Source organism: Streptococcus sp. 2342 (assembly GCF_013276795.1).
In the GTDB taxonomy this organism is placed as follows: Bacteria; Bacillota; Bacilli; order Lactobacillales; family Streptococcaceae; genus Streptococcus.
The window spans coordinates 1-57,671 of record NZ_VMLR01000006.1; the positions used below are offsets into that span (position 1 = coordinate 1).

53 protein-coding genes, 9 tRNA genes, 2 pseudogenes, 1 riboswitch and 1 other annotated feature (1 of these 66 running past the window's edge) are annotated in these 57,671 nt (G+C 39.7%); of the genes and pseudogenes, 49 read left to right on the forward strand and 15 right to left on the reverse strand.

Annotated features, from left to right (window positions below; all coding sequences use genetic code 11):
* Positions 1–20: 20 nt before the first annotated feature.
* The 8 genes from HT689_RS07420 to HT689_RS07455 all read left to right on the forward strand — a co-directional run bounded on the left by HT689_RS07420 (position 21) and on the right by HT689_RS07455 (position 734).
* Positions 21–94 (forward strand) — tRNA-Met (locus HT689_RS07420).
* A 13-nt stretch (positions 95–107) separates the two neighbouring features.
* Positions 108–181, forward strand: a tRNA-Ile gene (locus HT689_RS07425).
* 10 nt (positions 182–191) lie between these two features.
* Positions 192–281, forward strand: a tRNA-Ser gene (locus HT689_RS07430).
* Positions 282–291: 10 nt separating this feature from the next.
* Positions 292–365, forward strand: a tRNA-Met gene (locus HT689_RS07435).
* A gap of 3 nt (positions 366–368) precedes the next feature.
* Positions 369–441: transfer RNA gene (locus HT689_RS07440), tRNA-Phe, on the forward strand.
* A 20-nt stretch (positions 442–461) separates the two neighbouring features.
* Positions 462–532, forward strand: a tRNA-Gly gene (locus tag HT689_RS07445).
* 34 nt (positions 533–566) lie between these two features.
* Positions 567–640: transfer RNA gene (locus HT689_RS07450), tRNA-Ile, on the forward strand.
* 6 nt (positions 641–646) lie between these two features.
* Positions 647–734: transfer RNA gene (locus HT689_RS07455), tRNA-Ser, on the forward strand.
* A 125-nt stretch (positions 735–859) separates the two neighbouring features.
* Here HT689_RS07455 and birA read toward each other — a convergent pair.
* Positions 860–1,795: a bifunctional biotin--[acetyl-CoA-carboxylase] ligase/biotin operon repressor BirA gene (gene birA / locus HT689_RS07460; RefSeq protein WP_173225486.1), complete on the reverse strand. Its 936-nt coding sequence runs from the start codon at positions 1,793–1,795 to the stop codon at positions 860–862.
* Positions 1,792–2,652 (reverse strand): annotated as a pseudogene (locus HT689_RS07465) (AraC family transcriptional regulator). Before HT689_RS07465 ends, birA begins: the two are co-directional and overlap by 4 nt.
* Positions 2,653–2,759: 107 nt before the next feature.
* Between HT689_RS07465 and HT689_RS07470 the strand changes: the two are divergent.
* The 10 genes and pseudogenes from HT689_RS07470 (at position 2,760) to HT689_RS07515 (ending at position 14,631) form a co-directional block, all read left to right on the forward strand.
* Entirely contained in the window at positions 2,760–4,922 is a 2,163-nt protein-coding gene (locus HT689_RS07470; RefSeq protein WP_173225489.1) for an alpha-galactosidase, read from the forward strand.
* Between the two features lie 34 nt (positions 4,923–4,956).
* Positions 4,957–6,207: an extracellular solute-binding protein gene (locus HT689_RS07475; protein WP_173280917.1), complete on the forward strand. Its 1,251-nt coding sequence runs from the start codon at positions 4,957–4,959 to the stop codon at positions 6,205–6,207.
* Positions 6,208–6,225: 18 nt separating this feature from the next.
* The gene (locus HT689_RS07480) at positions 6,226–7,098 is read left to right on the forward strand and encodes a sugar ABC transporter permease (RefSeq protein ID WP_173280919.1); all 873 of its coding nucleotides are present in this window, start codon (positions 6,226–6,228) and stop codon (positions 7,096–7,098) included.
* 16 nt (positions 7,099–7,114) lie between these two features.
* Positions 7,115–7,948, forward strand: a complete 834-nt coding sequence (locus HT689_RS07485) for a carbohydrate ABC transporter permease (protein WP_000711265.1) — start codon at positions 7,115–7,117, stop codon at positions 7,946–7,948.
* Between the two features lie 297 nt (positions 7,949–8,245).
* Positions 8,246–9,688, forward strand: a pseudogene (gene gtfA / locus HT689_RS07490) (sucrose phosphorylase).
* A gap of 137 nt (positions 9,689–9,825) precedes the next feature.
* The gene (locus HT689_RS07495; protein ID WP_173225498.1) at positions 9,826–11,019 is read left to right on the forward strand and encodes an O-antigen ligase; all 1,194 of its coding nucleotides are present in this window, start codon (positions 9,826–9,828) and stop codon (positions 11,017–11,019) included.
* A 144-nt stretch (positions 11,020–11,163) separates the two neighbouring features.
* Entirely contained in the window at positions 11,164–11,607 is a 444-nt protein-coding gene (locus tag HT689_RS07500; protein WP_173225501.1) for a MarR family transcriptional regulator, read from the forward strand.
* Between the two features lie 3 nt (positions 11,608–11,610).
* On the forward strand, positions 11,611–12,375 hold the full coding sequence (locus HT689_RS07505; protein WP_173225504.1) for an ester cyclase: 765 nt from the start codon (positions 11,611–11,613) through the stop codon (positions 12,373–12,375).
* A gap of 14 nt (positions 12,376–12,389) precedes the next feature.
* Positions 12,390–13,118 carry an ABC transporter ATP-binding protein gene (locus HT689_RS07510; RefSeq protein ID WP_173225506.1) on the forward strand — a complete coding sequence of 243 codons (729 nt, stop codon included), beginning with the start codon at positions 12,390–12,392 and terminating at the stop codon, positions 13,116–13,118.
* On the forward strand, positions 13,111–14,631 hold the full coding sequence (locus tag HT689_RS07515) for an ABC transporter permease/substrate-binding protein (protein WP_173225509.1): 1,521 nt from the start codon (positions 13,111–13,113) through the stop codon (positions 14,629–14,631). Before HT689_RS07510 ends, HT689_RS07515 begins: the two co-directional genes overlap by 8 nt.
* Before the next feature lie 241 nt (positions 14,632–14,872).
* On the opposite strand, the gene HT689_RS07520 is transcribed toward HT689_RS07515, so the two are convergent.
* Positions 14,873–15,409 (reverse strand): TetR/AcrR family transcriptional regulator, encoded by a 537-nt coding sequence (locus HT689_RS07520; RefSeq protein ID WP_173225512.1) that lies wholly within the window; start codon positions 15,407–15,409, stop codon positions 14,873–14,875.
* 132 nt (positions 15,410–15,541) lie between these two features.
* Between HT689_RS07520 and HT689_RS07525 the strand changes: the two genes are divergently transcribed.
* Complete coding sequence (locus HT689_RS07525; protein WP_173225515.1) at positions 15,542–16,399, forward strand: cation diffusion facilitator family transporter; 858 nt, start codon at positions 15,542–15,544, stop codon at positions 16,397–16,399.
* Between the two features lie 61 nt (positions 16,400–16,460).
* On the opposite strand, the gene galR is transcribed toward HT689_RS07525, so the two are convergent.
* A complete protein-coding gene (gene galR, locus HT689_RS07530) occupies positions 16,461–17,465 on the reverse strand; it encodes a DNA-binding transcriptional regulator GalR (RefSeq protein WP_173225518.1) in 1,005 nt (334 codons plus the stop codon).
* 163 nt (positions 17,466–17,628) lie between these two features.
* Here galR and HT689_RS07535 point away from each other — a divergent pair, with 163 nt between their 5' ends.
* The 3 genes from HT689_RS07535 to HT689_RS07545 all read left to right on the forward strand — a co-directional run bounded on the left by HT689_RS07535 (position 17,629) and on the right by HT689_RS07545 (position 20,781).
* Positions 17,629–18,807: a galactokinase gene (locus HT689_RS07535; protein ID WP_173251525.1), complete on the forward strand. Its 1,179-nt coding sequence runs from the start codon at positions 17,629–17,631 to the stop codon at positions 18,805–18,807.
* Positions 18,808–18,825: 18 nt separating this feature from the next.
* Entirely contained in the window at positions 18,826–20,307 is a 1,482-nt protein-coding gene (locus HT689_RS07540; protein ID WP_173225524.1) for a UDP-glucose--hexose-1-phosphate uridylyltransferase, read from the forward strand.
* Positions 20,308–20,376: 69 nt separating this feature from the next.
* On the forward strand, positions 20,377–20,781 hold the full coding sequence (locus tag HT689_RS07545; protein WP_173225527.1) for a PaaI family thioesterase: 405 nt from the start codon (positions 20,377–20,379) through the stop codon (positions 20,779–20,781).
* 32 nt (positions 20,782–20,813) lie between these two features.
* Here HT689_RS07545 and HT689_RS07550 read toward each other — a convergent pair whose 3' ends face one another.
* The 4 genes from HT689_RS07550 to HT689_RS07565 form a co-directional block, all read right to left on the reverse strand.
* Positions 20,814–22,076 (reverse strand): nucleobase:cation symporter-2 family protein, encoded by a 1,263-nt coding sequence (locus tag HT689_RS07550; protein WP_173225530.1) that lies wholly within the window; start codon positions 22,074–22,076, stop codon positions 20,814–20,816.
* A complete protein-coding gene (locus HT689_RS07555) occupies positions 22,076–22,657 on the reverse strand; it encodes a xanthine phosphoribosyltransferase (protein WP_173225533.1) in 582 nt (193 codons plus the stop codon). The genes HT689_RS07550 and HT689_RS07555 overlap by 1 nt, the downstream gene beginning before the upstream one ends.
* 129 nt (positions 22,658–22,786) lie before the next feature.
* Positions 22,787–22,882, reverse strand: a riboswitch (purine riboswitch).
* Between the two features lie 230 nt (positions 22,883–23,112).
* On the reverse strand, positions 23,113–23,499 hold the full coding sequence (locus HT689_RS07560; protein ID WP_173225536.1) for a VOC family protein: 387 nt from the start codon (positions 23,497–23,499) through the stop codon (positions 23,113–23,115).
* An 11-nt stretch (positions 23,500–23,510) separates the two neighbouring features.
* On the reverse strand, positions 23,511–24,338 hold the full coding sequence (locus HT689_RS07565) for an exodeoxyribonuclease III (RefSeq protein WP_000767453.1): 828 nt from the start codon (positions 24,336–24,338) through the stop codon (positions 23,511–23,513).
* A 219-nt stretch (positions 24,339–24,557) separates the two neighbouring features.
* On the opposite strand from HT689_RS07565, the gene HT689_RS07570 reads away from it, so the two are divergent.
* From HT689_RS07570 to trpA, 17 genes are all read left to right on the forward strand, one after another.
* Positions 24,558–25,457 carry a type II CAAX endopeptidase family protein gene (locus HT689_RS07570; protein ID WP_173225539.1) on the forward strand — a complete coding sequence of 300 codons (900 nt, stop codon included), beginning with the start codon at positions 24,558–24,560 and terminating at the stop codon, positions 25,455–25,457.
* On the forward strand, positions 25,441–25,728 hold the full coding sequence (locus HT689_RS07575) for an autorepressor SdpR family transcription factor (RefSeq protein WP_173280921.1): 288 nt from the start codon (positions 25,441–25,443) through the stop codon (positions 25,726–25,728). The genes HT689_RS07570 and HT689_RS07575 overlap by 17 nt, the downstream gene beginning before the upstream one ends.
* The gene (locus tag HT689_RS07580) at positions 25,709–26,350 is read left to right on the forward strand and encodes an SdpI family protein (protein WP_173225542.1); all 642 of its coding nucleotides are present in this window, start codon (positions 25,709–25,711) and stop codon (positions 26,348–26,350) included. Before HT689_RS07575 ends, HT689_RS07580 begins: the two co-directional genes overlap by 20 nt.
* Positions 26,351–26,476: 126 nt before the next feature.
* A complete protein-coding gene (locus HT689_RS07585; RefSeq protein WP_020900359.1) occupies positions 26,477–26,932 on the forward strand; it encodes a DUF3290 family protein in 456 nt (151 codons plus the stop codon).
* Positions 26,929–27,564, forward strand: coding sequence for a DUF421 domain-containing protein (locus tag HT689_RS07590; RefSeq protein WP_042900454.1), 636 nt, complete (start codon positions 26,929–26,931; stop codon positions 27,562–27,564). Before HT689_RS07585 ends, HT689_RS07590 begins: the two co-directional genes overlap by 4 nt.
* 54 nt (positions 27,565–27,618) lie before the next feature.
* Positions 27,619–29,364 carry an ABC transporter transmembrane domain-containing protein gene (locus HT689_RS07595; protein WP_173225545.1) on the forward strand — a complete coding sequence of 582 codons (1,746 nt, stop codon included), beginning with the start codon at positions 27,619–27,621 and terminating at the stop codon, positions 29,362–29,364.
* Positions 29,354–31,096: an ABC transporter ATP-binding protein gene (locus HT689_RS07600; RefSeq protein ID WP_173225548.1), complete on the forward strand. Its 1,743-nt coding sequence runs from the start codon at positions 29,354–29,356 to the stop codon at positions 31,094–31,096. The genes HT689_RS07595 and HT689_RS07600 overlap by 11 nt, the downstream gene beginning before the upstream one ends.
* A gap of 206 nt (positions 31,097–31,302) precedes the next feature.
* Positions 31,303–31,995 carry a sugar transferase gene (locus HT689_RS07605; protein ID WP_173225551.1) on the forward strand — a complete coding sequence of 231 codons (693 nt, stop codon included), beginning with the start codon at positions 31,303–31,305 and terminating at the stop codon, positions 31,993–31,995.
* Positions 31,996–32,037: 42 nt separating this feature from the next.
* Positions 32,038–33,267 (forward strand): DegT/DnrJ/EryC1/StrS aminotransferase family protein, encoded by a 1,230-nt coding sequence (locus HT689_RS07610; protein WP_173225554.1) that lies wholly within the window; start codon positions 32,038–32,040, stop codon positions 33,265–33,267.
* Between the two features lie 426 nt (positions 33,268–33,693).
* Positions 33,694–34,872, forward strand: coding sequence for a tryptophan synthase subunit beta (gene trpB / locus HT689_RS07615; RefSeq protein WP_033676443.1), 1,179 nt, complete (start codon positions 33,694–33,696; stop codon positions 34,870–34,872).
* Positions 34,869–35,094, forward strand: a binding site (T-box leader). It overlaps the preceding gene by 4 nt.
* Positions 35,095–35,398: 304 nt before the next feature.
* Complete coding sequence (gene trpE / locus HT689_RS07620) at positions 35,399–36,760, forward strand: anthranilate synthase component I (protein ID WP_173225557.1); 1,362 nt, start codon at positions 35,399–35,401, stop codon at positions 36,758–36,760.
* The gene (locus HT689_RS07625; protein ID WP_173225560.1) at positions 36,757–37,323 is read left to right on the forward strand and encodes an aminodeoxychorismate/anthranilate synthase component II; all 567 of its coding nucleotides are present in this window, start codon (positions 36,757–36,759) and stop codon (positions 37,321–37,323) included. Before trpE ends, HT689_RS07625 begins: the two co-directional genes overlap by 4 nt.
* 10 nt (positions 37,324–37,333) lie before the next feature.
* A complete protein-coding gene (trpD, locus tag HT689_RS07630) occupies positions 37,334–38,338 on the forward strand; it encodes an anthranilate phosphoribosyltransferase (RefSeq protein ID WP_173225563.1) in 1,005 nt (334 codons plus the stop codon).
* Positions 38,335–39,102 carry an indole-3-glycerol phosphate synthase TrpC gene (gene trpC / locus HT689_RS07635; RefSeq protein ID WP_173225567.1) on the forward strand — a complete coding sequence of 256 codons (768 nt, stop codon included), beginning with the start codon at positions 38,335–38,337 and terminating at the stop codon, positions 39,100–39,102. The genes trpD and trpC overlap by 4 nt, the downstream gene beginning before the upstream one ends.
* The gene (locus HT689_RS07640) at positions 39,089–39,688 is read left to right on the forward strand and encodes a phosphoribosylanthranilate isomerase (protein ID WP_173225570.1); all 600 of its coding nucleotides are present in this window, start codon (positions 39,089–39,091) and stop codon (positions 39,686–39,688) included. The genes trpC and HT689_RS07640 overlap by 14 nt, the downstream gene beginning before the upstream one ends.
* Positions 39,666–40,889, forward strand: a complete 1,224-nt coding sequence (gene trpB, locus HT689_RS07645) for a tryptophan synthase subunit beta (protein WP_000331265.1) — start codon at positions 39,666–39,668, stop codon at positions 40,887–40,889. The genes HT689_RS07640 and trpB (HT689_RS07645) overlap by 23 nt, the downstream gene beginning before the upstream one ends.
* Complete coding sequence (gene trpA, locus HT689_RS07650; protein ID WP_173225573.1) at positions 40,882–41,658, forward strand: tryptophan synthase subunit alpha; 777 nt, start codon at positions 40,882–40,884, stop codon at positions 41,656–41,658. The genes trpB (HT689_RS07645) and trpA overlap by 8 nt, the downstream gene beginning before the upstream one ends.
* Here the strand turns inward: trpA and HT689_RS07655 are convergent.
* Positions 41,630–42,289, reverse strand: coding sequence for an A24 family peptidase (locus HT689_RS07655; RefSeq protein ID WP_173225576.1), 660 nt, complete (start codon positions 42,287–42,289; stop codon positions 41,630–41,632). The genes trpA and HT689_RS07655 overlap by 29 nt on opposite strands.
* Positions 42,290–42,358: 69 nt before the next feature.
* On the opposite strand from HT689_RS07655, the gene HT689_RS07660 reads away from it, so the two are divergent.
* Positions 42,359–42,814 carry a GNAT family N-acetyltransferase gene (locus HT689_RS07660; protein WP_173225579.1) on the forward strand — a complete coding sequence of 152 codons (456 nt, stop codon included), beginning with the start codon at positions 42,359–42,361 and terminating at the stop codon, positions 42,812–42,814.
* Positions 42,815–42,862: 48 nt separating this feature from the next.
* Here the strand turns inward: HT689_RS07660 and HT689_RS07665 are convergent, their stop codons facing one another.
* From HT689_RS07665 to HT689_RS07675, 3 genes are all read right to left on the reverse strand, one after another.
* Positions 42,863–44,008: a low temperature requirement protein A gene (locus HT689_RS07665; protein ID WP_173225582.1), complete on the reverse strand. Its 1,146-nt coding sequence runs from the start codon at positions 44,006–44,008 to the stop codon at positions 42,863–42,865.
* Between the two features lie 504 nt (positions 44,009–44,512).
* The gene (locus tag HT689_RS07670) at positions 44,513–45,136 is read right to left on the reverse strand and encodes a hypothetical protein (RefSeq protein ID WP_153193056.1); all 624 of its coding nucleotides are present in this window, start codon (positions 45,134–45,136) and stop codon (positions 44,513–44,515) included.
* Between the two features lie 84 nt (positions 45,137–45,220).
* A complete protein-coding gene (locus tag HT689_RS07675) occupies positions 45,221–47,872 on the reverse strand; it encodes an SEC10/PgrA surface exclusion domain-containing protein (RefSeq protein WP_173251527.1) in 2,652 nt (883 codons plus the stop codon).
* A 168-nt stretch (positions 47,873–48,040) separates the two neighbouring features.
* Here HT689_RS07675 and HT689_RS07680 point away from each other — a divergent pair, with 168 nt between their 5' ends.
* Entirely contained in the window at positions 48,041–48,379 is a 339-nt protein-coding gene (locus HT689_RS07680; protein WP_061417958.1) for a helix-turn-helix transcriptional regulator, read from the forward strand.
* Between the two features lie 34 nt (positions 48,380–48,413).
* On the opposite strand, the gene HT689_RS07685 is transcribed toward HT689_RS07680, so the two are convergent.
* Complete coding sequence (locus HT689_RS07685; protein WP_153193058.1) at positions 48,414–48,998, reverse strand: hypothetical protein; 585 nt, start codon at positions 48,996–48,998, stop codon at positions 48,414–48,416.
* Positions 48,999–49,182: 184 nt separating this feature from the next.
* Between HT689_RS07685 and HT689_RS07690 the strand changes: the two genes are divergently transcribed.
* The 6 genes from HT689_RS07690 to HT689_RS07715 all read left to right on the forward strand — a co-directional run bounded on the left by HT689_RS07690 (position 49,183) and on the right by HT689_RS07715 (position 54,456).
* The gene (locus HT689_RS07690) at positions 49,183–49,542 is read left to right on the forward strand and encodes a hypothetical protein (RefSeq protein ID WP_102211522.1); all 360 of its coding nucleotides are present in this window, start codon (positions 49,183–49,185) and stop codon (positions 49,540–49,542) included.
* A 3-nt stretch (positions 49,543–49,545) separates the two neighbouring features.
* Entirely contained in the window at positions 49,546–50,718 is a 1,173-nt protein-coding gene (locus tag HT689_RS07695) for a cell division protein FtsK (RefSeq protein WP_153193059.1), read from the forward strand.
* Positions 50,715–51,299, forward strand: coding sequence for a hypothetical protein (locus HT689_RS07700; protein WP_153193061.1), 585 nt, complete (start codon positions 50,715–50,717; stop codon positions 51,297–51,299). The genes HT689_RS07695 and HT689_RS07700 overlap by 4 nt, the downstream gene beginning before the upstream one ends.
* A gap of 232 nt (positions 51,300–51,531) precedes the next feature.
* Entirely contained in the window at positions 51,532–52,860 is a 1,329-nt protein-coding gene (locus HT689_RS07705) for a Rep family protein (protein WP_153193063.1), read from the forward strand.
* 63 nt (positions 52,861–52,923) lie between these two features.
* Positions 52,924–53,262, forward strand: coding sequence for a DUF771 domain-containing protein (locus tag HT689_RS07710; RefSeq protein ID WP_153193064.1), 339 nt, complete (start codon positions 52,924–52,926; stop codon positions 53,260–53,262).
* A 51-nt stretch (positions 53,263–53,313) separates the two neighbouring features.
* Positions 53,314–54,456, forward strand: a complete 1,143-nt coding sequence (locus tag HT689_RS07715; protein ID WP_153193065.1) for a site-specific integrase — start codon at positions 53,314–53,316, stop codon at positions 54,454–54,456.
* A 70-nt stretch (positions 54,457–54,526) separates the two neighbouring features.
* Here HT689_RS07715 and HT689_RS07720 read toward each other — a convergent pair.
* Together HT689_RS07720 and HT689_RS07725 are read right to left on the reverse strand one after the other, a co-directional pair.
* Positions 54,527–54,599: transfer RNA gene (locus HT689_RS07720), tRNA-Lys, on the reverse strand.
* A 263-nt stretch (positions 54,600–54,862) separates the two neighbouring features.
* Positions 54,863–56,134, reverse strand: a complete 1,272-nt coding sequence (locus HT689_RS07725) for a replication-associated recombination protein A (RefSeq protein WP_173225588.1) — start codon at positions 56,132–56,134, stop codon at positions 54,863–54,865.
* A gap of 114 nt (positions 56,135–56,248) precedes the next feature.
* Here HT689_RS07725 and HT689_RS07730 point away from each other — a divergent pair, with 114 nt between their 5' ends.
* Together HT689_RS07730 and HT689_RS07735 are read left to right on the forward strand one after the other, a co-directional pair.
* Positions 56,249–56,719: a DUF3013 family protein gene (locus HT689_RS07730; protein WP_173225591.1), complete on the forward strand. Its 471-nt coding sequence runs from the start codon at positions 56,249–56,251 to the stop codon at positions 56,717–56,719.
* Positions 56,720–56,737: 18 nt separating this feature from the next.
* On the forward strand, positions 56,738–57,671 hold the 5' portion of the coding sequence (locus HT689_RS07735) for a M50 family metallopeptidase (RefSeq protein WP_173225594.1). The gene runs 134 nt beyond the window's last position; 934 of the gene's 1,068 nt are visible here — the first part of the coding sequence; it begins with the start codon at positions 56,738–56,740; its stop codon lies beyond the right edge, outside the window.

Sequence of the window (57,671 nt, forward strand, 5' to 3'; positions counted from 1 at the left end):
ATCCTGTCTTCCCGATACATGGCGGTGTAGCTCAGCTGGCTAGAGCGTCCGGTTCATACCCGGGAGGTCGGGGGTTCGATCCCCTTCGCCGCTATAATGATCTTGTCGGACCTTTAGCTCAGCTGGTTAGAGCTCTCGGCTCATAACCGAGTGGTCGTAGGTTCAAGTCCTACAAGGTCCATTTGAATATTGGAGGATTACCCAAGTCCGGCTGAAGGGAACGGTCTTGAAAACCGTCAGGCGTGTAAAAGCGTGCGTGGGTTCGAATCCCACATCCTCCTTTTATATTAACGCGGGATGGAGCAGCTCGGTAGCTCGTCGGGCTCATAACCCGAAGGTCGTAGGTTCAAATCCTGCTCCCGCAATAAGGCTCGGTAGCTCAGTTGGTAGAGCAATGGATTGAAGCTCCATGTGTCGGCGGTTCGATTCCGTCTCGCGCCATTTTTACTTATAGTATGTATGCGGGTGTAGTTTAGTGGTAAAACTACAGCCTTCCAAGCTGTTGTCGCGAGTTCGATTCTCGTCACCCGCTTTGAACTTTGTTCAAATTACCAAGTTTTTAACTTGGGCGCGTAGCTCAGGTGGTTAGAGCGCACGCCTGATAAGCGTGAGGTCGGTGGTTCGAGTCCACTCGTGCCCATTAATTGGAGAATTACTCAAGAGGCTGAAGAGGACGGTTTGCTAAATCGTTAGGTCGGGTAACTGGCGCAAGGGTTCGAATCCCTTATTCTCCGTTTTAATGAGAGTTTGTAACTCTCTTTTTTACTTTTAGAGACAATAAAACTTCAAATCTGTAAAACTTAATTGCATTACTAATCTGAAGTTATTTTTATATCGTTTATATTATAATTGTGTTATTTCACTTCCAACCCTTGAGTGAAATTTCTCCGCTATTGAGCCAGATTTCTTTTCCGTTATCACATTGAACTAAAAGTTTACCACTTTCAGAGATGTCTTTAGCAAGTCCCTTGTAGTCTTTTTGATCTAGTGTGAAAGTAACTTCTTTTCCTAGAACGAATGACTGTTTTTTATATAGGTATAATAACTCATCTGCTGGTGTTTCGAAGAAAGCACGCCAGATTTCTATGATTAATTCATTCCTTGTTATTGGAGCTGTAGTTTTAAATAAGCTAGCAGCTTTTTCTTTTAACTCTTGTGGGAAGTCATTAATAGTAAAGTTGATTCCTACTCCAATAATGATATCTGTGACTAAGCCTGTTTCTACAGAGGTCATTGCTTCAGTGAGAATTCCTCCAATTTTATGATTGTTTAGGTAGATATCATTGACCCATTTTATGTCGACATCTATTAATGTTAGGTTCTTAATGGCTTTGTAGATAGCTCCTGCTACAAGTAGTGTGTAGGATGGTAATTGGTCATAGGGGAGATTTGGTTTAAGATGGAGTGTCATATAAATGCCACCTTGTGGTGAGTAGAAAGAACGTTGAAATCGACCTCGGCCTGCTGTTTGATAGGAAGCTATATAGAGGGTGTTTGCTTCATTTCCTAAATCAATTGCTTCTTTTGCATCTAGTTGTGTTGATTTTGTTTCGGGTTTAAAGCTGACTTTAATTGGAAGATTTTCTTCTAGAAGTTCTGGAAGAATAAGGTCTCCATTCACCAGTTTATAGCCTTTGTTTTTGATACTATCAATTTCAATGCCTTCTTGTTCTAACCGCTTGATGGCTTTCCAAATTGATGTTCGGGTCAGTGATAGTTCTTCTGCAATTTTTTCTCCGCTTATATAGTCGGTTTCTTTAGCTAGAATCTGATAGACAGCTTGGTAGGATTTCATAGTGTTTCCTTTCTCACTAGTTGGTATTGAGAGTATTCTTTTCTTGTATGACTTGGAGTCTGATTAAAGTATTGTTTATAGGCTTTAGAAAAATGTAGTGGATCTGAAAAACCTACCGAGTATGCAATTACCTTGATGGACTCTTGGGTATTTTCGAGAAGTTGTTTAGCTCGGTGCATTCGAACGTAGAGTAGGTATTCTTTAGGTGATAAGGTATTAAATTCTTTGAATACACTTGATAAGTAGCTCCTGTGAACGGATAGTTCTTTTGCTAAATCTTGGATTGTAAGTGATTGAGGATAGTGGCTATCAATTAATCTTTTGCATTCAAGATAGAGTTGGTGGGTTGATGAAATATTATTTTTTTTCTGATTGGGAGCAATAGTTCCCAGATGAAACATCAGTTCATGGAGCTGTCCCATGATATGGAGTTGAGCTAATTCATTTGATTTTGTAATCTGAGCGAAGCGGACAATGTCTGAGATGAGTTTTGCAGTAGACTGGGTATGACAAGTTTCAGATTGGATGAGATAGGATTGGTCAGAAATTTGAGAAAGAGCAAAATAATCAGGAGCTTTCCCTCCAGTGATTCCCAACCAGTAGTAGGCCCAAGGTTCTTTACTATCTGCTTGATAAAAGGTTAGTTCCTATGGTTTTAATAGAAAGAAATCTCCTTCTTTTAAATCAACAATTTTACCCTTGTAATGAAATTTTCCTTGTCCTTTAGTAATGTAATGTAGAACGTATGTATCACGAATGGCTGGACCAAAAGAGTAATTTGGTGTGCATTCCTCATATCCATAAAAGCTTAAGGAAAGGTCAATTGTTCCAGTCTGGTATTCTGAAAAAACTAGCATGTGCTACCTCCTACCTAACATTTTACCATATTCTTGAGACATTTTTCTATTTTGGAAAGCGATTTCAGATGATAAAATAGAATCAATAAAGTGATGAGGTGAAGTAAATGGGAGTTAGGCTAGAGAATAATCTATTTTATGTTGAGAGTAAAAATTTAAGTTTGATTATTGAAAATCGAAATGGCTACTTACTTTTGAAACATTTAGGAAAGACTATTAAGAACTATAAAGGTTGCAATAGTGTTTATGAACGAGACCATGCCTTTTCAGGGAATCCAACGGCTAATAATAGAACCTTTAGTTTAGATACTCAGCGTCAGATTTTCGGACAACATGGCTTAGGAGATTTTAGGAAACCAACTATACAGGTTCAGCATAGTGTAACTGAAGTAACAGACTTTCGATTTGTAGAAGCAAAGATTTTAAAAGGTCAGAATGGTCCACAGGGATTACCTTCTCCGCATAGCATGGACGATACAGAGACCCTTGCTTTGATGTTAGAAGATTCTAAGGCTCAACTTAGCCTGACTTTGTATTATACTGCTTTTGATAATGATGCGACAATTGCTAGCTACAGTAAATTAGAGAATAATAGTAATCAGGAAGTTGTCATCCATAAAGATTTTTCTTTTATGGCTGATTTGCCAGCTGCAGCTTACGAAATCGTAACTCTTCAGGGTGCTTATGCTCGCGAAAAGACTGTCAGACGTCAACAGGTAGAACAAGGAATCTTTTCGATTAGTTCGAACCGCGGTGCTTCTGGTCATGCTCAAACACCAGCTCTTCTACTATGTGATCAAGGAGTCACAGAGGATGCTGGGAATGCACTTGCTATTCAACTAATGTATAGTGGAAACTTTGAAGCTTTTGTTCAAAGGAATCAATTGAATGAAGTTCGACTGGCGATTGGGATTAATTCGGAAAACTTTTCTTGGAAGTTAGACCCTGAGGAATACTTTGAAACACCAGTAGCTTTAGTGACCTATTCAGATAAGGGATTAACTGGTATTAGCCATGAAAGTCAAAATTTTGTACTGAAGCATATTCTGCCAAGTAAATTTTCTAAAAAAGAACGTCCAATTCTAATCAATAACTGGGAAGCAACCTACTTTGACTTTCAGAGAGAAAAACTGTTAGAGCTGGCTGATGAAGCTAAGAAAGTTGGTATTGAACTTTTTGTATTGGATGATGGATGGTTTGGCAATCGCTTTGATGATAATCGTGCTTTAGGTGATTGGATTGTTAATGAGAAAAAACTGGGTGGTAGCCTAGAAAGTCTGATTTCAGCTATCCATGAAAGAGGTCTACAGTTTGGACTTTGGTTAGAACCGGAAATGATTTCTGTAGATAGTGATTTGTATCGTAAACATCCTGACTGGGCTATTCAGGTTCCAGGATATGAGCATACTTATTCTCGGAATCAATTAGTACTTAATCTTGCCAATCCTCAGGTAGTAGAATACTTGAAAAATGTCTTAGATCAACTCCTATCTTATCATGAGATTGATTATATTAAATGGGATATGAATCGTAATATGACCAACCTAGGAAATGGCTTTACTTATCTAGAGACAAAGATGCAATCTCATCAGTACATGTTGGGGCTTTACGAACTCGTTTCTTATCTGACAGAGAAGCACAGCCATATTCTCTTTGAGTCCTGCTCTGGTGGTGGTGGACGAAATGATCTGGGTATGATGCGCTATTTCCCACAAGTCTGGACTAGTGATAATACTGATGCTATTGCACGTTTACCAATTCAATACGGTTCATCTTATCTCTATCCAACCATTTCTATGGGGGCTCATGTGTCAGCAGTACCGAATCATCAGATGGGGCGAACGACACCATTAGAAACACGTGGTCATGTAGCAATGATGGGAAATTTGGGATATGAGCTTGATTTGACAAGTTTATCAGATGAAGAGAAAGCTGAGATTGCTAATCAGGTGAACTTGTATAAAGAATTACGACCAGTAGTTCAGTTAGGACAACAGTATAGGTTAATCAATCCCGAGTCTGCATCCAATGAAGCAGCTGTACAATTTAATTACAAAAATCAAACGATTGTAACCTACGTTCGCGTTTTGTCAGTTGTAGAGACCATGGAAACAACTTTAAAGTTAAAAGATTTGGATGAAGAGGGACTGTATGAATTACAGGAAAATGGAGAAGTTTACTCAGGTGCAGAACTCATGTATGCAGGCTTAACTGTTATCTTATCCCAAGGAGATTTTTTGAGTAGACAGTATATTTTTAGAAGACTATAATAAAGGTGTATAAATTTATAAAGGAGGCTTTCCAATGAAATGGTATAAGAAAGCAGGTTTTCTTTTAGTCGCTGGGGCTAGTTTACTAGGTCTAGCAGCTTGTGGTCAGAATAATCAATCGACTGATGGAAAGGTAACGATTGAATTTTTTAACCAGAAGACCGAAATGGCGGATACTTTGCAAAAAATTGTAGATAATTTTGAAAAGGATCATCCTACTATTGATGTAAAACTGACGACTGTTCCGGCAGCTGGTATTGTTCTGAAGACTCGGATTTTATCAGGAGATGTTCCAGATATTGTTAATATCTATCCTCAAAATATGGATTTTCAGGAGTGGGCAAAAGCAGGTTACTTTGCAGATATGACAGGGAAATCTTATCTTGAGAATATTAAGAATGACTATGCAGAAAAGTATGCAATCAATAACAAGATTTATAGTGTGCCTTTAACTGCTAACCTTTATGGAATTTATTACAATAAAACAAAGTTTAAAGAATTAGGACTTGAGGAACCGAAGACTTTTAAAGAGTTTCAAGAGATTGTTAAAAAGATAAAAGATAGTGGGAATTCTCCGTTTGCAGTTGCAGGCAATGAAGGATGGACATTAAACGGTTATCACCAACTTTCTCTCATTACCATTACAGGCAGTGGAGACGCAGCTAATAACTATCTTCGCTTTTCAAAACCAAATGCTATTTCTGCAGATGATGCTATTTTAAAAGCAGATGCAGAACGACTAGATTTGTTGGCGGATAATGCTCAAGATGGATGGCGTGGTGCCTCTTATAATGATGCGGTGGTAGCATTCTCGAATGAAAAAGCCTTGATGATGCCACAAGGATCATGGGCATTAGCGGCAATTAATCAACAGGATCCAAAATTTGATGTGGGGATGTTTGCCTTCCCAGGAGAAGAAGTAGGAAAAGAAGTCACTGTTGGTGCAGGGGACATGGCATTATCAACTTCAGCTACTACCAAACATCCTAAAGAAACCGAAGAATTTATCAGCTATATGACTAGTTCAAAAGCTATGCAAGCATATTATGATGTGGATGGATCACCAGTTGCTGTAAAAGGTGTACAGGAAAAAGAAGATTCAGCACTTGCAGAGATTTCTAAACTAGCATTTACGGATAAACATTATGTTTGGTTGGGCCAACACTGGAATTCTGAAGAAGATTTTTTCAATCTAAGTGCAGGTTACTTGATGGATAAAAATCTGAAAAATATGGCAAACAATCTCAATGCTTTCTTTAATCCAATGAAGGCAGATTTGGACTAGAATAGGAGTTAAGATGATATGGCTATTCGAAAATTTTTAAATAAATACTGGGGTTGGACTTTTTTGTTCATCCCGCTTGCATTACAAGCTATCTTCTTTTACTTTCCGATGGTACAAGGTGCTTTCTATAGTTTGACTAACTGGACTGGATTGACCTATAATTATAAATTTGTTGGTCTGAATAACTACAAATTGCTGATGATTGATGGGAAATTCTTCACAGCCATTGCTTTTACTTTGATTGTAACCCTGGCATTGATTATTGGAGAGATTACAATTGGGATGGTTGTGGCTCGAGCCTTAAATTCTAAGATGAAAGGGCAGACCTTCTTTAGAGCATGGTTCTTTTTCCCAGCGGTTTTGTCTGGTTTGACAGTTTCCTTGATTTTTAAACAATTCTTTAACTATGGTCTTCCAACGATTGGAAAAATTTTAGGGATTAGTTTTTTACAAGAAAGTCTATTAGGAACACCAATCGGAGCGGTAGTGGCAACTATTTTTGTTCTTCTATGGCAAGGAGTAGCAATGCCAATTATTCTCTTTCTTGCTGGTCTTCAGAGTATTCCATCTGATATTTTGGAGGCGGCATCAATTGATGGTGCAACAAGCAAACAAACTTTTTGGAAGATTGAATTACCATATTTGTTGCCAACGATTTCTATGGTTTTTATCCTAGCTCTTAAGTCCGGTTTGACTGCCTTTGACCAAATTTTTGCCTTGACGAGTGGTGGTCCAAATAATGCTACAACGTCTCTTGGTCTTTTAGTCTATAACTATGCCTTCAAGAGTAATCAATATGGATATGCGAATGCAATTGCCTTGATTTTATTCTTAATTATTGGAATTGTTTCTCTTATCCAAATCAAACTATCAAAGAAATTTGAAATCTAATAGGGGAGTCTGACACATGAAAAAAGAAGAAAAATTGAATCAGTTTTGGAAGTATGTCCTCTTGATAGTAGGTGGTATTCTCATACTTGTTCCTTTGTTGGTAACGGTTTTTAGTTCCTTCAAGACAACCAAGGATATCATGAATCATTTCTTTGGTTTGCCCAATCCTTTTACATTAAGCAATTATGAACGATTGGTTTCGGATGGAATTGGAGGCTATTTCTGGAATTCAGCTGTTATTACGGTGTTATCATTGATTGTAGTAGCCTTCTTTATACCAGCTGCAGCCTATTCCATTGCTCGAAATATGTCCAAGAAAAAAGCCTTTGCAATTATGTATTCGCTCTTGATCTTAGGGATATTTGTTCCATTTCAGGTGATTATGATTCCTATCACAGTTATGATGAGCAAACTCGGCCTGGCAAATATGTGGGGGTTGGTACTACTTTATCTAACTTATGCAATTCCACAGACCCTCTTCTTGTATGTTGGTTATATTAAAATCAGTGTACCAGATAGTTTAGATGAAGCTGCAGAAATTGATGGGGCTGATCGATTTACAACTTACCGTCGAATTATCTTTCCAATGCTGAAGCCCATGCATGCTACAACCTTGATTATCAATGCATTATGGTTCTGGAATGACTTTATGTTGCCATTGTTGATTTTGAATAAGGATTCCAAGATGTGGACTTTGCCTCTCTTCCAGTACAACTACCAAGGTCAGTATTTTAATGACTATGGGCCAAGTTTTGCATCCTATATTGTGGGAATTGTAACAATTACTGTCGTCTACCTCATCTTCCAAAAACATATTATTTCAGGAATGAGCAACGGAGCAGTGAAATAAGATACAAAGGGACGATTCAGCTTGCTGAAAATTTCTGTAGAAAAATAGGAAATTGACGTAGTGTGCTTGCACACAAGAAGATTTATCTTTTTTCCTAAGAAATTAGTCCCGTGTTCAATTCCGTATACGAAGGGACGATTCAGCTTATTGACAATTCAAGAAAAAAATAAAGTAGTACTTAGTTTATCACAGTCTATATTAATACGAGTTTGATGATAAACAGAGATTTAAAATGAATTTGATTTACGAAGCCAGGTCATATAAGACTTGGCTTCAATTAGAAAAAGGAGAGTAATGATGCCAATTCAGAATAAAACCATGTTGATTACCTATTCAGATAGTCTGGGAAATAATCTTAAAGACTTATATGAGAATTTGGAAGAGCATTTTGGAGATGCTATTGGGGGAGTTCACCTTCTACCATTTTTCCCATCAACAGGTGATCGTGGATTTGCGCCAGTTGACTACGACGAAGTGGACTCAGCTTTTGGTGATTGGGAGGATGTTAAGCGTTTAGGTGAGAAGTATTATCTTATGTTTGACTTTATGATTAACCATATTTCTCGTCAATCTAAGTATTATAAGGACTATCAAGAAAAACATGAAGCCAGTGAATTTAAAGATCTCTTTTTAAACTGGGATAAGTTTTGGCCAGAAAACCGTCCAACACAGTCTGATGTAGATTTAATTTACAAGCGTAAGGATCGTGCACCAAAGCAAGAGATTGTGTTTGAAGATGGTTCAGTGGAACATTTGTGGAATACCTTTGGTGAGGAGCAGATTGATCTTGATGTGAGCAAAGAAGTAACGATGGAATTTATCCGTAAGACCATTCAGCACTTGGCAAGTAATTGATGTGATTTGATTCGTCTAGATGCCTTTGCTTATGCAGTGAAGAAATTGGATACTAATGATTTCTTTGTAGAACCAGATATTTGGGATTTATTGGACAAAGTTCGAGATATCGCTGCTGAGTATGGGACAGAGCTTTTACCTGAGATTCATGAACACTATTCGATTCAGTTTAAAATAGCAGACCATGATTACTATGTTTATGATTTTGCTCTTCCAATGGTGACACTTTATACTCTTTACAGTTCCAGAACAGAGCGTTTGGCTAAGTGGTTGAAGATGAGCCCGATGAAGCAATTTACGACGCTAGATACCCATGATGGGATTGGAGTAGTAGATGTCAAGGATATCCTGACCGATGAGGAGATTGATTATGCTTCAAATGAACTCTATAAGGTTGGAGCTAATGTCAAACGTAAGTACTCCAGTGCCGAGTATAATAATTTAGATATCTACCAAATCAATTCAACCTATTATTCTGCGCTTGGAGATGATGATGTTAAGTATTTTCTCGCTCGTCTAATTCAAGCTTTTGCTCCAGGTATTCCTCAAGTTTACTATGTAGGTCTATTAGCAGGCAAGAATGACTTGAAATTATTAGAAGAAACTAAAGAAGGTCGAAATATTAATCGTCATTACTATAGCAATGAGGAAATAGCAGAAGAAGTCCAACGTCCTGTGGTGAAGGCACTTCTCAATCTATTTTCTTTCCGTAATCGTTCAGAAGCATTTGATTTAGAAGGAACTATTGACGTTGAAACACCAACAGCCCACAGCATTGTAATCAAACGTCAAAATAAAGATAAGTCCGTAACAGCAGTAGCAGAAATTGATTTGCAAAATCAGACTTATCGGGTAATTGAGAACGGAATTAAAGTAACATTTTGAAGCCTTGATATGGTTGATAAAATAGGATTTTTATTTTGGAAAACGTTTCCTTTGTTTTCAAATTGCTAAAAAAGTGGTACAATATAGGATAGCTTACTATTATCTGAATCAACTGATTTGGAGAGAAAGGATTCATTTTGAAATCAATAGGCTTTATTGAAAAGCTGAGAGGGTTGTCTAGTAAAGAGCTGATTTTATTGGGAATTATCCTGAGTATCTTTTTACCCTTTTATCTTTTTGTAGTTGTATTCTGTTTATATATTATCAGTTTGATTTTTACAGGAGACATGAAAAGTATTCTTCAGAAAATGGGGGAGCATCCGATGCTGCTTCTTTTTCTTGGCTATAGTACTGTTATATCCGTTTTTGCACAAAATTGGATGGGAGTTGTGGCTTCAGTAGGAATTTTTCTATTTACTGTTTTCTTTTTGCACTATCAGTCGATTTTATCACATAAATTCTTTCGATTGATTTTGCAGCTCGTCTTGTTTGGTAGCGTCTTGTCAGCTGCTTTTGCGAGTTTAGAACATTTCCAAATTGTGAAGAAATTTAACTATGCTTTTCTTTCACCCAATATGCAGGTGTGGCATCAGAATCGTGCAGAAGTGACCTTCTTTAATCCTAATTATTATGGAATTATTTGTTGTTTCTGTATCATGATTGCCTTCTATCTGTTTACAACGACCAAGTTGAATTGGTTGAAAGTATTCTGTGTGTTTGCAGGCTTTGTGAATCTCTTTGGTTTGAACTTTACGCAAAATCGAACTGCATTTCCTGCTATTATCGCTGGAGCCATTATTTATCTCTTTACGACCATTAAAAACTGGAAGGCCTTTTGGCTTAGTATTGGGGTCTTTGCGATTGGCTTGAGTTTCCTCTTTTCCAGTGATCTAGGAGTTCGGATGGGGACTTTAGACTCTTCTATGGAAGAACGCATTTCTATCTGGGATGCTGGGATGGCCTTATTTAAGCAAAATCCTTTCTGGGGTGAGGGGCCATTGACCTATATGCACTCTTATCCTCGGATAAATGCTCCTTATCATGAACATGCTCACAGTCTATATATCGATACGATTCTGAGTTACGGAATTGTGGGGACTATTTTATTAGTTTTGTCTTCTGTTGCTCCTGTTCGCTTGATGATGGATATGAGTCAGGAGTCGGGGAAACGCCCGATTATCGGTCTTTATCTGTCTTTCCTTACAGTGGTTGCTGTACACGGAATCTTTGACTTGGCCCTCTTCTGGATTCAGTCAGGTTTCATTTTCTTGCTAGTTATGTGCAGTGTTCCATTGGAGCATCGAACGTTGGTATCGGACATGACGGATTAAGTTTATAAGATTAAAATCTTCTACCTTGGGTAGGAGGTTTTTTTACTGGGAAAAATTATTTCCAAATCGAAATAGTTGACAGTTGGAACGATGAGTGTTATAATTGTTTTATTCTTTTCGATATCGAAATAAATTGGAGGTGTTATGAAAGATAGTCATTTGCTAGCCCATCATATTCGTTTGTTGAATGGGCGGATTTTTCAAAAGTTACTGAGCCAAGATCCTGAAGCTCTTTATCGTAGTGAACAGGGTAAGATTTTAGCGGTTTTATGGAATAGTGAAACTGGCTGCGCAACTGCGACAGATATTGCGCTTGCGACTGGTCTTGCTAATAATACGCTGACGACTATGATAAAAAAGCTTGAGGAACAAAATCTTGTAACTGTTAGTCCATGTGGAGAAGACAAGCGTAAGAAGTATTTAGTTTTAACAGATTTGGGGCAGTCCCAGAAAGAAGTGGGACATCGTGTCAGTCAGAAATTGGATACGATCTTTTACAAAGGATTTTCAGAGGAAGAAATTAGGCAGTTTGAAGCCTTTCAAGAAAGAATTTTGGATAATCTGAAAGAGAAGGAAAATGAGGTTTAAATCATGTCACAACAAGTGAAAAATGCTCACAACCTATACATTCATGCCATTCAAGACGGACGAGTTGCTGAGGCTCAAGCCCAGTCTGTAGGGGATACTTATATCCAACACTCGACAGGTGTGCCTGACGGAAAAGAAGGGTTTGCGGCCTTCTTTGCAAATTTCTTCGAGCGTCATCCAGAACGTCAGATGAAGATTGTCCGCACTATTGAGGATGGCGATCTGGTCTTTGTTCATGTTCATCAATATCTGAATGGTGGGGAAGCTCAATGGGTAACGACAGATACTTTCCGTGCAGATGAGAATGGACGTATCGTGGAGCATTGGGACGTTATTGACTACTATCGAACACCTGAAAATGGTCAATTAGATCAAATTTTTGGAGATTTTGAAATCAAGGATTTAGACAAAACAGCAGAAAATAAAAAGTTGGTTCGCCGTTTCTTGACAGAAATTTTCCAAAATGGGGAACTGGAGCAGTGGAGTGATTATGTGGCAGATGATTTGATTCAGCATAATCATGAGATTGGACAAGGAAGTGTCGCTTATAAAAACTATGTGGCTGAACCTGGTGTCACTTTCGACTTTATTTTCCAACTATTAGGAAAAGGAAACTATGTGGTTAGTTATGGTCAAACTCAGATTGATGGCCTTGCTTATGCCCAGTACGATATCTTCCGTCTAGAAAATGGGAAAATTGTGGAGCATTGGGATAATAAGGAAATTATGCCAAAGGTTGAAGATTTGACCAACCGAGGAAAGTTTTAAATTGAGGACAAAGAATGATTGAATACAAAAATGTAGCCTTGCGCTACACAGAAAAAGATGTTTTGAGAGATGTTAATTTACGGATTAAGAATGGGGAGTTTATGGTTTTAGTTGGACCTTCTGGATCAGGTAAGACGACCATGATTAAGATGATTAACCGTCTTTTGGAGCCGACTGATGGAAATATTTATATGGATGGCAAGCGCATCAAAGACTATGATGAGCGTGAACTTCGTCTTTCTACTGGTTATGTTTTACAGGCCATTGCTCTGTTTCCCAATCTAACGGTTGCAGAAAATATTGCCCTGATTCCTGAGATGAAGGGTTGGACTAAAGAAGAAATTGCGAAGAAAACAGAAGAGCTTTTGGCTAAGGTTGGTTTACCGGTAGCTGAGTATGGGCATCGACTTCCTAGTGAACTATCTGGTGGAGAACAGCAACGGGTTGGTATTGTTCGTGCCATGATTGGTCAGCCTAAGATTTTGCTTATGGATGAACCTTTTTCAGCCTTGGATGCGATTTCGAGAAAGCAGTTGCAGGTTCTGACGAAAGAATTGCATAAAGAGTTTGGGATGACAACGATTTTTGTGACCCATGATACGGATGAAGCCTTGAAATTGGCGGACCGTATTGCTGTCTTGCAGGATGGAGAGATTCGTCAGGTGGCGAATCCCGAGACGATTTTAAAAGCCCCTGCAACAGACTTTGTAGCAGACTTGTTTGGAGGTAGTGTTCATGACTAATTTAATTGCAACTTTTCAGGATCGTTTTAGTGATTGGTTGACAGCTCTATCCCAACATTTGCAGTTGTCACTTTTGACCCTGTTACTAGCTATTTTTATTGCGATTCCCTTAGCTGTATATCTTCGCTATCATGAGAAGTTGGCTGACTGGGTTTTGCAGATTGCAGGGATTTTCCAGACCATCCCGTCTTTGGCCTTGTTAGGGCTCTTTATTCCCTTGATGGGAATTGGAACCTTGCCGGCTTTGACAGCTCTAGTGATTTATGCGATTTTCCCTATTTTGCAAAATACCATCACTGGACTCAAGGGAATTGATCCGAGTCTGCAAGAGGCTGGGATTGCCTTTGGGATGACTAGATGGGAACGTCTCAAGAAGTTTGAAATTCCACTTGCCATGCCTGTTATCATGTCTGGGATTCGGACAGCAGCAGTATTGGTTATCGGTACAGCAACCTTGGCGGCCTTGATTGGTGCAGGGGGGCTGGGTTCCTTTATTCTTTTGGGAATTGACCGTAATAATGCCAGTCTGATTTTGATTGGGGCCCTTTCTTCTGCAGTGCTTGCCATTGCCTTTAACTTCCTACTAAAAGTGATGGAAAAAGCAAAATTGCGGACGATTTTCTCAGGTTTTGCCTTGGTGACCTTATTGCTTGGTTTGTCTTATAGTCCAGCTCTCTTGGCTCAAAAAGAGAAAGAAAACTTGGTCATTGCTGGGAAATTGGGTCCAGAACCAGAAATTTTGGCCAATATGTATAAACTCCTTATTGAAGAAAATACCAGCATGACTGCGACTGTAAAACCAAATTTTGGGAAAACAAGCTTTCTTTATGAAGCTTTGAAAAAAGGCGATATTGACATCTATCCTGAATTTACAGGAACGGTGACTGAAAGTTTACTTCAGCCATCACCTAAAGTGGGTCACGAGCCAGATCAGGTTTATCAGGTAGCACGTGATGGCATTGCCAAACAGGATCATCTATCCTATCTCAAACCTATGTCTTATCAAAATACCTATGCTGTAGCTGTTCCGAAAAAGATTGCTCAAGAATATGGCTTGAAGACCATTTCGGACTTGAAAAAAGTGGAAGGGCAGTTGAAGGCAGGCTTTACACTTGAGTTTAATGACCGTGAAGATGGCAATAAGGGCTTGCAATCAATGTATGGTCTCAATCTCAATGTAGCTACGATGGAACCAGCCCTTCGCTATCAGGCTATTCAGTCAGGTGATATTCAAATCACGGACGCCTATTCGACTGATGCGGAATTGGCGCGTTATGATTTACAGATCTTGGAAGATGACAAGCAACTCTTCCCACCTTATCAAGGGGCTCCACTCATGAAAGAAGCTCTTCTCAAGAAACATCCAGAGTTGGAAAGAGTTCTTAATAAATTGGCTGGTAAGATTACAGAAAGCCAGATGAGCCAGCTTAACTATCAAGTCGGTGTTGAAGGCAAGTCAGCAGAACAAGTAGCCAAAGAGTTTCTACAAGAACAAGGTTTGTTGAAGAAATAGCTTGAAAAGCTAAACTCAACTTGGTTAAACGACTATATAGAAGAAAGCTCAGACAATGTCGTCTGGGCTTTTTGATTATTGAAAAAATAAAAACTCAGTAGCCAGGGTATAAGGCGACTGAGCTCTAGTCTGTATTTATACTCTTCGAAAATCAAATTCAAACCACGTCAGCTTCACCTTGCCGTACTCAAGTACAGCCTGCGGCTAGCTTCCTAGTTTGCTCTTTGATTTTCATTGAGTATTAGTCTTTAGAAATGAAAAGGTCTAGATAAAACTGGACAACTTCCTGATTTGTGAAGTCTTGCCCTTTTTTGAGCCACCAGGTCAATGTTTCGATAAAGTTGGTCACGACCAAGTGTTGGAGATAAGAAGCAGGCAGACTTGGGTGTGCTTCTTTCAAATCGTCAACCAGCATGGGGTAGACGTGGTGTTCCAACTCTCTCTGGAGTTGGCGGAGGAAGTAGTCATTCTTAGAGAATAGTAAACTGGTGATATGGTCTTGGTTTTTCTGAAAATGAAGAAAGAGATGGGCGAGATAAACCTTAGTTGAAATGGATTTTTCTCTTTCAAAGAGGTGATGGAAGAGGTAGCGGCAGAGCTCGTCCAGAAGCAGCTCCTTACTCTCATAGTGACAGTAAAAGGTGGAGCGTCCCACATCTGCAAGATCAATGATATCCTGAACAGTAGTGGTCTCGTAGCCCTTAGCATTCAAAAGTTGTAGAAAAGCTTGATAGATGGCTTTTTTTGTTTTACTGATACGGCGGTCAATGTTAGTCATATGGACACTTGAGGCAAATTGTTCAGAACTGAATAAAGCTGACCTTTTGCTTCTATCCTTTCTTTGAGTTTTAGTGGATAATGATAATGAACAAGATGTTCATAAATCTATTATAACAAAGGAATGAGAAATATGAAGGCAAAATATCCTGTTTGGCTAGCTTTTTTCTTAAATTTGACTTATGCCATTGTCGAGTTTATCGCTGGTGGAGTGTTTGGTTCCAGTGCAGTTCTTGCTGACTCGGTGCATGACTTGGGAGATGCGATTGCTATTGGGATCTCAGCCTTTTTGGAAAGTATCTCCAATCGTGAAGAAGACAGCCACTATACTTTGGGCTACAAGCGTTTTAGCCTTTTAGGGGCTATGGTAACGGCTGTGATTCTTATGACAGGGTCCGTTTTGGTCATTTTGGAAAATATAGCGAAAATCTTTCATCCACAACCGGTCAATGATGAGGGGATTCTCTGGTTAGGAATTATTGCGATTACTGTCAATGTGCTAGCGAGTCTCGTCATTCGCAAAGGACAAACCAAGAACGAATCCATTCTCAGCCTGCACTTTCTGGAAGATACCTTGGGTTGGGTGGCTGTCATCCTGATGGCCATTGTTCTTCGATTTACCGATTGGTATATCTTGGATCCGCTCTTGTCTCTTGCTATTTCCTTCTTTATTCTGTCAAAAGCCCTTCCACGTTTTTGGAGAACGCTCAAGATATTCCTCGATGCAGTGCCAGAAGGAGTAGATATCCAGAAAATCAAGACGGATTTAGCAGAATTGGATCATGTCGCTAGTATCAATCAGCTTAATCTCTGGACTATGGATGGTTTGGAAAAAAATGCCATTGTCCATGTTTGTTTAAAAGAGATGGAGCATATGGAAACTTGTAAAGAATCTATTCGAATTTTCCTCAAAGATTGTGGCTTTCAAAATATTACCATTGAAGTTGATGCTGACCTAGAAAGTCACCAAACACATAAGCGAAAAGTGTGAGTTGGAGCGGAATCATAGAGATTATTAGAGAAACAGCCTTGCTAGAGGTAGTTTTGTAATCCTAATCATTCCTCGTACTCTCTCTCAATGTCAGTCTGGTTCCCAGCATGGTCAAGCTGGGGATTTTGCGACCGTGGAGTACTTCCTTATTAAGAATATCCATGCCTGCTCTGCCCATTTCTTCGGTATAGACGGTGATGCTGGAGAGGGGAGGATAGACTTGCTTGGTCAGGCTAGTATCGTTAAAGGAAATAAGACTGACGCGGCCTGGCAGGCTGATTCCAGCTTCTTGGAGCGCACGGAGGGCACCGATGGCTAAACTATCGCTAGCTGCGAAAAATGCTGGCGGCAGTTGGTTTCCTAAGCTCTGAATGGCCTCCTTCATCAAGTCATAGCCAGACTGGGCGGTAAAGCTTCCTTGAAAGACCAGTTCATCATGATAGATTCCTTTTGTTTGACTGTAGTTCCTAAAATTTTCCAGTCGCTTATCCTCAATGATTTCTTCTTGGTCGGTTGTTTCTTCAAGGCCTGTTAGAATCCCGATGCGGTCCATCCCTTGGCTGAGAAAATAATCGACAACCTGTTTCATGGCAGTGTAAAAGTCTGTGATAATGCAGGTGTGTCCCAGCGAGAGGGTATCGCTATCTAGAAAGACAAGAGGTTTTTGGTATTCTTCAAAGGCAGAAATCTGAGCTCGGCTAAACTTTCCGATGCAGAGAATCCCAATCACTTCTTCGCTTAGGGTAAAAGGATGGTCATTAAAATAGCGCAAGATATCATAGTCCAACTCTTGGGCTCTTTTTTCTATGCCTAGGCGAATCTGGTAGTAGTAGAGGTCGTCCAGCTCCCCTTGTTCGCTGACCCATTGGATAATGGCAATCTTTTGCTTGGGCTTGTGGGACTCGCCTGTCTTGAGGTGCTTGGTGTAGCCCAGCTCTTCAGCAACGGTTAAAATACGGTGTCTGGTTTCTTCTGTAACAGATAGGCTCTGGTCGCGATTGAGGACGCGGGATACGGTCGCGATAGAGACAGAGGCTAGCTGTGCAATGTCTTTTAAAGTAGCCATAAATCCTCCTTGATTAGGTTAGTATATCATATTTTTCTGCTTTTTACTGATAGTTTAGTAAAATTTTAGTAAAAAGGATTGACCTTGGGAAATCCCTTAGATACAATATAAGAAAACGATTACACGTTAAGGTGACTTAACGGACAGTCAAAGGAGAATTCATATGACACAACATCTTACTGCAGAAGCACTTCGTAAAGACTTTCTTGCTGTTTTTGGTCAAGAAGCGGACCAAACCTTCTTTTCACCAGGCCGTATCAACTTGATTGGTGAACACACAGACTACAATGGTGGACATGTATTTCCGGCAGCCATTTCCTTAGGAACTTATGGGGCTGCTCGCAAACGTGATGACCAAGTCTTGCGTTTCTACTCAGCCAACTTTGAGGACAAGGGCATTATCGAAGTGCCTCTCGCTGACCTCAAGTTTGAAAAAGAGCACAACTGGACCAATTATCCAAAAGGGGTTCTTCATTTCTTGCAAGAAGCTGGACATGTGATTGACAAAGGTTTTGATTTTTATGTTTATGGGAATATCCCAAATGGTGCTGGCTTGTCTTCTTCAGCATCCCTTGAACTCTTGACAGGAGTCGTGGCAGAGCATCTCTTTGATTTAAAATTAGAGCGTCTCGATTTGGTTAAAATTGGAAAACAAACAGAAAATAACTTTATCGGAGTCAATTCTGGTATCATGGACCAGTTTGCTATCGGTATGGGGGCTGACCAACGTGCTATTTACTTAGATACTAACACTTTAGAGTATGATTTGGTACCACTTGATTTGAAGGACAATGTCGTTGTTATCATGAACACTAACAAATGCCGTGAATTGGCGGATTCTAAATATAATGAACGCCGTGCTGAATGTGAAAAAGCAGTAGAAGAATTGCAAGTTGCCTTGGATATTAAGACCTTGGGTGAATTGGACGAGTGGGCCTTTGACCAATATAGCTATCTGATTAAAGATGAAAATCGTTTGAAACGTGCTCGCCATGCTGTGCTTGAAAACCAACGTACCCTCAAAGCTCAAGCAGCCCTTCAAGCAGGAGATTTGGAAACATTTGGTCGTTTGATGAATGCGTCACACGTTTCCCTAGAGCATGACTATGAAGTAACTGGCTTGGAATTAGATACCCTAGTTCATACGGCTTGGGCTCAAGAAGGAGTTCTCGGTGCTCGTATGACAGGGGCTGGTTTTGGCGGCTGTGCCATTGCTTTGGTGCAAAAAGATGCTGTTGATGCCTTTAAGGAAGCTGTAGGCAAACACTACGAGGAAGTAATTGGATACGCTCCAAGCTTCTATATTGCTGAAGTTGCAGGTGGCACTCGCGTCCTTGACTAGTCAAAAGGAGGCTCTATAGTGACCTTAGTAGATAAATTTGTAACACATGTCATTTCTGAAAGTTCATTTGAGGAAATGGATCGAATCTACCTGACCAATCGTGTCTTGGCACGAGTGGGAGATGGTGTTTTGGAAGTTGAGACGGATCTGGATAAAGTGATTGACCTCAAGGACCAGCTGGTTGAGGAAGCCGTTCGATTAGAGACGATTGAGGATAGTCAGGCTGCGCGTGAAATCCTTGGTGCTGAACTAATGGACTTGGTGACCCCTTGTCCGAGTCAGGTCAATCGTGACTTCTGGGAAATCTATGCTCACTCTCCTGAGCAAGCGATAGAGGATTTTTACCGACTCAGTCAGAAGAATGACTACATCAAACTCAAGGCCATTGCTAAAAATATCGCTTATCGTGTTCCGTCTGACTACGGTGAACTTGAAATTACCATCAATCTCTCTAAGCCTGAAAAGGATCCCAAAGAGATTGCGGCAGCCAAGTTGGTGCAAGCTAGTAATTATCCTCAGTGTCAGCTTTGTCTAGAGAATGAGGGCTACCATGGTCGAGTTAACCACCCAGCCCGTAGCAATCACCGTATTATCCGCTTTGAAATGGCTGGTCAGGAGTGGGGCTTCCAGTATTCGCCCTATGCTTATTTTAATGAGCACTGTATTTTCTTAGATGGCCAGCATCGTCCCATGGCCATTAGTCGTCAGAGTTTTGAACGTCTGCTAGCTATCGTAGAGCAGTTTCCAGGATATTTTGCTGGATCTAATGCCGACTTGCCGATTGTGGGAGGGTCTATTCTCACTCATGACCACTACCAGGGAGGCCGTCACGTCTTTCCGATGGAATTGGCTCCCTTGCAAAAGACCTTCCGATTTGCTGGTTTTGAGCAGGTTAAGGCTGGGATTGTCAAGTGGCCAATGTCAGTGTTGCGTTTGACTTCAGATTCCAAAGAAGATTTGATTAACTTAGCTGATAAGATTTTGCAGGAATGGCGTCAGTATTCAGACCCTGCCGTGCAGATTTTGGCAGAAACAGACGGGACACCGCATCACACCATCACACCTATAGCACGTAAGCGTGATGGACAGTTTGAGTTGGACTTGGTCTTGAGGGACAATCAGACTTCTGCAGAACATCCTGATGGCATCTATCATCCTCACAAGGATGTCCAACATATCAAGAAGGAAAATATCGGTTTGATTGAGGTCATGGGTTTGGCTATTTTACCACCTCGTCTGAAAGCAGAAGTGGAGCAAGTCGCTAGCTATCTTGTAGGAGAAGCTGATACAGTTGCTGATTATCATCAGGAATGGGCAGACCAACTCAAAGCTCACCATCCAGACCTAACAGATAAAGAAAAAGCCCTTGAAATCGTCAAGGCCTCTGTGGGGGCTATCTTTGCTCGTGTGCTTGAGGATACAGGAGTCTACAAGCAGACAGAACAAGGACAGGCAGCCTTTATGCGCTTTGTGGAGCAGGTAGGAATTTTGCCAGACTAGGAGCTTTCTCCTTGCACAGTCCTATAAAAAGTAGTATCATAGTGTCGTTTGAAATATCAGGAGGAAACGATGAAAGACTTTCATTTTGACGCTATATCTGCCTTTGAAAATTACGAAATTGAACAAATGAGAGATGGTCACGTTGTGGTGACGACCAAAGTAGTGGACTCGTCGCTCAACTACTATGGCAATGCCCATGGTGGCTATCTCTTTACTCTCTGTGACCAGATCAGTGGTTTGGTGGTTATCTCGCTGGGGCTTGATGGAGTGACACTCCAGTCCTCTATCAACTACCTCAAGGCAGGAAAACTTGATGATGTATTGACAATAAAAGGAGAATGTGTCCATCAAGGTCGCACAACCTGTGTCGTGGATGTTGATATCACGAATCAAGAAGGAAAAAATGTCTGTAAGGCAACCTTTACTATGTTTGTCACAGGCCAAAGGTCAGAAGACAGACAGGTACGAATATAGATAACTAAAAAAGAGGCTCGCACCTCTTTTTCTTATTTCTTTTTATGATTTAATACTGCATTGAGGACAATGGCGAGTAGGCTGGCTACGACGATTCCGTTTGAGAAGAACATTTGGAAGGCTGTTGGCATGCTGACAAAGAGATTACTGTTGTTTAGTCCTACACCTGCAGCGATTGAAACAGCTGCGATAAGGAAGTTGTGTTCATTGTTAGCAAAGTCAACACGAGCGAGGATTTGCATCCCTTGAATCGATACAAAACCAAACATCACCAGCATAGCACCACCGAGGACAGGGCTTGGAATGATTTGGGCAAGGGCACCAAACTTAGGAAGGAGTCCAAGGAGAACCAGGAAACCAGCCGCATAGTAGATTGGTAGGCGAGTCTTGATACCTGATAATTTAACCAAACCAACGTTTTGTGAAAATCCTGTGTACGGGAAGGTATTAAAGATTCCTCCGAGAAGTACGGCCAAGCCTTCTGCGCGATAACCGTTGCGCAGGCGCGTGCTGTCGATTGGGTCTTTCGTGATATCAGACAAGGCTAGGTAAACACCAGTGGATTCAACCATAGACACTGTTGCGATGATACACATCATGACAATCGATGAGATTTCAAAGGTTGGCATCCCAAAGTAGAGTGGAGTTGGGACATGGACAAGTGGTGCTGCTGCAACAGGAGAGAAGTCAACCAAGCCCATGCTAGCAGCAATGGCAGTTCCAACAACCAGACCAATCAAAATGGAGATAGACTTGATAAATCCTTTGGTAAAGATGTTGATCAAGAGGATAATCAAAACAGTAATAGCTGCAAGTAAGAGACTTTGACCAGTTGGTTCTGGAACGTTATTTCCCATATTTCCAATAGCGACAGGAATCAAGGTTAAACCAATCGTGGTAATAACAGATCCTGTTACGATAGATGGGAAGAGATTGGCAACTTTTGAGAAGATGCCTGAAACAAGAACAACGTAAATCCCTGATGCGATAAGGGCACCAAACATAGCACCACTACCATGGCTTTGCCCAATCATAATCAAGGGAGCGACCGACTGAAAGGCGACTCCAAGAACGACTGGTAGCCCAATACCAAAGTGTTTGTTGAGTTGGAGTTGGAGGAAGGTTGCCACCCCACACATGAAGATATCTGTAGAAATCAGGTAGGTTAACTGCTCAGCCGAATAGCCAAGGGCTGTCGCAATCATGATGGGAACCAGGATAGATCCTGAGTACATAGCTAGTAAGTGCTGCAAGCCAAGAACGGCTGCTTGCGAGTGTTTTTCTTGAGTTTGCATTAGAGATCTGCCTCCTTAAATACGACTTGACCATTTTCAAAACGATCCAAACGAGCGAGTGATAGAACAGGGTAGCCTGCTTTTTCAAGCAAATCACGGCCATCTTGGAAGGTTTTTTCAATCACGATACCGATAGCTTGGACTGTGGCACCAGCTTGTTCGATGATTTGAATCAAGCCTTTGGCAGCTTGGCCATTAGCAAGGAAATCGTCGATAATCAAGACCTTGTCCTCTGGTGAGAGGAATTTTCCAGCGATAGAAACGGTGCTGGTTACCTGCTTGGTAAAGGAGTAAACTTCGGCAGTTAAGATTCCTTCGTTCATAGTGATATTTTTAGCTTTTTTAGCGAAAATCATGGGAACGTTTAAGGCTTCAGCTGTAAAAACGGCTGGAGCGATGCCTGACGCTTCAATGGTCACAACCTTAGTAATGCCAGCAGCAGCAAATTTTTCCGCAAAAACCTTACCGATTTCTCTCATTAGGCTAAAGTCAACTTGGTGGGTTAAAAAGGAATCCACTTTGAGGATGCTATCACCCAAGATATGCCCATCCTTGAGGATGCGCTCTTCTAATAATTTCATAAGACCTCCTAAAGTCTAAAAGCCAATTCATTTGCTTGTTTCAGATTTCTATCCAGTAAAACGGATAGAAAAAGGACCTACTTAATCTCTAAGTAAGTCCCCAAAATAGGCATGGCAAAAACGACCATACCTCACTGCTGACTTACTTATTGTTAGGTGTTCCGGCACCTTGTAGAAACGTCGTGCCAATTCACGACATAAACAAGTAAAACGATATTAAATTTTAAATAGGCTTGAGCCAATGTTTTTATTTTACACTAAATAACTTTAGAAATCAAATGTTTTGTTAGTGTTTTGGTTTGAAAAACGAACAAATATAAAAATGGGCAAGGATTAACTTATTGACTAACATTTAGAAGATTTTTTCATCATAAAAGACATATTATCAAGATTTTTCAAGACCTGACAATATGCCTCTTTCTAACTTTAAAGACTTTTTCCCAATCTTTATTGTTCTACTCGCTAAATCTTAAAAAATAGCCATCTGGGTCTAGAACTGCAAATTCATGAGGGTAGATATATTGTTCGCCAACTCGAAATTCTCTTTTTGTCAGGGGACGATGGATAGGATAGTCAGCTTCCAGCAGTTTTTGGTGGAGCTGAGGAGCATCTGCAATGCCAAAGGAAATATTGACACCGCGCCCGAAAGGATAGGTCAGCTGAGCTAATTCTTCTGCGCTTCCTTCTTCTAGCATAAGCTGGCAATCTTCAAGCGAGAGGAAGAGAAATTTCTCCTCTGGACGATCGTATTCGACAGAGAATCCTAGCAGGTCGCAGTAGAAGTGGCGTGATTTTTCGATGTCAGATACTACAAATTCAGGAATGACAGCTTGATAGTCCATTCGTTTTCTCCTTAGAGTTCAATCTCCAAGACAATCGGTGTATGGTCTTGACGAGCTCCTGAGTCGATCATATCAGACTTGGTCACCTTGTCAGCGATGCGGTTACTTGTGAGCCAGTAGTCGATTCTCCAGCCTGTATTGTTGATTTTAGAAGTTTTGCTGCGTTGTGCCCACCAAGTGTAGCGTTCGGGAACATCGCCGTGAATGTGGCGGAAGGTATCCGTGAATCCAGTTGCCAAAAGGTTGGTAAATCCAGCACGCTCCTCGTCGGTAAATCCTGGTGAACGGCGGTTGCTAGCAGGATTTGCAAGGTCGATCTCATTGTGGGCTACATTGTAGTCACCGGTTGCAAGGACTGGTTTTTCTTTGTCTAGTTCAGCCAAGTATTCAGCATATTTGACATCCCAGACTTGACGTTCTTCCAAGCGTTTGAGACCATCGCCAGCGTTTGGAGTGTAAACTTGTGTCACGAAAAATTCATCAAATTCCAAGGTGATGATGCGGCCTTCCAAGTCCATGGTAGAAGGGGCACCGATTTCTGGGAAAGTGACAGTGGGTGTGAGTTCTTTCTTATAGAGGAACATAGTACCAGCATAGCCTTTCCGGGCAGGCTCTTGAGAAGAGCGCCACGTGTTTTCGTAGCCTGGGAAGAGTTCTTCTAAAATTTCCAAGTGTTTCTTTGTAGGCCCTTTGGCAGAAAGCTTGGTTTCTTGGATAGCGATAATATCAGCATTTTCAGCGACCAAGGTTTGTAGGACTTCTTGGGACAATTTGGCACGAGCTGAGTCACTAGTTAGGGCAGCATTGAGGGAATCAATATTCCATGAGATAAGTTTCATAAAGTTACCTTTTTCATTCAGATTATAGATTTTATTATACCAAAAAAAGGTCTATTTCCCCAACGTATGGTTTGAAAAATCACTCTTTAGACTTTATCCTGAGAAAATAAAAATTCCCTAAACTATTTAGAAAAAAATCTAAATAGTTCTTGTATTTAGAATAGAAAGGTGTATAATGTTATTTAGAAAAACATCTAAATAGAAAGTGAAGTTATATATATGTCAAATAAGAGAACAATCCTTCTTTTTGTGGTCTTGGCCTATGCCCTTGCTTGGATAATATGGTTGGCACTATGGTTAAGTGGTGTTGGTCTAAATTCTCCATGGAGTCAACTTGCTAGTATTGTAGCTATGTGGATGCCTGCACTTGCAGTCTTTATTTTAGGGAAAATCACGAATCAACCTAGTGGAATCAAATCTAAATTAGTCGTGAATCTCAAGAGGAACTGGAGCTTTTACTTACTAGCTATCTGGTTACCAGCAGTCATCAGTTTTTTAGGAGCGGGACTTTATTTTCTTGTATTCCCTAGTAATTTCAGCCTTGGTTTTGAATCTATTCAAGCTATTTTACAAGAAAAAGGAGTCCTTCAATCAGCCATTCCCTTATCTTTCTTGGCTTTGATTCAAATCCTATCTAGTTTGACCTACGCTCCTTTTCTTAATAGTTTCTTTGCATTGGGAGAGGAAATTGGTTGGCGTGGCTATCTTTACCCAGTGCTAAGAGAACGCTTTTCACTAGTCCAGACTCATGTCTTACTTGCTCTCATTTGGAGTCTATGGCATTTACCAATCAATTTGCAAGGATATAATTATGGCCTTACTTATTTTGCTTATCCCGTTTTGGGAGTTGTTGCTATGTTTCTATCTTGTTTTAGCCTAGGAATATTGTTGAGCTGGTTGTTGGAAAAGACAGGTTCTATCTGGGCTTCTGCCCTATTTCATGGGGCAATCAATGCAACTGCAGGTCTTGGTTTACTCTTTCAATTACCAGGAGAAAAAATTTCAAGCCTCTTGATTTTAGGCCCATCACCGACAGGAATGCTATCAGTTCTACCTTGCTTAGTCCTATCCCTACTAATATTACAAAGGGAAAGGAGTCATTATGAGTTTTGCAAATAGCTTTAAAGCCTTATCTCATCCAGTTAGGAGAGAGATTTTGAATTTACTCAAAACAGATAGATTACCTGCAGGAGAAATTGCCAGTCAATTCGAGTTGACTAGTGCAACTATTTCACATCATCTCACGATTTTGAAAGCAGCGGATTTGATTCATGAAATGAAAGAAAAAAACTTTATTTATTATGAGTTAAACACATCGGTTTTAGAGGATATAATGGTTTGGTTAGCAGATCTGAAAGGAGATCATTTTGATGAAGATAAAAATCAATAAGAAATTGGTATTATTTACGAGCATTCTCATCCTACTACCTTCCCTTGTAGGTTGTGTTTTCTGGAATCAATTACCAGAGGAGATACCCACTCATTTTAATCTACTGGGTCAAGCAGATGGCTACAATCATAAAGTGTTTGCTATCTTTGGATTGCCTGCTCTCATGCTTTTGATGCATTGGTTGCTTCTATTTATAATGATTAAGGATCCTAAATCTAGCAATATCAGTTCAAAAATACAAGTTTTGATTTACTGGATTATTCCTTTTGTATCTTGTCTATCAATGATTTCTATATACGGAGAATCTTTGGGTTATTCCATGATGAGTGGGCTACTAGCTCAGATTTTTATGGGAGTCGTGATGATCGTAATTGGAAATTATCTACCAAAAACACACCGAAATTATATAATCGGTATTCGACTTCCGTGGACCTTGGAGAGTGATAAAAACTGGAGAAAAACACATCGATTAGCTGGAAAAATTTGGGTATTAGGAGGATTGTTATTGTTTCTAAATTCCTTTGTGCAACTGTATGTTTACTGGGTATTCTTCTTGACACTTTTCTTTGTAGTGATAATTCCTAGTGTCTATTCTTATCAATTATCAAAATTAGAATCTTGAAACAGGTATTTGAGTCATTAGTTAGAGAAGTTGGTCTGATAAGTCTATTTCCCCAACGTATGGTTTGAAAAATCACCCTCTTTCGTTTATAATGAAGAATGATTTTATGAAAAGGAGTGAAAATAAATGAAATTTTACTCATATGACTATGTACTTAGCCAAATCAGTCAGCAAAATGGAATTATGATTGGCTTTGGGATTGTGCTCCTAGCTATCACAGGATTTTTTGCTTTTAAGGCTTATCGTGATAAAAAGGGGACTAAGTTTCGGGAATTGGTCATGATTTTGGCCTTGACTTTGGTAGCCATGCTTTTGGTGACGATTTCAAAATACCAGACCAATCAAGCCTCTAACAATCAATTTCAAACCTCCCTTCATTTTATAGAGGTCGTTTCCAAAGACTTGGGAGTGGATAAATCAGAAGTTTACGTCAATACTTCAGCTGCCACTGATGGAGCGCTTGTCAAGGTCGGTTCAAATGTCTACCGTGCCATGAACGGGAGCCAACCAGACAAGTATCTTTTAGAGAAATTAGAATTGCATCAAACAGACGCTATTGAATTGGTGGAGGTAAACAAATGACACTCAACTATATGGAAATTTTAATCAAACTGGCCTTGGGTCTCTTCTCGCTTGTTTTTGTTATCAATGTGACAGGAAAGGGAAACCTAGCACCTAACTCTGCGACAGACCAAATTCAGAACTATGTTCTTGGTGGTATCATCGGTGGGGTGATTTACAATAGTTCAATTAGTATTCTCCAGTATGCAGTGATTTTGATGATGTGGACGATTTTGGTCTTGACCCTCAAGTGGCTTAATAACAATGTTCGTTTTGTCAAACGCTTGATTGATGGGAAACCAACTCTCCTCATCAAAAATGGGAAGATTGACCCAGAAGCCTGCCGTTCAGTTGGTTTGTCTGCGTCGGATGTAGCCCTCAAACTTCGTAGCCAAGGGATTTTCCAGATGAAGCAAGTTAAACGAGCTGTGCAGGAGCAAAATGGCCAACTCATCGTGGTCCAAATGGGAGATGAAAATCCTAAGTATCCAGTTGTGACTGACGGTGTGATTCAAGTTGATGTTTTGGAATCGATTGGCCGTAGCGAAGAGTGGCTGCTTGACAATCTCAGCAAGCAAGGGCATGACAATGTAGCCAACATCTTTATCGCTGAGTATGACAAGGGTGCTGTTACAGTCGTAACCTATGAATAAGAAAAACCTGGGGTTTTGGCCTCAGGTTTCCATTTGCAATCAGAAAGGGATTTTATGTCCATTATTCAAAAACTTTGGTGGTTTTTCAAGTTAGAAAAACGCCGTTATTTAGTCGGGATTGTGGCCCTGGTCTTGGTTTCCGTCCTCAATCTCATTCCCCCCATGGTTATGGGGCGGGTCATTGATGCCATCACTTCGGGGCAATTAAGCCAGCAGGACTTGCTTTTGAACCTCCTTTATCTGCTTCTTGCAGCTTTGGGTATGTACTATCTACGCTATGTTTGGCGCATGTATATCCTTGGGACTTCCTACCGTTTGGGACAGATTATGCGCTCTCGCTTATTTGAGCATTTCACAAAAATGTCTCCAGCCTTTTATCAAACCTATAGGACGGGGGACCTGATGGCACATGCCACCAACGATATCAATGCCTTAACCCGTCTCGCAGGGGGAGGGGTTATGTCAGCGGTGGATGCCTCTATCACAGCTTTAGTGACCTTGCTGACCATGCTCTTTAGCATTTCGTGGCAGATGACCTTGGTTGCCATTCTTCCCCTGCCTTTCATGGCTTATGCCACCAGTCGTTTAGGGAGAAAGACCCACAAGGCCTTTGGTGAATCCCAAGCAGCCTTTTCCGAACTTAATAACAAGGTACAGGAGTCTGTATCAGGTATTAAAGTGACCAAGTCTTTCGGTTATCAGTCTAATGAATTGGCCTCTTTTCAGGAAGTAAATGAATTGACCTTCCAAAAGAACCTCCAAACCATGAAATACGATAGTCTCTTTGACCCTATGGTTCTCTTATTTGTTGGTTCATCCTATGTTTTAACGCTTTTGGTCGGCTCCTTGATGGTTCAGAAAGGGCAAATCACGGTTGGGAATCTAGTTACCTTTATCAGCTACTTGGATATGCTAGTTTGGCCTCTTATGGCCATCGGCTTCCTCTTTAATATTACTCAGCGAGGGAAGGTTTCCTATCAGCGGATTGAGGAACTTTTGTCTCAGAAATCACCTGTACAAGACCCTGAGTTTCCTTTAGATGGTATCGAAAATGGGCGTTTGGAGTACGCTATTGACAGCTTTGCCTTTGAAAATGAGGAAACACTGACAAATGTTCACTTTAGTTTGGAAAAAGGGCAAACATTGGGCTTGGTTGGTCAGACAGGCTCTGGAAAAACGTCTTTAATCAAACTCCTCTTGCGTGAGTATGATGTTGACAAGGGAGCCATTTATCTAAACGGTCACGATATTCGTGACTATCGTCTGACAGACCTTCGCAATCTCATGGGCTACGTCCCTCAGGACCAGTTCCTCTTTGCGACTTCAATCTTAGACAATATTCGCTTTGGCAATTCTAAACTGCCTCTTTCAGCTGTCGAGGAAGCTACTAAGCTAGCCCAAGTTTACCAAGATATTGTAGCCATGCCTCAGGGATTTAATACGCTGATTGGTGAAAAGGGAGTCAGTCTTTCTGGTGGTCAAAAGCAGCGTCTGGCCATGAGTCGGGCTATGATTTTAGACCCTGATATCTTGATTTTGGATGATTCTTTGTCGGCTGTGGATGCCAAGACGGAGTATGCGATTATCGACAACCTTAAGGAGACGCGAAAGGACAAGACAACCATTATTACGGCTCATCGCCTCAGTGCGGTTGTCCATGCAGATCTGATTTTAGTCCTGCAAAATGGTCAAATTATCGAACGAGGCAGGCACGAAGACTTGCTAGCCTTGGATGGCTGGTATGCCCAAACCTACCAGTCTCAGCAGCTGGAAATGAAGGGAGAAGAAGATGCAGAATAAGAAAGAACAATGGACTGTATTGAAGCGCTTGATGTCCTATCTCAAGCCTTACGGCCTCCTGACCTTTTTAGCACTCAGTTTTCTCCTAGCGACGACGGTCATTAAAAGTATCATTCCCCTTGTGGCTTCCCATTTTATTGACCAGTATCTCAGCAATCTCAACCAACTCGCAGTAACCGTTTTGCTGGTCTATTATGGCCTTTATATCCTACAAACTCTGGTCCAGTATGTCGGTAATCTTCTCTTTGCACGGGTGTCATACAGTATTGTTAGAGATATTCGTCGGGATGCTTTTGCCAATATGGAAAAACTGGGTATGTCTTACTTTGACAAGACGCCAGCAGGCTCCATCGTCTCTCGTTTGACAAATGACACCGAGACTATCAGTGATATGTTTTCGGGGATTTTATCTAGCTTTATCTCAGCAGTTTTCATCTTTCTGACAACTCTTTATACCATGTTAGTATTGGATTTTCGTTTGACAGCTTTAGTCTTGCTCTTTCTCCCCTTGATTTTCCTTTTGGTCAATCTCTATCGGAAAAAGTCCGTCAAGATTATCGAGAAAACCAGAAGTCTCTTGTCAGATATCAATAGTAAGCTGGCAGAGAACATCGAGGGAATCAGAATAATCCAGGCCTTTAATCAAGAGAGGCGCCTGCAGGCAGAATTTGATGAAATCAACCAAGAACACTTGGTCTATGCCAACCGTTCTGTAGCCTTGGATGCCCTCTTTTTGAGACCTGCCATGAGTTTGCTGAAACTTCTAGGCTATGCAGTTTTAATGGCCTATTTTGGCTATCGTGGCCTTTATCTGGGAATAACAGCAGGGACCATGTATGCCTTTATCCAGTACATCAATCGTCTCTTTGACCCCTTGATTGAGGTGACGCAAAATTTTTCGACCCTTCAAACTTCCATGGTGTCTGCAGGTCGTGTATTTTCTCTGATCGACGAGAGGATCTATGAGCCTCATCAAGAAGATGGGCAGGCTAAAGTCAAAGAAGGCAATATTCGATTCGAACATGTGTGCTTCTCATATGATGGCAAACATCCGATTCTGGATGACATTTCTTTCTCTGTTAACAAGGGTGAGACCATTGCTTTTGTAGGTCATACAGGTTCTGGGAAATCGTCTATTATCAATGTTCTCATGCGCTTTTATGAATTTCAGTCAGGGCGAGTTCTCTTGGATGATGTGGATATTAGGGACTACAGTCAGGAAGAACTGAGAAAAAATATCGGGCTGGTCTTGCAGGAACCCTTCCTCTATCATGGGACCATTAAGTCCAATATCGCCATGTACCAAGACATTAGTGATGAGCAGGTCCAGGATGCGGCAGCCTTCGTGGATGTAGATTCCTTTATTCAGGAACTTCCTTTGGGCTATGATTCCCCTGTTTCCGAGCGTGGTTTGAGTTTTTCAACTGGACAGCGTCAGCTTCTTGCCTTTGCTAGAACAGTCGCCAGTCAGCCTAAAATCCTGATTTTGGATGAAGCGACAGCCAATATTGACTCTGAAACAGAAAGTCTGGTTCAAGCTTCTCTGGCTAAGATGAGACAGGGACGAACAACCATTGCCATCGCCCACCGCCTTTCTACCATCCAAGATGCCAACTGTATCTACGTATTGGACAAGGGGCGCATTATCGAGAGTGGAACCCATGAGGAACTCTTGGCTTTGGGTGGAACCTACCACAAGATGTATAGCTTGCAGGCAGGGGCCATGTCTTAATATTCTTTGAAAATCTCTTAAAACCATGTCAGCTTTATCTGCAATCTCAAAGCTGTACATTGATCAGCCTGTGGCTAGCTCTTTGATTTTCATTGAGCATAAGAAGGAAATCCTTCAAATTACAGATTTCTTTCACCGCCTTTTCCATTTTGTGGTATAATGAAAAATGTTGACAAATAGTATAATAAAAACAAAGGAGAAACAGCATGCTGAAATGGGAAGACTTGCCCGTGGAAATGAAATCAAGCGAGGTTGAGTCTTACTACCAGCTTGTCTCTAAAAGGAAGGGTTCGCTGATTTTTAAGCGTTGTTTGGACTGGGTTCTGGCCTTGGTCTTACTGGTTCTGGCCTCTCCCATCTTTCTCATCTTGAGCATTTGGATCAAGTTGGATAGCAAGGGACCAGTGATTTACAAGCAAGAGCGCGTGACCCAGTACAATCGACCTTTCAAGATTTGGAAGTTCCGTACCATGGTGACGGATGCGGATAAAAAAGGGAGTCTGGTGACTTCTGCTAACGATAGCCGCATTACCAAGGTTGGCAATTTTATCCGCCGTGTCCGTTTGGACGAACTGCCTCAGCTGGTGAATGTCCTTAAAGGCGAAATGTCCTTTGTCGGTACACGACCTGAAGTGCCACGCTACACAGAGCAGTATAGCCCTGAAATGATGGCAACCTTGCTTTTACCAGCAGGGATTACCTCTCCAGCCAGCATTCACTACAAGGATGAGGACACTATTATCAGTCAAATGACCGAAAAAGGCCTGTCAGTTGACCAAGCCTATGTCGAACATGTCCTTCCTGAAAAGATGCGCTATAACCTTTCTTATCTCCGAGAATTTAGTTTCCTTGGAGACATCAAAATTATGTTTCAAACCGTGTTTGAAGTGCTAAAATAAAGTAGTCATGAGAAAATGAGTACAGATAAAAGGAGCAAATCAATGCCAAATTACAATATTCCATTTTCACCACCCGATATTACGGAAGCAGAAATTGCTGAAGTAGCGGATACTCTTCGTTCTGGTTGGATTACAACAGGTCCTAAGACAAAAGAACTAGAGCGTCGCTTGTCTCAATACACACAGACGCCTAAGACTGTCTGCCTCAACTCTGCGACTGCCGCTCTTGAGTTGATTTTGCGTGTTTTGGAAGTGGGGCCTGGTGATGAAGTCATCGTTCCAGCTATGACTTACACAGCTTCATGTAGTGTCATCACGCACGTGGGAGCAACCCCTGTCATGGTGGATATCCAAGCAGATACGTTTGAGATGGACTATGATCTGCTGGAGCAAGCTATCACTGAGAAAACTAAGGTGATCATCCCAGTAGAGCTCGCAGGGATTGTTTGCGATTATGACCGTTTGTTCCAAGTCGTGGAGAAAAAACGTGATCTCTTTACTGCGTCAAGCAAGTGGCAAAAAGCCTTTAACCGTATCGTGATTGTTTCTGATAGTGCCCATGCTTTGGGATCAACATATAAAGGACAACCAGCTGGTTCTATCGCTGACTTTACATCCTTCTCTTTCCATGCTGTTAAGAACTTTACAACAGCTGAGGGAGGAAGTGCGACTTGGAAAACAAGTCCAGCGATTGATGACGAAGAGATGTACAAAGAATTCCAAATCCTTTCCCTTCACGGGCAAACTAAGGATGCTCTTGCCAAGATGCAACTGGGTTCATGGGAATACGATATCGTCACACCAGCCTACAAGTGCAATATGACAGATATAATGGCATCACTTGGATTGGTACAATTGGATCGTTACCCAAGTTTGCTTGGCCGTCGTAAGGACATCGTGGACCGTTATGATCGTGGTTTTGCAGGTTCTCGTATCTATCCATTGGCACACAAGACTGAAACTGTCGAATCTTCACGCCACCTCTACATCACCCATGTAGAAGGAGCAAGTTTAGAAGAGCGCAACCTCATCATCCAAGAATTAGCCAAAGCAGGAATTGCAAGTAACGTCCACTACAAACCACTTCCGCTCTTGACAGCTTATAAGAATCTTGGCTTTGATATGGCGAACTATCCTAAGGCTTATGCCTTCTTTGAAAATGAAATTACTCTCCCTCTTCATACTAAACTAAGCGATGAAGAAGTGGACTATATCATTGAGACTTTCAAAACAGTTTCTGAAAAAGTACTAGCTTCATCAAAAAAATTGTAAAAAAGTCTTGACAAAGAAAAAACAAAGTATTAAAATAAGTTCAACAAATCAGAAAAGTAACTATTTTTGATCTTCAGGGAGCCTGTGGTGATTGTGAACAGGTGGTTGGAAGTAGTGAAAGTGGGCTGATTTTAAAAATGAATTTGAAACAATGAAAATTCGGTGCGCACACCTTACAGTGCAACTTGTTGTTAGACAAGGCAGAGATGTAAAGGGATAGTCCCTTTATAATTGAGGTGGCACCGCGTTACCAACGCCCTCACACGGAAGTATTTTCTGTGTGTGGGCTTTTTTCTATCCGTCATTTTGTTTATCTTTTATTAGGGCGTTAAGTCGCTTTGATGAACTTGAGTTCTATCTGCAGCTCCTTGCCTACTACTAAAAGCAAACAAAAAGTCGAATAAATACTGAAAGAGGAAAAATTTTATGACAACTAAAGGTTATTTTGGACAATTTGGTGGTAGTTTTGTACCGGAGCCGATTCAGGCTTTGTTGGATGAGTTGGAAGTGACATTTGAAAAGTACAAGGATGATCCAGAATTTTTGGCAGAATTTCGCCATTACTTGAAGGACTATTCAGGTCGCGAAACACCGCTCTATTTTGCAGAAAGTTTGACAGAGCACCTAGGTGGTGCTAAGATTTATCTCAAGCGCGAAGACCTTAACCACCTTGGTTCTCACAAACTTAACAATGTTTTAGGACAAATTCTTCTTGCCAAACGTATGGGCAAAAAACGAGTGATCGCGGAAACAGGAGCTGGTCAGCACGGTGTTGCGACAGCAGCGGCTGCAGCCAAGTTTGGTATGGCCTGTGACGTCTACATGGGGGCAGAAGATGTGGAACGTCAACGTCTCAATGTTTTCCGTATGGAGATGATGGGAGCAACTGTTCATGCAGTTGAAACGGGAACACGAACTCTTAAGGATGCGGTTGATGCAGCCTTTGGAGCATGGATGAATGACCTTGAAGCCTTTTATGTTCTGGGATCTGCTGTGGGACCTCACCCATATCCAACCATTGTTCATGAGTTCCAAAAAGTCATCAGTGAAGAATCTCGCCGTCAAATCTTAGAAAAAGAAGGACGCTTACCAGACTATGTCATTGCTTGTGTAGGTGGTGGTTCTAATGCTATTGGTGCATTTTCTCAGTATGTGGCTGATGAAGAAGTTAAATTGGTTGGGGTCGAAGCTGCTGGTCACGGACTTGACACAGACAAGCACGCAGCTACTATGACAAAAGGTAGTATCGGAATTGTCGACGGCATGAAGACTTATGCAGTCTTTAAGGAAGATGGAGAGTTGGCTCCAGTTTACTCTATCTCAGCTGGATTGGACTATCCAGGGGTTGGCCCAGAACACGCCTACTTCAAAGATTCAGGTCGCGTGGAATATGTGGCTGCGACGGATGAAGAAGCTGTTCAGGCTCTCCTCCTTCTCAGCAAGACTGAAGGAATTATCCCAGCGATTGAAAGTTCGCACGCTATCGCAGAAGCAGTTAAACGTGCACCAAAACTAAGTAAAGATGATATTATCATCATCAATGTCTCTGGTCGTGGAGACAAGGACGTAGCTGCGATTGCAGACTACCTAGAAGCTAAAAAATAAAAGATGGAAAAATTACAGTCTTTTCTCTCACAGAGAGCTTGTGGTTGCTGGAAACAAGCAGAGAAAGCTGTAAGGTTGGGTCCATCTGAAACAAGAGAAGAAAACATAATTCTCAAGGGAGTGCCCTTTATCGCACAGCCTGTTACAGAATCTTTCTAAGACAGGAATGAGAGATAGGAGAAATCCTATAATTGAGGTGGCACCGCGAATTTCGTCCTCACGCAAGTTATTTTGCGTGGGGTTTTTTATATATTTATCGTAGATATGGCTATCAGTTTTAAATTATGCTTCATCACTAGATAAATTTCTATAAAATATTTGCGAACGAAGTGAGCATTAAACCGCTATTTCCCGCCATAGTGGTATCTTAGAGAAGCAAAGATGCTTCTCTAGGACGGAATTTTTGAGACACATGGCTCAAAAATTAGGGATGAAATTTCGGAGAAAGTTGCTCCCGTCCGCACTATTTAAGGGAAATAGAAAAAAGATAAAAAATTAAAAATAAGGAACTGAAAGGGAAATTACAATGGAACGAATCATTCATGGAGATGTCTTATCACCAATCTTGGCTTATATGCGCCTAAAGGGGCAACACAAGGTTATCTTAGAGAGTATTCCGAGAGACAAGGAAACCGCTCGTTTTTCTATCCTAGCCTATAATCCAGTTTTTGAGATTAAGTTTGAAAATGGAGTCCTTTATCAAAATGGTCAAGTGATTGATCGGGATCCTTTGGATTTCCTTTATGAAGTGGCTCATAAGAGCCAGCACCATTCAGACCTACCTTTTGGTGGGGGAGCTATTGGCTTTGTTGGTTACGATATGATTTCGCTCTATGAAGAAATTGGTCAAATCCCTGAGGATACCATTGGAACGCCAGACATGCATTTCTTTGTCTATGAGAGTTACATAGTTTTTGACCACAAGAAGGAAAAAATTCATGTTATAGAGGATGCTCTTTACAGCGAGCGCAGTCAAGAAGATTTGGAAGAAGCCTTGAACCAAGTGCTGGAGGAATTACGCATCCCTGCTCCAAATGAATTTGAAGATTTGGATTTATCTCCGCTGGACTTCAAACCGCATATCGCTCCTCAGAAGTTTGAGGAAATGGTGGAAACAGCTCGTGACTTGATTCGTAACGGGGATATGTTCCAATGTGTACTCAGTCAGCGCTTCTCAGCAGAGGTTACTGGAAATCCATTTGACTTCTACAGAAATCTTCGCGTGACCAATCCATCTAATTATCTCTATTTCTATGATTTTGATGATTACCAAATCATCGGTGCCAGTCCTGAAAGTTTGGTTTCAGTCAAAAATGGCATCGTGACAACCAATCCGATTGCGGGAACGAGACCAAGAGGGGCTACGGAAGAAGAGGACAAGGCCTTGGCGACAGATTTACTTTCTGATGAGAAGGAAACAGCAGAACATCGGATGCTAGTAGATTTGGGACGTAATGATATCGGTCGCATTTCTGAAACGGCCAGTGTCCAAGTTACTAAGTATATGGAAGTGGAGCTCTTCCGCTATGTCATGCATTTGACCAGCGTGGTCAAGGGGCGTTTGCTTCCAGAACTCACTGCAATGGATGCCTTGAAATCAACACTTCCTGCTGGAACAGTGTCAGGAGCACCAAAGATTCGTGCTATGAGACGCATCTATGAACTGGAAACGGAAAAACGTGGCGTATACGCAGGAGCGATTGGCTACTTGTCTGCGACAGGTGATATGGATTTTGCCATTGCCATCCGAACTATGATTCTCAAAAATCAAACAGCTTATGTGCAGGCTGGGGCAGGGATTGTCTATGACTCCATCGCCCAAAACGAATACCAAGAAACCATTAACAAGGCTAAATCTATGACTAGAATTGGAGAACTAAGACCATGATTTTATTGATTGACAACTATGATTCTTTTACCTATAACTTGGCGCAATACATTGGGAATTTTGCAGAAGTGCAGGTCTTGAGAAATGATGATCCCAAGCTGTATGAAGAAGCTGAAAAAGCAGATGGTCTGGTCTTTTCTCCTGGTCCTGGTTGGCCAGTTGATGCTGGTAAGATGGAAGACATGATTCGTGACTTTGCAGTCAAGAAGCCGATTCTAGGGATTTGTTTGGGCCACCAAGCCATTGCAGAAGTCTTTGGTGGTAAGCTAGGCTTGGCTCCAAAAGTCATGCATGGGAAACAGAGCAATATCAGCTTTGAAGCCCCATCTGTATTGTATCAAGGCATTGAGGACGGCCGTGCGGTCATGCGTTACCACAGTATTTTGATTGAAGAAATGCCAGAAGACTTTGAAGTGACAGCTCGTTCGACTGATGACCAAGCTATTATGGGAATTCAACACAAATCCCTTCCAATTTATGGATTCCAGTACCATCCAGAAAGTATCGGAACGCCAGATGGCTTGTCTTCTATTCGGAATTTTATCGAGAATGTTGTAAAGTGAGGAAACTAGGATGAAAGAGATTATTGAAAAACTAGCAAAATTTGAAAATTTATCAGGTGTGGAAATGACGGATGTCATTGAGCGTATCGTAACTGGGCGTGTAACGGAGGCGCAGATTGCTTCTCTCCTCTTAGCTCTTAAGATGAAGGGGGAAACACCTGAAGAACGCACAGCCATTGCCCAAGTCATGAGAGGGCATGCCCAACATATTCCAACTGAAATTCATGATGCTATGGACAACTGTGGTACAGGTGGGGACAAGTCTTTCAGTTTTAATATTTCCACAACTGCAGCCTTTGTCTTGGCTGGTGGCGGTATTCACATGGCCAAGCACGGTAACCGTTCGATTTCTTCTAAATCTGGTTCTGCAGATGTTCTCGAAGCCTTGGGTATCAACCTAGACCTCAAACCAGCTGAACTAGGTAAGGTCTTTGATAAAACTGGCATCGTCTTTCTCTTTGCTAAAAATATGCATCCAGCAATGAAATACATCATGCCAGCTCGTTTGGAATTGGGAATTCCAACGATTATGAACTTGACTGGTCCTCTGATTCACCCAATGGCTTTGGAAACACAGCTTCTTGGAATTAGTCGTCCAGAACTTCTAGAAAGTACAGCTCAGGTTTTGAAAAATATGGGTCGCAAGCGTGCCATCGTGGTTGCTGGGCCAGAAGGATTGGATGAAGCTGGCTTGAATGGAACAACTAAGATTGCTCTTCTTGAGAATGGCGAAATCAGCTTGTCAAGCTTTACTCCAGAGGATTTAGGGATGGAGCGTTACGCTATCGAAGATATCCGTGGTGGCAATGCTCAGGAAAATGCAGAAATTTTGCTCAGCGTTCTTAAAAATGAACCAAGTCCATTCTTGGAAACGACAGTCTTAAATGCTGGTCTTGGTTTCTATGCTAATGGTAAGGTAGATAATATCAAGGAAGGAGTTGCCTTAGCTCGTCAAGTGATTGCTAGTGGCAAGGCTCTTGAAAAACTCAGACTGTTACAGGAGTACCAAAAATGAGTCAGGAATTTTTAGCACGAATTTTAGAGCAGAAGGCGAGTGAGGTGGAGCAGATGGAGCTGGAGGAAATCCAGCCCCTGCGCCAGACCTATCGCTTGGCTGACTATCTAAAGCAACACCAAGACCGCTTGCAGGTAATCGCTGAGGTCAAGAAAGCTAGCCCTAGTTTGGGAGATATCAATCTCGATGTGGATATTGTGCAACAGGCCCAGACTTATGAAGAAAACGGAGCAGTGATGATTTCTGTTTTGACAGATGAAGTTTTCTTTAAAGGGCATTTGGATTATCTACGGGAGATTTCCAGTCAGGTAAACATTCCGACGCTTAACAAGGACTTTATTATCGATGAAAAGCAAATCATTCGAGCTCGCAATGCTGGTGCGACAGTCATCTTGCTCATCGTTGCAGCCTTGTCAGAAGAACGTCTCAAGGAACTTTATGACTATGCGACAGAGCTTGGTCTGGAAGTTTTAGTGGAGACTCACAATCTAGCTGAACTAGAAGTGGCTCACAGACTTGGTGCCCAGATTATCGGGGTCAATAACCGCAACTTGACCACCTTTGAAGTTGACTTGCAGACCAGTGTAGACTTGGCTAAACATTTCAAAGATGATTGCTTGTACATTTCTGAATCTGCTATTTTCACAGGGCAGGATGCGGAACGAGTAGCATCATACTTTAATGGAATTTTAGTTGGGACAGCTCTTATGCAGGCAGAAGATGTAGCTCAGAGAATCAAGGAGTTGCAGATTGACAAAGGTTAAAATTTGCGGACTATCGACCAAAGAAGCGGTGGAAACAGCCGTCTCAGCAGGAGCCGACTACATCGGTTTTGTCTTTGCACCTAGTAAAAGACAGGTGACTTTGGATCAGGCTGCCGAGCTGGCAAAGCTTATTCCTGCAGATGTCAAAAAGGTTGGTGTGTTTGTTTCACCAAGTCGGGCAGAACTGCTAGAAGCGATTGAAAAAGTTGACTTGGACTTGATTCAAGTTCATGGTCAGGTGGCGGATGATTTGTTTGAGAATTTGCCTTGTGCCAGTATTCAGGCTGTGCAGGTGGATGGAGAGGGTCATGTGCCCAATTCTCAGGCAGACTATCTACTCTTTGATGCCCCTGTGGCAGGGAGTGGCCAGACCTTTGACTGGGGACAACTGGATACGACAGAATTAACTCAGCCCTTCTTTATCGCAGGTGGGCTTAATGAAGACAATGTAGTAAAAGCAATTCAACACTTTACTCCCTATGCAGTCGATGTATCAAGCGGAGTGGAGACAGACGGACAAAAAGATCATGAAAAGATTAGAAGATTTATAGAGAGGGTAAAGCATGGCATATCAGGAACCAAATAAAGATGGATTTTACGGAAAATTCGGCGGACGTTTTGTCCCAGAAACATTGATGACAGCAGTTTTGGAGTTGGAGAAGGCTTACCGTGAAAGTCAGGCAGACCCAAGTTTCCAAGAGGAATTAAATCAGCTCTTACGTCAGTACGTAGGACGTGAAACTCCTCTTTACTACGCAAAAAACTTGACCCAGCATATTGGCGGAGCCAAGATTTATCTTAAACGTGAAGACCTTAACCATACAGGGGCTCACAAGATTAACAATGCCTTGGGACAAGTTCTTCTGGCTAAACGCATGGGTAAAAAGAAAATTATCGCAGAAACAGGTGCTGGTCAGCACGGTGTAGCAACTGCAACAGCTGCAGCCCTCTTTAACATGGAATGTACTATCTACATGGGTGAGGAAGATGTCAAACGCCAAGCCCTCAATGTCTTCCGTATGGAGCTTTTGGGAGCCAAGGTTGAGGCAGTGACAGATGGTTCGCGCGTGCTCAAGGATGCGGTCAATGCAGCCCTTCGTTCATGGGTAGCTAATATCGATGATACCCACTATATCCTTGGATCTGCCTTAGGACCTCATCCATTCCCAGAAATTGTTCGTGACTTCCAAAGTGTCATCGGTCGAGAAGCTAAACAACAGTACCGCGACTTGACAGGTCAAGATCTGCCAGATGCCTTAGTAGCCTGTGTTGGAGGTGGTTCAAATGCCATCGGTCTCTTCCATCCCTTTGTAGAAGATGAGTCTGTAGCTATGTATGGAGCTGAAGCAGCAGGGCTTGGTGTGGATACAGAGCACCACGCAGCTACCTTGACCAAGGGTCGCCCAGGTGTCCTTCACGGTTCCCTTATGGATGTGCTCCAAGATGCCCATGGTCAAATTCTTGAAGCCTTCTCTATTTCAGCAGGTTTGGACTATCCTGGTATCGGTCCAGAACATTCTCACTACCACGATATTAAACGTGCTAGCTATGTCCCTGTGACGGACGAGGAAGCCTTGGAAGGATTCCAGCTCTTGTCTCGTGTGGAAGGGATTATCCCAGCCTTGGAATCTAGCCATGCTATCGCCTTTGCGGTGAAATTAGCCAAAGAACTGGGTCCAGACAAGTCCATGATTGTCTGTCTATCAGGTCGTGGGGACAAGGATGTGGTTCAAGTCAAGGACCGCTTGGAAGCAGATGCAGCAAAGAAGGGAGAAGCTCATGCCTAAGACATTAACAGAAAAATTGAATGCTATAAAAGCAGCTGGAAAAGGAATTTTCGTTCCCTATATCATGGCTGGAGACCACGAGAAAGGTTTGGATGGTCTCGGTGAAACAATCCACTTTTTAGAAGATTTGAGTGTCTCTGCCATTGAAGTGGGTATTCCCTTTTCAGATCCTGTCGCAGATGGACCTGTTATCGAAGAAGCAGGCTTGCGCAGTCTAGCTCATGGTACTTCGACACAAGCTTTGGTTGAAACCTTGAAAACCATTGAAACAGAGATTCCACTGGTCATTATGACCTACTTCAACCCCCTCTTTCAGTACGGTGTGGAGAACTTTGTCAAAGATTTGGCAGATACAGCGGTTAAGGGATTGATTATCCCAGACCTGCCTCATGAACATGCTAACTTTGTAGAGCCTTTTTTGGCAGATACAGACATCGTCTTGATTCCTCTAGTTAGTTTGACGACAGGGATTGAGCGTCAGAAAGAGTTGATTGAAGGGGCAGAAGGTTTTGTCTATGCCGTTGCTATCAATGGGGTGACAGGGAAATCAGGCAATTACCGAGCAGATTTGGACAAGCACTTGGCACAATTGCATCAAGTGGCTGACATCCCCGTCTTGACAGGATTTGGTGTATCTAGTCAAGCCGATGTAGAACGCTTCAATGCGGTGTCAGATGGTGTTATCGTCGGTTCAAAAATCGTAAAAGCTCTCCACAAAGGAGAGCCGATTCAGGACTTTATCAAACAAGCAGTAGCTTACCAAAAATAATCACACAAGTAGCGAGTAATAGGAAAGGCACGAAAGGAAGTCTTTCCTTTTTCTTTTGCAGGAGAAAGGCCAGAATCCCTGTTGCAGAAGCAAACTGAATCAAGATGAGTAATTCGGTCGCACTAAAGACGAGAGCACAAGAAGCTAAAAAGAGAAAATCCCCTGCACCCATACGGATATCGATAAAATGAGCTAGAATTCCTAGGACAAGGAAAAAGACCATGACCAGATTCCAGCCTGAGTAGACCATTAGAGGCAGATGGAAAGTTATCCAGACCAGTAAGGGATATTCCTGATGGCGAAAGTCGTAGATGCCCAAGGTCAAACCAGCAGTGATTAGGATGACTTGCCCCAAGGAAAGAAAACCCCAAGACCAAGATAGAAAGAGGAGTCCTAAGCTTAGTTCAAAGAGGGCATACCAGACAGGATAAGGAGCCTTGCAGTAGCGACAGCGAAAGCGATTGAAGATCTGCGAGAGAATCGGAATCAAATCTAAGGGACGCAAGCGAGTCTGACAGGAATCGCAGTGACTAGCAGGTCGGATAATGGACTGCTCAGGAAAACGGTCAATGACCAAACCGAGAAAGGAAGCGAGAATGCTCCCAACAAGAAAAAAATAAAAATCAATCATACTTATCTATTCGTAAAAAATAGGAGAAGTAGTATAATGGAGAAACATAGATAAGATGGTGAGGCAAAGATGATAATTCGTTTTGAAGAAAAGGTGAGCACAGAAAATGCTCAGCTCGTATGCCAATGGTCCAACTCCCTCGGCAAATCCTTTCAAGAACAATGGATGGGACCAATGATTCCTTTTCCCTTGACCATTCAAGTCTTGCAAGATTTGGAAGGAATCTTTTCAATCTTTGATGGATACGAGTTTGTGGGGCTTATCCAGAAAATCAGGCAAGAAGACAGCAATCTTCATATTGGAAGATTTTTTATCAACCCCCAGAAACAGGGGCAAGGCTTAGGTAGCCAGGCCTTAAGGAAATTTGTTAGTTTGACTTTTGAAAATGGAGACATAGATAGTATTTCTCTAAATGTCTTCGATGCAAATCAAGCAGCCAAGCACCTCTATCAAAAAGAAGGATTTGAAATTGTTCAAACCATTGAAGCACCTGCACGAAAATACCTTATGAAAAAGTTTAGATAGAAATCAAAAAAGCCTTGGTTCCCAAAGCTTTTTTATGTTATAAACTCATTAAAATAACTCCCAGTTAGATTTGGAATATTTTTTATTCTGTGTCATATAAAAATAAATAAAATGAATGGCTATAGCTAGAGCTAAAATGGTTGTTATACTCACTACTATTATAGGATTAGAAGCAAAGATTAAAGAGAGAATCAAGGCAGCCAGATAGAGTGTCGCTTGGACACAGTAGTAACTTTTCGAATAGCGAAGATAGTGTTTGTTATAGGGCCCATTTACTAGGACAGCAGCTTGAAAGAGGCCAAATCCGATATAAGAGAAGCTGGTTGCAAAGAGACGATTAGCTTCAGGATTCTGAAGAAAACTCATCGATACAGTCATCATCATAAGTCCAATGAAAATAGGATAGTGACTGTAAATTAGAAATAGTCCCTTTTGATTAGATTTTTCATCAATAGCATGGTCGAATTGACCAAAATAAAACAAGAACAGAGAAATCATAATAATGAGATAAAGAACCGAATAAATCGAGAAATTCTCGATTGTAAAGAAGTTAGCTAGATTCGTAATCATCTCTCCAAACGTAATAATGACAAGAAGGGAGATGCGCTCGATTAAATGGGGAAGATTTACCTGGTAATGCTTATCTTTATTAAGCAAGATACTTGGCATAATAAAGATAAACAGAATACTAGCAAAGAAGATATAGACTCTAACGTAAATAGGAAGAAGAGTTGCTAGATAGACTCCTAAACTTCCTAGACCTGTTATCCATAGAAAACCTTTGATACTTTCCCGTTCAACATCATCGGTTGATTTTCTAAAAAATTCAACCAAATATTGAAAAAATAAGGTAAGGGTTAATGTACCAATAGCCCAACAGAGATAATGAAAATATTGTTGCCAATCAGGTCCAATCATATTGGCTATAAAGAGTAAAAGTCCCATTTTGATAAACATGATTACCATGTTAAATAAAGAGTTCTTTCCATAGCGATTGGTATAATCGGTTTGAATCATCCAGGAATCGATGAGAACCAAAATAGCAATGAAAAAATCAAGGAAAGAATTCCAAGTCAAAATACCGTTATGAAGATGGTCGATTAAAGTAGTTACTTTTGAAATTGCAAAAACAAAAACTAAGTCATAAAAAAGTTCTGAAAATTCTACACGTTTATGTTTAATAAGAGTTGTCATCTTAAGACCTTTCTATTTTAGAAGTACAATTTACTATAACAGAAAATGGCAATAAAAGAAAAGGAGGTGCTTAAATAACTTCATATGGCGCAGTTCAGAAGGGGCGTTTTTTCTATCGTTTTTTAGTTCTAAGACTACACAAAAAAGCCTTGATTCCAAGGCTTTTCCTGTTGTATATAGATGCCCCCTACATGTAAATTAGCGTTAAAATAAGTTAAAATAAATAAGTAAAAAGCGATTAAATCAAGATATTATCACACGCTAGTTAGTATTGAAATTAAGGAAATTGACCAGTGGTTGACCAAATAAATTTTTAGTTTTTCCTGTAATTCCTAAGTTTAAAAAATCAATAATCACGATTTTTTATACATGGTTCGATACCGTGTTCGGCGCAATTGGTATAGTCCGATATGCATTCTCAAAAATGGTTTAAATAGCGTAGTCTTTTAAACTAGTTTTGTGAATCCAAAAAATCTTCCTACAAACGTAAGAAGATTTTTTTAATTATTCTATAATTGTATAATCTCCACTATCTAACAAGTCTATTACTTTTTGAACAAATTGAGTTGAAAGTAAATCTACTATATCAGCTCCATGAGTTTGAAAATTCTCATCTATTTCTTTGATTTCCAATTGAGTATTTTTTTCTACCCTTTCTTCTGTAATTGGGGTATGAAAACTATATTCACCGATTTCATAATATAAGAAATATAAATATTTTTTCTCACCTAAGCTATAATCAAAAAATTCAACTTCCTTATTTCTATCGTAGTCATAGTAACTATTTTCCCAAACAATATCATTTCTTTTTTCATTATATAGTTTTTCATAATTTTTTTGATAACTATAGACTCGTTGTCTTTTCTCACCTGCATACTGTTTATGAATTAATTTTGGACTGAAGTTTAATAATAAATCTTCTTTCATACTATAGTATTTTTCTTTCTGTTCTTTTGCATTTTCAATATTATTTTCTTTGTATCTATAGAATCCAGCTTGCTTATAATCTTCTATTTTATCTCGATAGTTTTTTGCTCTTTTATTAACAGAATATATACATTCTGCAATAATTTTATTTGTTATTTCTTTATTCTTAATTAAATCATTATATATCTTAGGAGTTCTCATTTTTTAATCCTCACATTATTTCTTTCTTTTAATATATTTTAACAAAAATCTTCCTATTTATGATAAGAAGATTTTTTTATTATTCTAATTTTTTCTACGTACTGTTACAACTCCAAATGTTCCAAGAATTGCACCGAATACCAACATTGCAACACTTGATGACTCTCCAGTATTTGGTAATGATTTTGAACGTTCTACTCGTGAATATGTCACTTTTTCATCTGCACCTGCTTTAACAGCTGGAGCTGAATATGTTTGTTGTTTATCTTTTGTTTGTTCTTTATCTTTCGCAACAACATCTTCTTTAGCATCCAAAGCAACATCTTTACCTGATTGTGAAGCTGGTTTTGTTTTATCAACATTTTTTTCAGTATTTTCTGTAGGTAAAGTATTAGAATCTGAATCTACTCGAGGTACAGCCACAACAGTTCCGTCTGGTAGAGTTGCAACTACATTATCTTTAGCTTTGTTTTCTAAGTCTAGCAACTTATCAAACTCTTCTTGGATTTCAGCTAATTTAGTTTGTTCAGCTTGCAATTTAGCTGTAACTGCGTCTACTTTATCTTGTGCCAATTTTGCAGAAGATTTTGCTTGAGTCAATTTTGTTTCCAAATCAGCTACTTTTGCTTGCGCATCTGTAAGATTCTTATCTGCGTTTAGATAAGCACTCAATTCTGTTGCAATTGATTTCGCATCTGATACCAATTGGTCTTTTTCTGCATGGAGCTTCGCTTGTTCATCTTGAAGTGCAGTCAACTTGTTTTCTTCTGTTTGCAATTTTGCTTGCGCATTTGTAAGAGCATTTTCAGCATCTTTTTGAGCAGTTTTAGCTGTAGCTAGTTCATCTTTAGCTGTTTCAAGAGCAATTTCTTTTTCTGCTTGGCTTCTTGAGAAGTTTTCAACAGCTTTTTCAGCAGTTGCTTTACGTTCTTGTGCATTTTTCAAAGCAAGGTTTGCCAATTGCAAGTTCTTTTCAGCAACTTCTGTTTGAAGTGGACTAGCTGTTTTACTTGCCAATTCTTTTTCAGCTTCTGTTTTAGCGTCAAGTGCAGAAGCATATTTGCGTGAAGCGGCTGCCAATTCTGCTTTAGCATTTGTAAGAGCAGTTTGAGCTTGGCTATTTTGTTTTTGTGCTTCAGCTAGTTTTGCTTCAAGTTGGGCAAGTTCTTGGTTGAGGTTGATTTTATGTTTACCATCGCTACCAAATGAGTTGACAAACCAACGTTTACCATTGATATTAGCGACAGTCATTGCAACACCACCACCGTTTAGGTTGTTAGCAGCGTGTCCCCAATTTGATTCATCATCTAAGAATGAATATTCTTTAAAAGCATCTAACACAGCATATTTCAAATCAAGCATTGTTGAAATTTGATCACTTTTATAGATGAATGCCATGTTTTCAGGATCAGTGTTTCTATTGATGTGACCAGCTACAGCAGGGTCAGTTCCACGAGCTTCATAAGCTTTAGCTTTTTGTTTACTGTGTTCAAGAGTATCTTGTGCAGCATAAGCTCGGTATTTTTCTGAATATCCCATTTTTTCTTGTAAAGCATTTACCAATTTAGCATAAAAATCACTAATTTCAGCAATTTCTTTATCGGTTAAATTGTCAATATTGATGCTGCGTTTATCATCATTCTTATTGAAGTCAACTGTTAGAGCTTTATGCATTTTTGCTCCCATTGTCAACATAAGTTCGTCTGCTTTACCATCTCTCTTATAACGATTACGTACATAATAGCTTTTAGCATCTGAGAATGTGATATCGTTCTTATCAAGACCATAATAAGCTTTTTCTTCATCTGTCAAATGATGAACTGGATTTCCCATATGAATGATAGCTTCACCAGAGAGAGCTTTCTGTGTATCCAAGGCAGTTTGCGCTTCTTTTTCTTTAGACGCTGTAGCATCTGCTTTTTCTTGGATGGATTCAACTTTTGTTTTATCTGCGTCCATCATTTCTTTAGCTAGTTTCAAGGCATCGTTTTTGACATTTACATTGTTTGTAGCTTGTTTGATGGCGTCTGCGCGGTTGCTATCTGCTTTCTTAGCAGTTTCGACAGCTGTTGTTGCACTTGAGATATTCGCATTTGCTTGTTCAATATCTTTTTCAGCTTGGGCAAGAGAGGCTTTGGCTTCGCCAAGTCCTGAACCATTTAGCGCGTCTTCAGCTGATTTTACATTCGCTTCTTTAGCGGTTACTGTTTTATCCGCTTCAGCTTTCTTACTTGTTGCGCTTGCAACGTTAGCTGTTTCAGTTGCTACAGTTTCAGTTTGAGCTTTAATCGCTTCAGTAGATGCTTCAGTTGCTTTTTGATTGGCTTCTTGAGCTTTTACATTCGCATCTTGTTTTGCTTTTGTAGCAGTGATATTTTCTTCTGTAGCATTGGCTTTAACAGCTTCAGCTGATTTCAAGTCCTCTTTAGCGCTTGTCAAAGCAGATTCAGTAGTTGTGACAACTTTGTTAGCAGAAGTAGCTTCAGCGGTTGCTGTTTCATTTTCAGCTTCAACTTGCTTAACAGTAGACGCTTGAGCATCAAGAGCAGGCTTGACATCAGAAGATTTCTTCACTTCTGGTTTTGCGTTAGCTACAGGTTTTGAAACAAGAGCAGGTTCGTTTACAGCAGTTGTATCAACTGCTGTTGTAGTAGTTGCTTCTTGAGCAAATGCAGGCACACCAACAGACGCAAGCGCAATAGCTGTTGAAGTTGTTAGGGTTTTCAGTTTCTTCATCATTTTCTCCTTTGATGGCTGATAAAATGAGCTAATTTTTATAGTTTTACTACACTATTTTATCATTATATAGTGTAATATTCAACACTTATATACTATACAAGTGTAATTTGTACTACTTATTATTTATAATGTTTATCTTTAAAATAATAGTGAAGGTAAACAATTATGAATCAAAACAACTTACAAACTTTTATTGCAAAAAGAATTAGATATTTACGATTAACAAAAGGGCTAAGCCAAGAAAAACTTTCCGAATTAGCCGGCTTAGGCTCGAAACATATCCACAACATAGAAAATGAAAAATATAATTTTCAAATACAAACACTGAATAAAATACTTATAGCTCTTGAAGTAGATGAAAAAACATTTTTTAATTTCGGTTTTCCAGAAAAGAGTAAAGAAATTGAAAATATTATCAATCAACTTGAACAAATACCAGAACCACAAAAAACAGATATAATTGATGCAGTAGCAACCCTATTAAACAACATAAATAACCGCTAAGATTCACACATCCTAGCGGTTATTTTTTATTCATTTATTTTCTTTCCTTATAATATGCAGATTTATTGTGAGACGAATAACGTTCCTTCGCCCTGTAATATTCAAAACTAGATTCTCTATCATCATTAGCATCAACAATTGTTAAAAAATCACTGTCTTTTTGCCATTGTTCAATATCAATAGAAGTAAAAAATTTTTCAAATAAAGCTGTTAGCATGACATCTCGAATCTCTTCTTTTGAAATAGAACCAGCCCATGACCTAAAAACAGCTCTTTCATGCATATCCTTTAGCTCATCTTCTGTTGCTTCTTCAAAATAGTTTTCACTATCTATGTTGCTTTTATAATCTTTGAACTTATCAAAATCAAATCCGCTCTTCTTAACTAAATATCGTTCACACCGTTTCTCTAATCTATCAAGAATTTCATAATTGAATACCTTTGTTCTGTTTCGACCAAAAGTTTTAGAATTAGCTTTATCCCACTGTCCCATAGCTTCCAATTCTGTAACAAATTTTCTACGTAAACTTTTTTTAATATTTTTTGTTTCCTCAATTTGATACTTTTGTATCATGTCATCAATAAATTCAGATAATCTTTTTAGTTTTAAATTAGTCATTTTTTATTCCTTAACACTTTCTAATGTATATCGTACACATAAATTATATATCGTAAATATTGATTTGTCAAATTTAAAATACACATTTTATAGATTTTCGAAAAAATTATTGCTAGAATAGACTCATAAAGTTACTGCTCTCGTAGCAAAACTTTAAAATACTTTTTAACAAAGGGGGCCAATTATGGCATTTTTTAAACGCACAAATGGCTACAGTGCTAGCCTAGCAGAACAAGCTCTTTCAGATGAAGTTGTAAAATTGGTTGGTAAACAACTTGAGATTCAATATGAATTTGAAAAATCGGGCGAAATTGTCAACGGTAAAGAAAAAATGAAACGTACAGATAACATTCAAGGCTATCAAGTTTACGTTGCAAGTGATAATCACAATCCTTTTAAGGTCAAGTTTTTACCAGAAAATAAGCCAAATTTATCAAAATTCGAAATCGGAGATATTGTTGAATTTGAAGATTTAGAAGCTTTTGAAAACCAGTACGGACAACTTTATTTCAGGGCAAAAGATATTAAGAAGAAAGGAAAATAATGCATGGCTTTTTTAATGAATAAAAGCCAAAATCAGAAAGTGTCAGAAGCGGTTGTTTCTGACACTACTGAATTTGGTAAAAACAAATTCGAATTAGAACAATTTATTTTGAGAAATTTGAATAACGCTCTCAATATTAATGATGAATCATCTTATTTAAATTCATTTGATATTAAGGTTGCAAGCAATGATTCCGGCGTTTTTTACGTCCCAAATCTCCCTGTAAGTTATTCTTTAAGCAAAAAACTATACTTTGATATTTTTGCAATTTGCGCTGGCATACTCTACCCATTCAAGACTCTCTTACCACAGAATAATGCTTTTTTTGTTCCTTATGATACAAAAAATGAAAATCAAGCACGTGCATTTTTCTTTCCTTGGGTTGATGGGATTCCAACTCGGTTAAAGATTGATAATCTTTCATCTTTTATTAAAAAGAACGTGTCAGAAAATACTCTCCCAATTATGGCTAACAATATTTGTAATATCCCAATGAAAGCGGTGACAAGTTTGGCGGTGAGTGGAGCATCTGGTACAGGAAAGACTCATTTCTTACGTTATTTGATTAGTTGTCTAAAATCTTTCACAAATCAAATTATTTGCGTCGACCCTAAAATCGCTGATGTTTACTTACTAAGTAAGGAATTAGGTTTAGAAGTATTAGCACCAACACATGGTTCAAACTTAAACAGTTTTATTACAGAGGTCAATGAATTGTTGGGTCGAATCATTAATAAGATATATGAACGGCAAAAAATATTATTAACAAATCCAAAAACTCAGTTTGAACGCATTTATATTGTTATTGATGAACTGTTGGCACTTGTTCAGGGGAGCTCTAAGCAGTCTCGTGAATCATTTGGGCAATTACTTGGGACGATTGCTCTTCTCGGCCGTCAGACCTCCATCTCACTCATTTTATGTAGCCAACGCTTTGATGCAACTGCATTTGGCGGTAATACAGCAGTACGTGAACAAATTAACTGTATCTTTATTTTAGGTGAGATAAATGCGAATACTTGTCAGTTTTTATTGCCCAACATCAATGTTGATAATATTGTAGTCCCACCTGGTATTGGTACAGGTATAGTCAAGTTTACAGATAGTGAACATCGAACGCATATTATGCCACTTCTAACCCCCTCTTATAACATCAGGAAGGAAGAAATCACATGACGAAATACTTTAATAAATACAATGTAGTTAATTTTACAATTTTTGTTTCTATTATATTTTTTATTTTAGAGCGTTTGGCTACATTTATCATTTTTCAAATACATATAGAAACATTTTTTTATTTTATTGTTTTTATATCAGTACTACGTTTAATTTCGAGTGTATCATTTATATTATTACTATTTATAATTAATATCGATTTTGCATTTAGAAATGCTGAATTTGATTATTTCAGAAATAGCATTAAGTCATATGTTGCGACGTGGCAAATGAGACGATTTTGTAGGCAGATAAATGTAGAGCCAACTTTGGAAGAATCTTCTCGCTACAGCAATTCAAAACAGGAAATTATCAGAAAAGCAAACCGTTCTCTATTGACATTAACTGTTGTTTACTATGAACAAAAAGCTGTTGCAACATGGACTTTTCCAGCGAATTGTGAAAGTTATAATATTATGGAAGAATTATTAGCACAGGCTAAAAGAGAATTAAATCAGTTAGATAGTAGATATTTATTTAATGATTTTATTAGATTAGAAAATAGTAGAACATTCAGCTCAACAGCATTTAGAAAAAAATAAAGGTGCGGTGTACTGCTACTGAAGGTAAGCAAGTACACCAGCACCATAAATTTAAAACAATTCACGTCTAATGAATAAGATTTTTATGTTGTGATGTGTCAAGAAAATATGATGTTTGTTTGGATGTGGATGCACGTTTTTCTCCGTCAGTGCATCCACATTCAAACCATATCACAACAACTCAAAATCAACACACACTCTCTATTTTGTGTCAAAATCAGGAAGGATTTTTATGAAGATTAATCAAAATGATAGAAAAAGAAAATTTTTTGGTCAAATTTCATTTGAATATGAACATAATGCAAATTTAAAATTAACTGAAAAAGATTTTCGTGAATCCGTTGTTCAACGTATTAAAGACTATTGTAAAAATGAAGATGATAGGTATCATATTATTTTTCATGATAAAGATTTAAAAGATGACGGAAGTTCAAAACCATTGCATGCCCATTTTTATATTGATTTCAAACATGCTCATACTTATTCATCTGTTTATAAAAGCTTATCAATTTCAAGAGAACAAAATTTAGAGTTTGTTCGTAGTTCGATAAAAGCATGTCGATATTTAACACATAGAAATGAACGTAATATGGAAGAACACAAATTCCCCTATGAGGTCAAAGAAGTCATTTCATCAGAAAATACAAACTATATCGATGATATCATGGGAAAAATCAAAAATCATAGCAAAGAAAAATCTGACAATGGTCTAGAAATAGACGATTATTGTTTAGAATTAAGCTATCTAATCTCAGAAGAAGGCTTACTTACAACTGAAGCAAAACAACAATTATTTGAGCAATTCACTCAACGGATAGCACAAAAAGCGTGGAATTCAAATAAAAGACAATTTGAGGAAAACAGACAAGAATTTATTCATAAGGAGTTTATTCGTATGAGTAAGGGCGAACGAAATCATACAGGTATTTATATTCAAGCTGAAGGAGGAACAGGAAAATCATATTTAGCACGCTTACTTGCAGAAGAACGTGATAGATTAGGAGCACATACCCCATCAATAAATAAAAAGCGTTTCGATTTAGGTTCTGGCTACAAAGGAGAAAAAACAATTGTAATCAATGAACTAGATGCAAGTTGTGGCATGACTTTTCGAGAGTTATTTCAGATACTAGAACCAGATTCAGCTACACAGTTAAGTTCACGGTTTAAAGATGCGTATATCATCAATGATTTAACAATTATCACAAATTCAGATAGTTATTGGGATTGGTGTGATTCGTGGTTTGGAAAGAAAAATAAAGAATATCATCAGCTAATGCGAAGAATTAGATTTGTAATTAAAATGATTCACGATGAAAAGAATAAGGTTATCAAAATTGAATTATGGAATTACACAGCAAAACGTGATTTAAAAGAAAAAGCAAAACAAGCATTTGAAAAATTACAGACGTATTCACTAAACAGTGTAGAAAATGAAGAAGAATTTCGAAAAATCGCTTCGGATATATTAGGAAGAATTAAGAAAGTAAAAAATATTGACAGCAAAAGAAAAGTTATCACTACAGACTCAACCGACCAAAGCGAGTGCAGTGATAACTAAAACTAGTGGAAATAATAAATACTATTTCTGCTTCTATTGTATCATAGAATAAGGAAAAATTATATGACAGATAAAATTTTAATCAAAATAGACAATTTAGAAGTACAGTTGCCTGCCTCTCATATCATAGTAGAAAAAGATGAATACCTCAACTTAAAAAACAAGGCTTCTCAGGGGAAGTATATGAGCTTATCCGAGGTTTTAGAGATGGTTTCAGTCTCTCGACCTTGGCTATTGGAACATGTTCTTTATCAACCTGCTATTCGCTCAAAAATCGATATTGATAAAAACAAAGATGGGTTTGTGAAATATCCAGACAGTCAGGGTGGACGGTACTATTTCTTAGCTAGTAAAACGAAACAATTTTTTGAAGAAAACTTTGCAGAAATCTTTAGTTTATGATACGATAATCAAGATAATATCTTGGTTATCGTCTTTTAGAAAGAGGTAATCATGTCAGTTTCATTCAGAAAACGAGGAAAAAAGAATTTATGGGATTATAGAATTTTTGATAAAAATAAAAAGGTGGTTGCTTCAAATTCAGGCTTTAAGACAAAAAGAGAAGCTGAAATTGAAGCGTTAGCTCTTGAGTTAAAATTGCTTAATGGTGCAATAATTGATAAAAATATTACATTCTATGCTCTATGGGAAAAGTGGCTAGAATTAACAGTTAAACCAATTGGAAAAGCGGAATCTACTTTCAATAAGCATCTAATACGTGGTAAATTCATTCAAGCATATTTCAAAGACAAACCAGCCTTAAAAATTAAAGCAAGCGAATATCAAGAATTTATTAATAAGTACGCTGAAACTAATAGCAGAGACAATGTTAGTAGAATGAATGCGGAAATTAGAAATGTGATTGTATTTGCGAAAAGAGATAAGCTTAATATCGAAGATTTTACTGAAGGAGTTATACTCTCAGGACGACCTCCACAAAAGCGAAGAGATGAAAAATATATTCATAGCTTTGAAGACTATCAAAAGTTAGTAACATATTTAGAAAGCAATCTTGATTTAACAACTTCAATCGTTCCACATTTACTATTAATTCAACTAAAAACGGGATTACGTGCAGGGGAAGTTGCAGGTCTCACATGGGATTGTGTATTGTGGGAAAGTTCAGAAATAAAAACATATCGCAGATATGATACTATAAAAAAACGTTGGACAAAACCCAAAACGGAAGATTCAGTTCGAACAGTTCCAATAGATGAAGATACATTAACAATTTTAAAGAAAATAAAACAAGAGCAATCTGTATTCATTGAAAATGAGATGATTACGAATAATGAAAATATGATTTTTATTGATTTGAATTATAATGTTGTAACAAATGCAGGAGTGAACAAGCATTTAAAACAAATTTTAAAGACCTTAAAAATTCATCCTCAAACTATGACAAGTACAGGTCTGAGACACACGTATTGTTCAACAATGTTAGCAATGGGTGTTGATATTTGGGCAGTTTCAAAATTAATGGGTCATAGAGATATTAAACAAATAACTGAAACTTATGGACATCTTATAAAAGAAAAAGCAGATATTGAAAATAACAAAGTTCGTGCTGTTTTGACGAGTTTAGTTAAAAAATAGAATTATTGACCAAAAGTTGACCAAATCAAAAAGAAACGTTGATTTAACAACGTTTCTAAACTATATACTATGCCCCCTACAGGGATCGAACCTGTGACCCACGGATTAAGAGTCCGCTGCTCTGCCAGCTGAGCTAAGGAGGCAAAGAAAAAGCTGTATTGGTGCCGAAACTTCACGGTTTGTATTGAACCCGCGCAATTAAGCAGGTGGGCAACTCGCTCTAACTGAAGCTGTTTCCGTGTGAGACGGCCTACATGCTGTTAGAAGACTTTTGTTTCCCTAATAATACAAAAAATAGTCGGTCAACACTTAAGTGTGAAGTCGTACACCACAGCGTTTCTATGTTTATATGATACCACTTTTTCAAAAAAAATCAAGAGGAAAGTGCAATTTTTTGAAAAGGATTTCAGATTTTTCGCAAACGGTCGATGGCTTCCTTTCTTTGAGCCAAAGCCCGTTCATATTTACCAGTGTCTTCTGCTTGGAAATAGTGATGATTACGGATTTTTTCTGGCAGATAGTCTTGTTTAATCCAATTTCCAGGATAGTTGTGTGGATAGAGGTAGTCTTGGGCATTCCCCAGTTCCTTGCTTCCACTGTAGTGCCCATCACGCAGGTGTCGCGGAATAGGCAAGTGCCCTGATGTTTTGAGGTCAGCAAGTGCCTTATCCATAGCTACATAGGCTGAGTTGGATTTTGGAGAAAGGGCCAAATCAATGACGACATTGGCAATGAGAATGCGGGCTTCTGGGAACCCAATCTTCTGGGCAGCATCCAGAGCAGTCACGGTATGAATCTGGGCCTCAGGATTGGCTAAGCCGATATCTTCATAGGCGATAACGGTCAAGCGACGAGCGAGACTTGGCAAATCACCAGCCTCAATCAAGCGGGCAGCATAGTGAAGACTGGCATCAACATCTGAGCCACGGATAGACTTTTGCAGGGCTGAGAGAACATCGTAGTGGCCATCTCCATCCTTGTCCATGGTAATGTAGCTCCGCTGCAAGCTATTTTCCATGATGTCTAGGGTGATGTGGCGGATGCCCTCGTCATTCTCAGGGGTAGAGAGAACTGCCAAGTCCAGTGAGTTAAAGGCAGAGCGAAGGTCTCCGTTTGTAGAGGTTGCGATGAAATCCAGCGCATCCTCATCTAGTTCTACTGGAAAATCAAAACCACGCTCAGGGTTACTTAGAGCTATCTGCAGGGCCTCTTTGACGTCTTGGTTAGACAGAGGTTCCAGTTCAAAAATTTGAACGCGACTGCGAATGGCAGGAGTGACAGAGAAGAAAGGATTTTCAGTCGTAGCGCCAATCATGATGACCAGTCCACTTTCCAAGAGAGGCAAGAGGAAGTCTTGCTTGGTTTTATCTAGTCTATGAATTTCGTCAAGGAGTAGTACAAGTCCCCCTGAGAATTTAGCTTCTTCCGCGATTTCTTGAAGTCGTTTTTTACTATCAACTGTCGCATTGAAAGTTCGAAAGGCATACTTAGTAGTCCCAGCGATGGCTGAGGCAATACTGGTCTTGCCGATTCCTGGAGGTCCATATAGAATCATGGAGGACAGGCGGTTGGCTTCCACCATACGGCGGATGATTTTTCCAGGTCCGACCAGATGTTCCTGACCGATGACCTGGTCGATGGTTTTAGGGCGCATGCGAAGCGCGAGATTGTCTGGCATAGCAGTCCTTTCTAACGTGGATTTTCTGATGTATATGTGGTAAGATGGTAGTATCTATTTTAGCATATTTCCGAGCAATCGGGGCGATTAAGAGTCGCATAGGAAGAGGACAAAATGGCAACATATGGATTTTTAGATGTTTTAGAGGAAGAGTTGGAGAAGAATTTTCCCTTTGACTTTGAGATTAGTTGGGACAAGCGCAATCACGCGGTTGAAGTGAGTTTTCTATTGGAAGCGCAAAATGCTGCAGGTGTGGAGATGGTGGATGAGGATGGAGAGGTTTCATCAGATGACATTCTCTTTGAAGAAGCAGTGCTTTTTTACAATCCTGCCAAATCAACAGTCAATGAGGAAGACTATTTGACTGTCATTCCTTATCTGCCTAAAAAGGGATTTTCTCGTGAGTTTTTAGCTTATTTTACCCTTTTCCTTAAAGATACTGCCGAGGTTGGACTAGATGCCCTCATGGACTTTTTGGAAGACCCAGAAGCAGAAGAATTCGTCATGGAATGGAACCAAGAAGTCTTTGAAGAAGGAAAAGTAGGTTTGGAAGAGGGAGAGTTTTATCCTTATCCGAGATACTAGGAGTTGGTTGGAGATTTTATGAAGAAAATTGGGATTTATTTGGTTTATGTGCTAGCTGTTGTCTTTATTATGCTGGCTTGTGCTTGTGGAACAATCGCATTTGCAGAGCTGGGGTATTCCGCAGTTTTAGTCTTTACTTTTGGTTATGCCTTCGCTCTTCTAAGCATGTATTTAATCTTGATTCTTCATGAGCTGGGACATGCTTTTTGTGGCTACTTGACAGGCTATCGGCTGGTGGCTTTTGGATTAGGACATTTTATTTTGACCAAAAAGTCAGGTAGGTTTCATCTTAGTAGAACAGCCATTCTGAAAAATGTTGGTGCTCAATACATTGGTTTAAAAGAGGATGAAAGCGATCAAAGAATCATCTTGATGCTTTCAGGAGGATTGATAGTTCATCTTTGCTTGATATTATTGGCGATAGTGTTTGGATTTTTAACAAGAAACTGGTATTTTGCAGGGACTTGGATTTTTCTTAATCTGTCTTTCTTCCTAAATAACATTTTACCAGTCGGCATCACCGATGGCGCAAAAATTTGGGAATTGCTACAACACCCTGAAAATACGAAATACGCCTACCTGATGTTGAGGCATTCTGCCCAGACCTTGCTAGCTCCTCAAGAATATGATTTAAAAGACTTTATCATGTCTGTTGATGAGGAGGCGAGAGGGAGTTTTGCAGAAAGTGTTCAGACTCTTCAGGGGTTGGTATTCATATTGGATGATAATATAGAGCTTGCAAAGCAAGAGTTTCAGTCTGTGTTAGAGAAAACAGATAATCCAATGTCTAAAACTAGTTCTCAATTATACCTTCTTCAAGTTGCTCTGATGGAAGGAGATAATAAGAAAGCGGAAGAATATGCAAGTATTCGAGGGGTCAAATCCTTTTTATCTCTAAAAACAGCAGATATGCAGGTCATTCAAGCTTGGTATCAATTTAAGGTAAGGAAAG

Coding starts and splice junctions, on each gene's coding strand:
- HT689_RS07510 (WP_173225506.1), top strand. CDS start 12,390: ATGATTGAATACAAAAATGTAGCCTTGCGCTACACAGAAAAAGATGTT.
- HT689_RS07695 (WP_153193059.1), top strand. CDS start 49,546: ATGGCTTTTTTAATGAATAAAAGCCAAAATCAGAAAGTGTCAGAAGCG.
- HT689_RS07500 (WP_173225501.1), top strand. CDS start 11,164: ATGAAAGATAGTCATTTGCTAGCCCATCATATTCGTTTGTTGAATGGG.
- HT689_RS07710 (WP_153193064.1), top strand. CDS start 52,924: ATGACAGATAAAATTTTAATCAAAATAGACAATTTAGAAGTACAGTTG.
- HT689_RS07575 (WP_173280921.1), top strand. CDS start 25,441: ATGAGTTTTGCAAATAGCTTTAAAGCCTTATCTCATCCAGTTAGGAGA.
- HT689_RS07550 (WP_173225530.1), bottom strand. CDS start 22,076: ATGCAAACTCAAGAAAAACACTCGCAAGCAGCCGTTCTTGGCTTGCAG.
- HT689_RS07690 (WP_102211522.1), top strand. CDS start 49,183: ATGGCATTTTTTAAACGCACAAATGGCTACAGTGCTAGCCTAGCAGAA.
- HT689_RS07715 (WP_153193065.1), top strand. CDS start 53,314: ATGTCAGTTTCATTCAGAAAACGAGGAAAAAAGAATTTATGGGATTAT.
- trpE (WP_173225557.1), top strand. CDS start 35,399: ATGGAACGAATCATTCATGGAGATGTCTTATCACCAATCTTGGCTTAT.
- HT689_RS07675 (WP_173251527.1), bottom strand. CDS start 47,872: ATGAAGAAACTGAAAACCCTAACAACTTCAACAGCTATTGCGCTTGCG.
- HT689_RS07520 (WP_173225512.1), bottom strand. CDS start 15,409: ATGACTAACATTGACCGCCGTATCAGTAAAACAAAAAAAGCCATCTAT.
- HT689_RS07580 (WP_173225542.1), top strand. CDS start 25,709: ATGAAGATAAAAATCAATAAGAAATTGGTATTATTTACGAGCATTCTC.
- galR (WP_173225518.1), bottom strand. CDS start 17,465: ATGGCTACTTTAAAAGACATTGCACAGCTAGCCTCTGTCTCTATCGCG.
- HT689_RS07670 (WP_153193056.1), bottom strand. CDS start 45,136: ATGAGAACTCCTAAGATATATAATGATTTAATTAAGAATAAAGAAATA.
- HT689_RS07700 (WP_153193061.1), top strand. CDS start 50,715: ATGACGAAATACTTTAATAAATACAATGTAGTTAATTTTACAATTTTT.
- trpC (WP_173225567.1), top strand. CDS start 38,335: ATGAGTCAGGAATTTTTAGCACGAATTTTAGAGCAGAAGGCGAGTGAG.
- HT689_RS07585 (WP_020900359.1), top strand. CDS start 26,477: ATGAAATTTTACTCATATGACTATGTACTTAGCCAAATCAGTCAGCAA.
- HT689_RS07505 (WP_173225504.1), top strand. CDS start 11,611: ATGTCACAACAAGTGAAAAATGCTCACAACCTATACATTCATGCCATT.
- HT689_RS07535 (WP_173251525.1), top strand. CDS start 17,629: ATGACACAACATCTTACTGCAGAAGCACTTCGTAAAGACTTTCTTGCT.
- trpA (WP_173225573.1), top strand. CDS start 40,882: ATGCCTAAGACATTAACAGAAAAATTGAATGCTATAAAAGCAGCTGGA.
- HT689_RS07470 (WP_173225489.1), top strand. CDS start 2,760: ATGGGAGTTAGGCTAGAGAATAATCTATTTTATGTTGAGAGTAAAAAT.
- HT689_RS07565 (WP_000767453.1), bottom strand. CDS start 24,338: ATGAAACTTATCTCATGGAATATTGATTCCCTCAATGCTGCCCTAACT.
- HT689_RS07610 (WP_173225554.1), top strand. CDS start 32,038: ATGCCAAATTACAATATTCCATTTTCACCACCCGATATTACGGAAGCA.
- HT689_RS07705 (WP_153193063.1), top strand. CDS start 51,532: ATGAAGATTAATCAAAATGATAGAAAAAGAAAATTTTTTGGTCAAATT.
- HT689_RS07625 (WP_173225560.1), top strand. CDS start 36,757: ATGATTTTATTGATTGACAACTATGATTCTTTTACCTATAACTTGGCG.
- HT689_RS07570 (WP_173225539.1), top strand. CDS start 24,558: ATGTCAAATAAGAGAACAATCCTTCTTTTTGTGGTCTTGGCCTATGCC.
- HT689_RS07555 (WP_173225533.1), bottom strand. CDS start 22,657: ATGAAATTATTAGAAGAGCGCATCCTCAAGGATGGGCATATCTTGGGT.
- HT689_RS07680 (WP_061417958.1), top strand. CDS start 48,041: ATGAATCAAAACAACTTACAAACTTTTATTGCAAAAAGAATTAGATAT.
- HT689_RS07480 (WP_173280919.1), top strand. CDS start 6,226: ATGGCTATTCGAAAATTTTTAAATAAATACTGGGGTTGGACTTTTTTG.
- HT689_RS07660 (WP_173225579.1), top strand. CDS start 42,359: ATGATAATTCGTTTTGAAGAAAAGGTGAGCACAGAAAATGCTCAGCTC.
- birA (WP_173225486.1), bottom strand. CDS start 1,795: ATGAAATCCTACCAAGCTGTCTATCAGATTCTAGCTAAAGAAACCGAC.
- trpB (WP_033676443.1), top strand. CDS start 33,694: ATGACAACTAAAGGTTATTTTGGACAATTTGGTGGTAGTTTTGTACCG.
- HT689_RS07595 (WP_173225545.1), top strand. CDS start 27,619: ATGTCCATTATTCAAAAACTTTGGTGGTTTTTCAAGTTAGAAAAACGC.
- HT689_RS07730 (WP_173225591.1), top strand. CDS start 56,249: ATGGCAACATATGGATTTTTAGATGTTTTAGAGGAAGAGTTGGAGAAG.
- trpD (WP_173225563.1), top strand. CDS start 37,334: ATGAAAGAGATTATTGAAAAACTAGCAAAATTTGAAAATTTATCAGGT.
- HT689_RS07560 (WP_173225536.1), bottom strand. CDS start 23,499: ATGGACTATCAAGCTGTCATTCCTGAATTTGTAGTATCTGACATCGAA.
- trpB (WP_000331265.1), top strand. CDS start 39,666: ATGGCATATCAGGAACCAAATAAAGATGGATTTTACGGAAAATTCGGC.
- HT689_RS07655 (WP_173225576.1), bottom strand. CDS start 42,289: ATGATTGATTTTTATTTTTTTCTTGTTGGGAGCATTCTCGCTTCCTTT.
- HT689_RS07600 (WP_173225548.1), top strand. CDS start 29,354: ATGCAGAATAAGAAAGAACAATGGACTGTATTGAAGCGCTTGATGTCC.
- HT689_RS07545 (WP_173225527.1), top strand. CDS start 20,377: ATGAAAGACTTTCATTTTGACGCTATATCTGCCTTTGAAAATTACGAA.
- HT689_RS07605 (WP_173225551.1), top strand. CDS start 31,303: ATGCTGAAATGGGAAGACTTGCCCGTGGAAATGAAATCAAGCGAGGTT.
- HT689_RS07725 (WP_173225588.1), bottom strand. CDS start 56,134: ATGCCAGACAATCTCGCGCTTCGCATGCGCCCTAAAACCATCGACCAG.
- HT689_RS07485 (WP_000711265.1), top strand. CDS start 7,115: ATGAAAAAAGAAGAAAAATTGAATCAGTTTTGGAAGTATGTCCTCTTG.
- HT689_RS07685 (WP_153193058.1), bottom strand. CDS start 48,998: ATGACTAATTTAAAACTAAAAAGATTATCTGAATTTATTGATGACATG.
- HT689_RS07515 (WP_173225509.1), top strand. CDS start 13,111: ATGACTAATTTAATTGCAACTTTTCAGGATCGTTTTAGTGATTGGTTG.
- HT689_RS07525 (WP_173225515.1), top strand. CDS start 15,542: ATGAAGGCAAAATATCCTGTTTGGCTAGCTTTTTTCTTAAATTTGACT.
- HT689_RS07475 (WP_173280917.1), top strand. CDS start 4,957: ATGAAATGGTATAAGAAAGCAGGTTTTCTTTTAGTCGCTGGGGCTAGT.
- HT689_RS07590 (WP_042900454.1), top strand. CDS start 26,929: ATGACACTCAACTATATGGAAATTTTAATCAAACTGGCCTTGGGTCTC.
- HT689_RS07665 (WP_173225582.1), bottom strand. CDS start 44,008: ATGACAACTCTTATTAAACATAAACGTGTAGAATTTTCAGAACTTTTT.